This window comes from Mesorhizobium sp. SP-1A (genome assembly GCF_032460275.1).
Lineage (GTDB): Bacteria > Pseudomonadota > Alphaproteobacteria > Rhizobiales > Rhizobiaceae > Mesorhizobium.
In genome coordinates this window covers 115344-170995 of the sequence record NZ_JAVXZD010000001.1, presented here as the reverse complement: position 1 = coordinate 170995, position 55652 = coordinate 115344, and the positions used below count along the sequence as shown (strand labels likewise).

Below are 55652 nucleotides of genomic sequence, written 5' to 3'. Positions count from 1 at the left end.
GCGCCCGGCCTGCGGATCGTCGCCGCGCCGCCTGGCCAGGGCGGCAAGGCCACGATAGGCGGCGAAGACATAGCCCTGCACCTCGACCAGCGCGATCGGCCCCTTGGGGATGCGGCCGTTGGCATGGAAGACCGAATCGACGCTGTCCTTCCAGCCCTGGTTGGCCAGGCCCGAAGCGGCGGCGCGCTGGTAGGTGACGAAGCCGGTGTCGCGGCTGGCGTCCTCCATCCAGCCGGCTGCGGCCGTGAGCGAGTCCCACAGCCCGTCGATGAGGCCCATGTCGCCGGTGCGGTCGGCGTAGGCGGCCGCAAGGTGGATATAGAGCGGCGTGGTGTCGACGCCGCCATAATAGCGGCCGAAAGGCAGCTCCGAGAGCGCCGCCATCTCCCCCTTGCGGGTCTCGTGCATGATCTTGCCGGGCTGTGCGTCGCTGAAGGGCGAGGTTTCCGTCGCCTGATGCTGCGCAAGGAACGACAGCACCCCGCGCGCGAGTTCGGGATTGAGCCACAGCATCTGCAGGGCCGAGATCACGCCGTCGCGCCCGAAGGCCGTGGAGAACCACGGTATGCCGGCATAGGGATAGGGGCCGGTCGGCAGTTCCGTGGTCAGCAGCGCCACATCCGCGCGGGCGCGCTGTATCCAGTCGTTGAACACCCGGCCGGAGCTGTGCACGGTGGCGCCGTGACGCCGCTTCGCCCGCATGGCGAAGCGGGCGCGCGCCGTGGCGGCCCGAAAACGCTCGCGGCCAGGGGTTTCGTCGGCCTCCGCGCCGACCTCGACATAAAGCGTGCGGCGGCTGCGCTTGGTGACGGCGATGTAGAAGTCGGCGCGGTCGTCCAGAAGCTGGTCGGGCGGCTGGGAAAAGGACAACACCGAACTGCGGACCAGCTTGTCCAGCCCTTCATACCGCAACGCCACGGAGCTGGGACCCACCTCGGCGGCATGCACCATGCCCCGCTTCGCCCGCGTCGTGCCGCGCACCTCGAACATGTCGCGGAAATCCGCGGCGAACTGCAAGGACAGCTGCACCGTGGAGTGTTCCTGACTGTAGTTGGACAAGGTGATGCGCTCGAACAGCCGGTTCTCCCAGATCAGCCGCATACGCTCGATGTGGATGCCGCCTTGCGGGATGTCGCGGCCGCCGGCGCTCTTGATCGGCAGGTTGGTGAGATTGGTGGTGAAGAGCACATTGTCCTGGCTGAGCGAAGCGCCCAGCAGCGAAGTGAAGCGCCCCCCGAGCGACAGCCGGAACTCCGAAAGCACCCGCGTATCATCTCGGAAGAAGCCATCCCCGGCACCGCGGATGTCGCCATAGGCATCTGCCACGGCGAAGCAATCCCCGTGCTTCAACGCGAACAGCCGATGCGGTTCGCGCGGCGCAGTCTCGTCAAGCGCCGCGAGCGCCACGGCGGGATCGAGCCTGCGCTCGTCCAGCGGGGTTACGTGCATGGTCTCGTCCCTGCGATCTGCTTTTTCTGCCGAAGCCATCCGAACGCGCCTGCCGTCAGGATGCCTTCGACTCGGCGCTGCCGCCGAGCAGCCGGGCATAGGCCGCCACATAATCGCGCGCCATGCGCCGCGCCGAAAAGCGGGTCTCGAAGACCTGACGCACCTTGCGACGATCCAGCCGCAGCAGTTCGGGCACGGAGGCCACGGCGTCCTCGATCGATTCCACCAGGAACCCTGTGGTGCCATAGTCGATTATTTCCGGCATCGCACCGCAATTCCAGGCGATCACCGGCGTGCCGCAGGCCATCGCCTCTATGACCACGAGCCCGAACGGCTCCGGCCAGTCTATGGGAAACACCAGCCCGGCGGCGTTGCCGAGGAACTCGGCCTTTCCGGCCTCCTCGATTTCGCCGACATATTCGACGCGCTCGCCGTCGATCAACGGTTCTATCGTTTCGCGGAAATAGGCACGGTCGTCGTCGCCGATCTTGGCGGCAAGCTTCAGCTTCAGGCCGGCGCGGCGCGCGATCTCGATGGCACGGTCGGGCCGCTTGTCGCGCGAAAGCCGGCCGAGGAAGGCCAGATAGGTGCCTCCGGCCGCAGCCTCGTAATCAGGTTCATAGAGATCGAGCGGCAGTCCGTGCTCGATGGTCGCGATCCAGTTGGCCTGCGGCAGCCGCGCGCGCTGGCTGCGCGAGATCGAGATCATCGGGAAGCGCGGGAAGCGTGTGTAAGCGGAGGCGAGGTCGACATAGTCGAGCCGGCCGTGCGGCGTCGTCACCGTCCGCTCAGCTATATGTTCGAAGAAGGGAAAATGCTGGAAATGGCTGAGATGAAAATGAATGAGGTCGAACTCTGCGGCGCGCCGTCTCACTTCGTCCAGCATCGACAGATGGGCGGCGATCTCGGATTTCAGCGGGCGCGGATCGAGCCGCAACGCCTGTTCGCGGCACGCCACCAGCTTCGCGGAGGTGGCACTGTCGCCGCTCGCGAACAACGTCACCTCATGACCCAGATCGATCAGGGCCTCGGTGAGATAGGAGATGATCCTTTCCGTGCCGCCATAAAGACGCGGCGGTACGGATTCGTACAGCGGTGCGACATGCGCAATCTTCATGGAACAGATTCCTGCCGGTCTGCCTATATGCCCCCTTTCTGAAATGCATCTTACGGGCGATCGTTCCCGATCGCCAAATGCAATGGCCAATGTTTCGCGCCGCCTGCCCGCGCAGAAGACCCCGCCGGCCGAATGCGGCGCTCAAAAAGGGAACATTCCGCGTTCTTGTCCGTTCGGTTGCTTTCCATGAGGAGTCCGGCCATGAGGAGTCGGGGATGACGCCGCGCGCCATCTGGAGAGACCCGTTGCGGGAACGCAACGAACGTTACGCGCGTCTTTGCCGGCGGGCGCGTGAAATATGGGAACAGGAAGGCCAGCCCATCGGGCGGCATGAAATCCACTGGCTGATGGCCATCCAGCAGATCGACGCCGAGGACGAGACCGGCCCGCAAACCACGGAAGCGACGATACCGGAGGCCACCTTCACCCATGCCGTGCAGGTGCTGGAACATGTCGTCGCCGCCGATCTGGCACCCGCTGGCAAGCCCAAGCCCCGCCTGCGCAGCAGTCGCCGCTGAAGACGGTACACTCGTAGCCGGAGGCTTACGGATGTTCATCGGCTTGACGTCGGCTACGCCTTAAGCCACACTGACGTCAAATATTCGATATGAGCAAAGGCGCTCTGCAACGGTGGCCCGTGCGGAGCGTTTTGTTTATGGCTCCGGATGCAATTGGCGGAGTCAATGGTGGCAAGGAATCTAGCCCAAGCGCCGATCAAGGTCGGTGTCCTGTTTTCCCGGTCGGGACTGACGGCGATCACCGAGCAGAGCATGCTGAATGCCACCTTGTTCGCCATCGGCGAGGTCAACGAAGCAGGCGGGATCGACGGTCGGGAACTGGTGCCGATCCACTATGATCCCGCCGGCGATCCGGCTGCCTATTACGGCACCGCGAACCGGCTGCTGACCGAAGACCGCGTCAAGGTCATCTTCGGCTGCTACATGTCGAGCTCGCGCAAAGCCGTGCTGCGGGCGGTCGAGCGCCGCTTCGGCCTGCTTTGCTACGCCGCCCAATATGAGGGGTTCGAGTGCTCGCGCAACGCCGTCTATTTCGGCGCCGCGCCGAACCAGAACAGCGCCAAGCTGGGCGAATTCCTGCTGAACAACGTTGGCACGCAGTTCTACATGGTCGGCTCCGACTATATCTGGCCGCGCGAATCCGACCGGATCATGAGCGAGATGGTCGAATCGCATGGCGGGCGGGTCGTCGGCCGGCAATATCTGAAACTCGATGCCGGGCGGGACGCCTATGAGCCCCTGGTTGCCGAGATCAAGCGCCGAAAACCCCAGGTCGTCTTCTGCAACTTCGTCGGCGAGGCCATCACGCATTTCTACCAGGCGTATGCGGAGGCGGGGCTGGATGCCAGGACGATGCCCATAGCAAGCCTTACCACCAGCGAATCCGACGTGCAGGCCATGGGAACGGCAGCGGGCATCGGACACATCACCTGCGCAACCTATTTCCAATCCCAAAGCAGCCTGAAAAACCGGATATGCGTGGAGCGCTACAAGCGGATGTTCGGCGACGACGTGGTGACCAACATGTGCTGGGAGGCCGCCTACTTCCAGGTCCACATCGTGGCGGAAGCGATGCGCCGGTGCCGGACCGACGACCCTGACGTCCTGCGCGCCGCGGTTCTCGGGGCGGAATTCGATGCCCCCCAAGGGCCTGTCCGCGTCGATCCCACAAACGCGCATACCCATGTCTGGCCGAAAATCGGTCGCGTCGGCGACGACGGCCAGTTCCAGATCCTGTGGGCCGCAAAAAATGCGGTGGCTCCCGAGCCCTATCAGGTCGACTATCAGCCTGAGGCCGAGACGCGGGAACTCACGACGCAGTTCGACTGAAGCTTCGAAATACCAAGATGGCGCGGGGGAGAGCGTGATTTGGTGACCAGATGGCTTGTCGAAAACGGCGTACCGCCGCCACTATGCGGGTTTTCCCCAGGAACGGTTCCAGGTGGCCGTTGCCCATGCCTGCGGGCTGGAAACACATAAGCCGGGCCGCACCGAAAGCGATCCTGTTCCTTCAGCCCGGTTGCCTCCAAGAGGGACGATGGTAGTACGAAGCGCCAGTTTGCCCGCCGATCGGTCCGCGCCGATCCTCATCAAGGATCTGCGCAGTTTGCGGATTTTGCTGCTACAGCCCAGAAGCAGCGAGGGCGACGAGCTATGCCAGCACCTTGAACGCATCGGTTGCCAGGTCCAGGTGAACTGGCCGCCTCCCGTCGACTGGCCCAGTGACATCGATGTCGTCTTCGTCTTCCTCCGGCCCATCGTGGAAGACGACATCGTCCTGAACTGGAATGCCGACGATCCTCCCGCGGTCCTGATCGCGGTCGTCGACTACGAGAACCCGATCATCGTCGACAGGCTGCTTCGGCTGCAGGCGCAGGCGGTGATCGGACTGCCGCTGCGCACCTTCGGCATATTGGCCAACGTGCTGCTCAGCGTGAACAACCACAAGCGGGAAAAAAGACTGCGCACGCGCCTGGACCGGATGAACACCAAGCTGAAGGCGCATCGCGACATCGACAAGGCGAAATCCATCCTCATGGTCGCCAACAACATGTCCGAGCAGGCCGCCTATCAGACCCTGCGCGAGCAGGCGATGAACAAGCGCACCACGATCGAAGCGATTGCGATGGCCGTCATAAACGCCAGCGACCTGTTGCCCGGCCGCGGGGTCCTGATCGAGCAGGCGAGCGAGTGACGGCGGGGTTTGTCATGCCGGTGAGAAAAAACGATGCGGCGATAATTAAGCGGTTGACACAATGTCGCACATACGCAAAAGTGAATATGTCGCATCGATGCGACAAATAGGAGCAACGTAGCTCCCGTGGGAAGTTGACCTGCGGGAGCTTTTTGTCTTTTGCATGCGACTATTCAGCAGCCGACTTCGTCGGTTGCTTGAGCGTGAACTTTTGACGCTAGCAACGAAGCTATCAACATCATCGACACACTAAACGGCATTGGAAAATGCCGGAAGGAAGACTGCGCCTGAATACAGGTTTGCGGCTCTTCCGACCAGGAAGCTCGCTCCGTGCATGGGGCGGGTTCAGGGAAGGTTTGTCTGTTTTCGTTGGTCGAACGGAGGAGAGAGCACCAATGACTATCGAAGCGAGAGAAGCAGCCGCGGTACGCGTCGCCTGCGACGTGGGCGGCACGTTCACCGACGTGTGTATCCTGAACGAAGCGTCGGGAAACATACACGTCGCCAAGACCCCGACGACGCCCGATCCGATCGACGGCGTGCTCAGGGGCATCGACGCGGGCGGCGTCGCCCTCAAGGACATCATCCTGTTCTCGCACGGCACCACGCTGGCGACCAACGCCCTGATCACCCGCCGCTTTCCGGCGGCTCTCATGGTCACGACCAAGGGCTTTCGCGACGTCATCGAGATCAGGCGCGGCACCCGCGACGACCTGTGGGACACCTACAAGGAAATGGCGCCGCCTTATCTGGCCCGCCGCGACCGGCTGGTGGTGACGGAACGCGTCGACTATTCGGGCAAGATCATCGAGGAGGTCGATGAGGCCGAGGCCCGCGAACTCGCCCGCGTGATCAGGAAGCGCAAGGTCGACAACGTCGCCATCTGCTTCGTCAATTCCTTCATGAACTCGGCCAACGAGCAGCGGATGCGCGACATCCTGCTGGAGGAAATTCCGGATCTCACGATTTCGCTGTCGAGCGACATCATGCCGGAGATCTTCGAGCACGAGCGCTTCAACACCACTGTCGCGAACACGGTTCTGGGTCCGGTCGCAGGTCAATATGGCGCCGAGCTGGAAGGCCGCATGCAGAAGGGCGGCTATAACGGCGAGGTGCTGCTGCTGCATTCCGGCGGCGGCGTGATGACCGCCAAGGGCGCCACGAAATTCGCCGCGCGCCTGGCCGCTTCCGGCATCGCGGCGGGCGCCATCGCGAGCCGCTTCATCGCCGAACTGGCCGGCTACAAGAACTCCATCAGCCTCGACATGGGCGGCACCAGCACGGACATCAGCCTGTGCTCGGACGGCCACCTCCACGTCACCAACGACTGGCATGTGGAATATGGCTATCCGATCCGCTTCCCCAGCATCGAAGTCCTGACCATCGGCGCCGGCGGCGGTTCCCTGGCCTGGCGCGATGCCGCCGGCGCGCTGCGCAACGGTCCGCAGTCCGCGGGCTCGACGCCCGGTCCGGTCTGCTACAACCAGGGCGGCACCGAGCCGACCAACTGCGATGCCAACGTGTATCTGGGCCGCCTCGGGACGAAGCTTGCCGGCGGCAAGGTCGAGCTGGACGTAAAGCTCGCCGAAAAGGCCATCGACCGCGTCATCGCCGAACCCTTCGGCATGGAGACGGAGCAGGCGGCGCTGTCCATCCTGAAGGTGGCCAACGCCAATATGGCCGACGCGGTTCGCCTGGTGTCGCTGCGCAAGGGCTATGACCCCCGCGATTTCGCGCTGGTGGCGTTCGGCGGAGCCGGGGCGCTGCACGGCGTTCCCCTCGCCCGGGACCTGCACATCCCGGTGGTTCTCATTCCGCCGAATCCGGGCGTGACCTCGGCCCTGGGGTGCCTGCTGGTCGACATCACCCACGACATCACGCAGATGTACACCGCTACCGTCAGCGACATCGACATGGAAGACCTGAACGCGGCGTTCCGCGTGCTGGAGGAAGACGGCCGCGATCGTTTGCTGACCGAGGACATCACCCCCGACCGGATGCTGTTCCAGCGCTTCATCGACATGCGCTATCTCGGGCAATGGCGGTCGATGTCGATCCCGGTCAGCGCCGACATCAAGAACCTCGACGAGGCGGTCAAGCAGTTCCACGAGGAACACGGACGCGAGCACAACTACTCCCGCCCGGACGCCCCGGTCGAGGTGTGCCGCATCCAGGTCAAGGCGACCGGCCTCAACCGCAAGGCGGAACTCGCCAAGCATGAGGTGCGGAACGCCCCGCTTCCAGCCCCGGTGGCCGAGCGCATGGTTCGCTTCGACGAAGTGCCACAGCGCATCAAGACGCCGGTCTACGACCGTTCGACGCTGCACGCTGGTGCGGTGGTCGAGGGGCCGGCCATCATCGATCAGCTCGACTCCACCATCCTGGTTCCGCCCGGGATCAAGGCCGAGGTCGATCAGTACCTGATCATCAAGATGAATGTTCCGCCGCTTTCCTGAGCAAAGCGCCCGTCACGACAAATTCGAATTGGAGATTGAAAATGGCACCGAGAAAAGATCGCCGCACGCTCGATCCGGTCACGTTCGAGGTTCTGAAGAACGCCTACGTGAACATCGTCGACCAGATGGCCGAGCAAATCCTGCGGACCTGCTATTCGTTCGTCATCTATTCGCGGGACTTCTCGTCGGCACTCTGCGACCCGACGGGTGACACCATCATGCAGGGCAGCGGCGACATCGCCGCGCATGTCGGCACCCTGCACCTGACCGCCAAGGCGGTGATCAAGAAGTTCGGCAAGGACGTGCATCCGGGCGACGTCTTCGTCATCAACGACGTCTACCAGGGCGGCACCCACTTCAACGACACCCGCCTGTTCGCGCCGATGTTCTACAAGGGCGAACTGCTCGGCTTCGCCCAGGCCAACGGCCACTGGGCCGACGTCGGCGGCGCCGTGCCGGGCTCGTTCAACGTGAACGCGCTCGACCACATGGCCGAGGGACTGCGCATCACGCCGATCCGCGTCTACAGCAAGGGCGTCTACCTGTCCGACGTCGCCGAACTGATCGCCCACAACACCCGGGCGCCGAACGACATCATCGGCGACCTTCAGGCCCAGTCGGAGGCATGCCGGCTCGCCGAGCGCGAGATCCAGCGGCTGTGCGACAAGTACGGCGTCGAGACGATCAAGAAGTCGTTCAGCGAAGTCCAGGACTATGTCGAGGACATGACGCGCCAGCGCATCTCCGAGCTTCCGGACGGCGTGTGGGAGACGACGGACTATATCGACGTTGACCCCGACGAGGGCGAAGGCCTAGTCCCGATCAAGGTGAAGATGACCATCGACGGCGACCGCGTCCACTACGACCTGGCCGGATCGCATCCCAAGACCGTCGGCTCGTTCCTAAACTGCTGCTATGGCGGCGCCTTCGCAGCCGTGGTCGCCGGAACGAAGATGCAGTCTCCGGACATCCCGATGAATTCGGGCTTCTACCGCGTCGTCACGGTCGATCCCGGCCCGATCGGCTCGGTCGTCAATGCCGAATGGCCGACGCCGGTCGCCGGTTTCGCCTCCGGTCCGTTCGAGAAGATCATGAACGCGGTGTTCGAGCTGTGGGCGGAAGTGCTGCCCGAACGCGCCATGGCCTGCACCTTCAACCTCGACTATCTGCTGATCGGCGGTCGCGACACGCGCCACGAAGGCAAGCCGTACTTCATGTGGTACGACTGGATGGTCGGCGGCTGGGGCGCCCGCAACGGCCGCGACGGCTGGGCCGCGACAGGGCCGGTGTTCGGCGTGCAGCTCGGCACCCAACCCTTCGAAGGGCAGGAACGCCTTTCGCCGGTGCTGACCACCTGCCACGAACTGATGGTCGATTCCGGCGGGCCGGGCGAGTTCCGCGGCGGCCTCGGCGTCCAGAAGGGGGGCACGCTTTATGCGTGCGAACGCACCGTCGTCTCTTACTGCTGCGACCGTGAACGCTCGATCACCTGGGGGCTGTGGGGCGGGCTGCCCTCGATCCCGCACGGCGTCTGGGTCAACCAGGGCCAGGAGAACGAACGCTATCTCGGCTCGCTGTTCTCGGGCGTGCCGCTGCAGCAGGGCGACACGGTGCAGCGTCCTTCGGCCGGCGGCGGCGGCCTGGGCGATCCGCTCAAGCGCGATCCCGATGCGGTGCTCAACGACGTGATCGAAGGCTACGTCTCCGTCGGCCGCGCGAAGAAGGACTATGGCGTGGTCGTGGAGGAGATCGACGCCGACCTTTGCGAGTACAAGCTGGACGAACAGGCGACGCTGGCAGAGCGCGCGCGCATCGCCTCGCATCGCAAGGCCTGGCTCGACGAGGATGCCGAGCAGATCGCCGCGCGCTATCGGGCGAAAGAACTCGATATGTTCGATCTCATCCGCCAGTACGGCGTGATCGTGGACTGGGGCTCGGGAGAGCTACTGGCAAACACCACGGCAGCCTTCCGCGAGATGCTGAAGCGCCGCACCGTGCCCTATTGGACGGCCGAGCAGTCCAGCAACGCCACCCTGAAAGTGGCCTAGGCAGGCAGAATGACGGCAGGCTCCTTTGCGGGGCCTGCCGTTTCAACAGCCAATGGAGTCCGAAATCCAGAATTACTCGGGAGGAGAAAATGTCTGGAAGTCTCGATACGGCAGGAGAACTTGAATACTCGCAAATAACATCCTCATACAGCCCGATAACAAACAATACAAAACGTCCATCTCGGTGTTTTGCATCGCAACAGAAGACACAGGGAGGACATCATGGAAACGAATAGAAGCATTCCGAGCCCGGAGATCATCTATCAGGATGAACCCGGGGTCTTGCGCCAGGCTGCGGCCGAAGATTTTTCTCTGCATATCGTCCCGCCAACCTGGCGGAGTTCGCGATTTTCGCTCGCGATGGCCTGGTTCGGCCTCATGAGCGCAATGTTCTGGGTGGTGGTCGGCAGCACCGTCGCCCTATCCGTCGGCACCGTCAACACGCTGATCGGCATCGCGTTATCGGCGATCGTTTACGGCATTCTCTGCAACGTCGCCGCGCGCTTCGCGGCACGAAGCGGCACCAGCGTGGCGCTGTTTTCCAGAGCGGTTTTCGGACAGGTGGGCGCGACATTCGCCGCGCTCTTGTTTGGAGTGACGATCACCTATTACGCCATTGCCGAGGGAACGATCGTCGCAATCGCGCTGCAGGACTATTTCGGCGGGCCGATGAGCCTCTGGTATCTCATTGTCTGCCTGTACAGCGCGCCCCTGGTCATGCGCGGCGTACGCGCCTGGCTGGACCGGATCAACGGAGTTCTGCTTCCCCTGTATGTTCTGGGTCTCATTGCCTGCGTGATCTGGGCGATCGCCAAACACGGTTATTCGAGCAACTGGTTGACCCATCTTCCGGAAAAGGGCGGCGACATCGGCGTCCCCGGCTGGTGGTTCGCCTTCACCGTCTACATGGGCGTGTGGGTCGTCGTGATGATGACCTGGGACGTGGCCCGGTTCGGGCGCAAGGAAGATGCCATCGCCAACGGCAACACCAGCTTCGGCATCCCCTTCTACGTCATGACGCTGCTGATCAACGGCGCGGTCGGGATCTTCATCGCCCATACGATCCCGATACAGGGACAATTGTCGGAAACCTCGGCGATCATCGGCATCGTCGCGCTGATGGGGCCGTTCGGCGTGCTTCTGGTCTGGGTCAGCCAGACACGGATAAACACGATAAATTTCTATCTTTCATCCACAAACATGCAGAACTTCTTTGCCCGGGCATTCAAGATCTCGCTGCCCAGGACCGTGTGGGTGATCATCATGTCCGTGGTGATTTTCCTCGTGATGCTCACGAACGTTTTCGGCTATCTGCTGCAGACGCTCCAGTTCCAGGGCGTCATCATCGTCGCCTGGGTCGGTGTCGCCATGACCCATATCGGCTGGTGCTATATGCGCGGGGTCAAGGCAGACATGCTCGAGTTTCGCCCCGGCCGGGTTCCGCTGATCAATCCCGGCGGGCTCGGAGCCTGGGTCGTGGCGTCGGTGATCGGCTGCCTTCTACTGGTGTTCGGCGGCAGCTTCGGCGGCATCTGGGCGCCGCCGATCACGCTGGCCACCGCGGTCGCCATCTATGCGGCGTCTCTCGGCGTGGCGCGCGTGAGCTGGTACATCGTGGATCGCCCGCATGATCCCAGAAGCGAAGTCGACGATCCCTGGACGGCGAGAATCCGCTGCCATCATTGCAGCCAGGCCTATATCGCCCACGAGATGGATCGTGACCCCTCGTCTCGCCACGAACCGATCTGTCTTGCCTGTGCATCCGACCGGAGGGAGTTCCTGCGGGCGGCTCGCGCAGAGGCAAAAGCCTATGCCGGCCACTCCGAGCCGGCGGTGCTGGGCAAGCCCAGCCGCGCAACGACGTGAAACGTCAAAATGGGCTGCGCTTCCGGCGCAGCCCGTCCTGCCAGACTGCTGATGACCTCACGGGAGGCCGGCACGGCCGGTTTCGATCTGTGCCCGGCCATCCATGAAATCCGGACCCAGCCAATGCCCTGCGATGACCGACAGAGCTCGCTGCACAGCGCCATCGGCCAGAAAATCCGCCTCTACCGGACGATGCGCGGGACCACGGCCATGAATCTGGCGGCAGAGGCCGGCATTTCCTCGGGCATGTTGTCCAAGATCGAGCGCGGGTTCATTTCCCCGTCTCTCACCACACTGGAATCCCTGGCAGCGGCGCTCGGCCTGCCCATGTCAGTCCTGTTCCAAAGCTGCGAGGCTCGCCGGCACGCCACATTCGTGCCAGGGCGAAATAGAGCCGGCTCATCTTTACGGGAACTGAACCCTTTCCCGAATTTCAGGTCGCTAGCGAATGGCCCGAGCGTTTTCGGGATCAACCTGAAATCATATCATATAACGCTTGCCAGCCGGCTCGACAGAATTCCCGATATGTTTCGAAGCGGCATAGAATTTCTTCATATGCTGGAAGGTGAAATGGCCTACGGCCATGGCGACAAGCTTTATCATATGTCGGCCGGCGACAGCCTGTTCTTCGACGCCGGGATTCGCCATTCCCTGGTTGAACCGGTAAGCCTGCCGGTCCGCTTGCTGGCAGTGATCTCGCACGGCCAGAATGCGATGCGGGCTCTGCCGTAGTGGCATAAAGATCGGCAGGCCGGCTGCGCCCTGATCAACCCGATCTGGTCACGAAGAGAGACATGCCGTACGGCGTTATCTTCGCGGGCAAGTGATAGTGATACGCCGCATCCGTCAAAACGAAGTTGAATGGCGCGACCGTCACGAAACCTGCCGGGGAAAGCTCGCGATAGTAGCCGCCGAGATCGAGATTCAACGTCAATCGGCAAGGCAGGTGCCGGGCCGAAACGACATCCGCACCGAAGGTCGTCTTGCCATTGCAGTCTGCGATCCTGCTGGCCAGCAACTCCGGACCGGCTGGCGTGCGGCGCAAAAGCTCCATGCGCAAGCCCGCTGCCGGGGCACCCCGGGCGATGTCCACCGCATGAACGGACAGAAGCGGGCGTTCCATCACGGATCGCCCTTGAACAGGGAATAGCCGACAGGCGTCATCTTCAGCGGCAGGTGAATGTGCTGCGAGGGGTCCCCGATCTCGAACGCGAACACGATGATGTCCAGGAGCGGCGGCAGGTCGTCGGCGTGCCTGCGCTCGGCGAAATAATCGCCGGCATGGAAATGCACCTCGTAACCGCCCTTCTCCTGTTCAGCCTCGATTTGCGGGGCCCGCAGCAGCGCATCCTTGCCGATGCGTCCGGCCGCGACCTCGATCAACCCGCTTTCCAGCCTGCGGAAGACTTCCACGCGAAGGCCGGCCGCCGGCCGCCCGTCCCGCGCATCGACGGCGTGGATCGAGAGCCCGCCGCCCGGCATGTCAGGCGCTGACCTCGTCCAGAAGGCGCCAAAGGAAGCTTTCGCAGCGGGCGACCTGATCCAGTTTGATGAATTCATCCGCCTTGTGGGCCTGGTCGATGGAGCCGGGGCCGCAGATGATGGTCGGCATGCCGGCCTCCTGGAAATGCCCCGCCTCGGTGCCGAAGCCGACACAGGTCGAGCCGCTCGTGCCCGACAGTTTCTGCGCAAGCCGGGTGATCTCGGCGCCGGCGGCCGTGTTGAGCGCCGCCGCCCCCGGGACCTTTTCCCAGGCGAAGCCGGTTTCGGGCGAAACGGCCTGCATTTCCGGCTCGACGTGCCGGGCGGCGAACGCCTTGCATTCGTTCACATAATCCTCCGGATTCTCGCCCGGCAGGAAACGTATGTCGAAATCGAAGGTGCAGTGGCCCGCGACGATGTTGACCGCCGTGCCGCCATTGACCATGCAACACTGGATGGTGGTGTAGGAAGGCGCTTCGAAATCGGCATTGTGAGGCCCTTCGTCACGCAGGCGCCGCTGGAGGCGCTTGAAGAAGGCAATGGCCTCGCCGGCCGCCTCGACCGCGTTGACGCCCTGGTGCGCGACACCCGAGTGAGCGGGCAGGCCGGTGACCGTGACATGGCCGCCGATCTTGCCCTTGTGGGCGCGGATGACCTTCATCTCGGAAGGTTCCCCCACGATACAGGCGGCCGGCATGGGAAGACGACGCACAAGGTCCTCGATCAGGAGCGGCACGCCGAGGCAGCCGACTTCCTCGTCAAAGGACATTGCGAGATGGATCGGCGCCTTCAGATCCCGTTTGAGGAACTCGGGCGCGAATGCGGTGGCAACAGCAAGAAAACCCTTCATGTCGCATACGCCACGCCCGAAAACCTTGCCGTCGCGACGCGCCAGCCTGAACGGATCGGACGTCCACGTCTGGTCGTCCACGGGCACGATGTCGGTATGGCCGGACAGAACCACGCCCGGCCTGTCCTTCGGGCCGATGGTCGCCAGCAGATTGGCCTTTTGGCGCTCACCGTCATAGGTCAGCACCGAGTCCACGCCAAGGCCGGCGAGATAGTCGCGCACGAAGTGGATCAACGGCAGGTTGCTGCTCCTGCTGGTCGTGTCGAAGCCGATGAACTTCTCGATCATGTCCAGGCTGAACAATTCGCCTGGACGGGCGCGATCCTGCATCAAACTCTCCTAGCTTCCGCGGTAGCAACTGTATCCCCACGGGGACAAAAGCAGCGGTATGTGATGGTGGGCGCCGGGATCGTCTACCCTGACGCGGACGCGTATCCGGTCGAAGAACGGCGCGGGGCCCACGCCGAAGCCCGCGCGCGCATAATATGTGCCGGCCCCGAACCTGATCTCATACTCTCCCGGAACCAGTTCCCCGGCGTCCACCAGCCAGCGGTCGGTGCGTCCCTCGTCGTTGACGGCAAAGCTGCCGAGCGCCGACCAGGCATCCGCGCCCGCACGCCGATAGACCTCGCCCTCCAGTGCTGCGGCGCCGATGCCCCGCGCCACATCGATGGCATGGATGGTCAGTCCCGGCCCGCCGGCACCCGGCACGGGGCATGTCCGAGCGACAGGAAGAGCCACGCGTGGAGCGACGGGCTCCCATCTGCCGCCGTCGTCGGGCACCCTGGACGGGGGCGCGCCGCGATAGGTCGAATAGCCCCCCGGCGCCAGCACCAGCGGCACATGATAGTGTCCCTCGGGATCGGCTATGTTGAATTCGACCGGCACCACCCCGAACGGCGAGCCCGAACCGTGATAGGACGCAGCGTCGAACTCGAGGACATATGCGCCACGCTCGACATTGGCGCGCGTCAGCAGCGGCGCGTCGCAGCGGCCCTGTGCGTTGGTGCGCGCGCGCGCGAGGAATATCCTGCGATCATCCTCCAGCCGATAGAGAACCATGTCGAGACCCGAAGCGGGAACGCCCCTGGCCATGTCCAGCGCGTGGGTGGTCAGCGTGGCTGCTTCCGAATGCAGGTCCGACAACGCCATGATTCATCTCGATAAATGGCCGCTACAAGGCGACCGGGACGATTTCTATTTTACAATGTGACCGCATTTTGTCTACAATTATGTAGACGATTTTTGGCAAGAGGCGCCCGATGAGAATCCTGCTGATCAACCCGAACACCAGCACCTTCGTCACCGAGAAGGTGGCAGCCGAAGCCCGCAGGATCGCCGCGCCGGGAACGGAAATCGTTGCCGTCACCGGCCGTTGCGGCCCCGCGATCGTCAGCGGGCGCGCCGAGGACGCGCTGGCGGCTGCAGAGGCCATGAGCCTCGCGGCCGAATATGGCGGCGACTGCGATGCGGTGGTGCTCGCCATTTCCTTCGACAGCGGCCTGCGCGCGCTGCGCGAGATGCTGACCATCCCCGTGGTCGGCATGAGCGAGGCGGCGATGCTGGCAGCCTGCACGCTCGGCAGCCGCTTCGCGATGGTGACGTTCGGCAACCGCGCGGTGCCGATCTACGCCGAGATTTGCCAGAGCTATGGGCTCGGAGGCCGGCTTTCCAACGTGGTGTCGCTGGCGCCGTTGTCTGACGCCGAGATGCGCGACCCGCTGCTGATCCTGCCCCGGCTCGCCGAGGCCATCGACGAGACGGTTTCGCGCGACGGAACGGAAGCTGCCATCCTTGCGGGCGCGATCTTCGCCGGCATCACGCATGCCGTGGCCGAAAAGGTAAGTATCCCGGTGCTGAACGGCGTCGCCGAGGCGGTCGGCATCGCCGAAATGCTGGTCCGGACCGCTCCGCGCAAGGCCGGGAGCGGCAGCTACCAGTTGCCGGCCGCCAAGAAGATCGAATGGCCGAATCCCGCGCTTGTCTCCCATTTCGCCAGGTTCTGAGGATTAAAAGAAGCGCTCGTTACCGGAATGGCGAGGAGCGTGCATCCCGCTGCACCCAAAATTGCTTGCCGGCTACGAGACGTGCGGGTCGCGATTCCAGTTCTTGTAGATCAGGTAACGGGCGTTGGTGCGGCCGATGGCGCCGAACCATTGCGCCGCGAACGGGCCCATCCAGATCACGTCGCCGCCTTCCACGGAATACCAGGAATTGTCGAGCCGGTAGATGCCGCCGCCGTTCAGCAGGAGCAAGCCGTGCTCCATGAAATGCGTCTCGACATAAGGCAGCGATCCGCCCGGCGCGAAATCCATGATGTTGACTTCGCAATCGAAAGCGTTCCCGGCCGGCAGGAGTTTCTGGAGCATCAGCATGTCGTCGCCCTTCATGGGCGTCCGCGGCACGTCGGCGACGCGGCCCACGACCGTCTCGGGGTCCTTTTCGCCGGCAAGCGGGATATAGCGCTTCTCGAGGACGACGATGCGCGATGCCTCGATCGCCCTGATCTGGTGCGGACGGTCAGCGGGCAGGAAAGCGTAGCTCTCAACGCCAAGCTCATGGCTCTTGCCGTCGACTGACAATGCGACCTTGCCGGACAGGACGAAGAAGAAGCGCTGGACGCCGGCGAGCGGCTCGTATCCGACGGCACCCGCCGGCAGGTCGGCGAAGAACTCGGTGAAGCGGGCGCCGGTCTGTGGGGTGATGACGAATATCACCTCGCTTCCCGGCCAGTTCGGCAAGGTCGTCCTTTCGTGGCTGTCCGGGCAGATCAGCGCATGCCGCTGCTGTATGGACGTTCTCGTCTCGCCAAGCTTCTGTCTCATGAAGGCTCCAATTGCATGAAATAAGGTGGATGGAGCACGCTCAGCGCTCGCCACGGAAATAGGGGATGCCGAGCCTGCTCGGCTCCTCCGATTGCTGGCGCTTGACGATCATCAGCACGATCGCCGCGACATAGGGCAGCGCCAGGAAGATCTGATAGGGCAGCGCCACGCCCACGCCCTGGATCTGCAATTGCAAGGCGTCCAGGAAGGCGAAGACCAGGGCAGCCAGGAGTATGCCGGTCGGCCGCCAGTTGCCGGCGATCACGATGACGAGGGCGAGCCAGCCGCGACCGGCGGTGATGTCGGGCACGAAGCGGACGGTGGAAGCGATGGTGACGAAGCTGCCGCCGACGCCGATCATCATGCCGCCGATGACGACCGCCGCATACTGCCGAAGGGTTACGTTGAGGCCGCGCGTGTCGATCACCTTCGGGTTCTCGCCCAGGCAGCGGATCTCCAGACCGTATTTGGTGCGGTAGAGGAAGAACCACACCACGGGCACCATGAGGAAAGCCACATAGGTCAGGAGTTTCTGCTGGAAGAAGATCGGCCCGAGATAGGGGATATCGGACAACAGCGGCACCGCGACATTGTCGAAGATCTGGATGGTGGGCATCGACTGCCCCTCGAAATAGAGCTTGTAGAGCAGGATCGACAGGCCGGAGCCGAACATGTTGAGGGCGAGGCCCGTCACCACCTGCTCGACCTTCAGCGTGGCCGCCATGAACACCATGAGGACGGCCATCAACCCGCCGGTGACAATCCCCACGAGCAGCCCCAGCCAGAGAGAGCCGGACGCGAAGGTGGCGAAGAAGGAAGCGAACGCCGCCATCAGCATCGTGCCTTCGACGCCAAGGTTCAGGATGCCCGCCTTTTCCGTGATGAGTTCGCCCAGCGCGGCGAATATCAGCGGCGTCGCGATCCGCACCGTTGCCGCCAGGATGCTGATGATGATGGTCTGGGTGAAGAGTTCGCTCATGTCAGCCGCCTATCTTGATCCGGTAGCGCGCCAGCGCCGTCGTGATCAGGAAGAAGATGAGGACGATCGCCTGTACCACGAGCGTGAGCGCCGAAGGGACGCCCGTCTCGATCTGCATGTTGGCGCCGCCGGTGGACAGGCCGGCGAACAGGATCGCCACCGGCACCACCACCATCGGCCGGAGCCCCGCGAGCATGGCGACGACGATGCCGGCAAAGCCGTAACCCACCGAAATGTCCGGCCTGAGCCGCAGATGGGTTCCGAACACTTCGGCGACGCCGGCCAGGCCTGCCAGCCCGCCGCTGATAAGCATGACGATGATGGCGGTGCGGCCGACGTCGATGCCCTTGAACCGGGAGGCGACGGGGTTCTGCCCCACCGCCTTGATCTCGTAGCCGAAAGCTGTGCGGCTCAGGAGCACGTGGATCGCAACGGCCGCGACAAGGGCGATCAGGAAGCCCAGATGCAGCTTGGTGCCCGGAACGAGCGACGGCAGAACGGCCGGCGGCGCGATCCTGGCGGATTGCTGGTAGAAGGAGGTCGCGTCACGCCAATTGTTCACCAGCAGGTAGGACAGGACGAAGCGGACGACGTAGTTGAGCATCACCGTCGACAGAACCTCGTTCACGGCGAAACGCGCCCTGAGATAGCCCGCCAGCGCGCCGAGGCCCGCGCCACCGGCAAATCCGGCCAGCAGCACGAGCGGCAGGAGAAGGAATGTCGGCAGGCCGGAGGCGGCCAGATAGGCTCCGTAACCGACCATGGCGCCGGCATAGAGCTGGCCTTCGGCGCCGATGTTCCAGATCTTCGCGCGGAAGGCGACCGTGACCGCGACGCCGGTGAGGATCAAAGGGCTGGCGCGCAGCAGCGTGGTGACGATCGCCGCCCGGTTGCCGAAGGCGCCCTCGTAGATCGCCGCCAGCGCGCTGACCGGCGAAGCGCCGGCGAACCTGAGCATGACCGCGGAGGCCGCGAGCGACAGCACTATCGCCGCCAGCACTGCTGTCATGCCGCCCGCCAATGTCGGCTCGAGTCTCTTTTCGAAGGTGACCGTAGACATGTGCCGCCCGTTTCCGTTTACGCGTTCTGGTCGGCGCCATGTCCGGCCATCAGCAGGCCGATGCGCTCCAGATCGATCTCGCCGGAGCGGAAACTTCCGACGATCTTCCCCTTGAACATCACCACGATGCGATCGGCGATGCTGGCCAGTTCGTTGAGTTCCTCGGACGCCACCAGGATGCCGAAGCCGGCTTTCCGCTTGGCGAGCAATTGCTCCATCATGTATTCGATCACCCCGACATCGAGGCCGCGCGACGGCTGGTTCGCCAGGATGACCTTGGTGGCCTGCGAGAATTCGCGCGCGACGATGACCTTCTGCGCGTTGCCGCCCGACAAGGTGCCGGCGCGGGTGTTCTCGGAAGGCGCGACGATGTGGAACTGCTCGATCGCCTGACGCGCGAACTGCCGGGCTTTTGCCAGCCGCAGGAAGCCCTTGTTCATGAAGCGAGCCGTACGCTGGGCGCCGAGGATAAGGTTGTCGGTAATGTTGAAGGAAGGCACCAGTCCCTCCTTGAACCGGTCATCCGGAATATAGCCGACGCCGCCGGCAGCGATCTGCGCCGGCGAGCGGTTGGTGACCTCGCGACCGTCGAGCGTCACCGCGCCGGCGAATGCCTTGCGCGCGCCGACGAGGACCTCGAAGAGTTCCTTCTGCCCGTTGCCGGCGACGCCCGCTATGCCGACGATCTCGCCCCGGCGCAATTCGAAGCCGAGGCCATCGAGCGCGTTCTGGCCGCGCTCGCCCTTGGCTGAGAGATTTTCGGCGCTGAGCACGACCGGACCCGGCTGCTGATCGTCGCGCCGCGCCACCGCCTTCAACTCGCGCCCCACCATCATGTTGGTGAGTTCCGCCTTCGTAGACCTTGCCGTGACGGCGGTCGCGACCTTGCGTCCCTTGCGCAGGACCGTGACCCGGTCGGACTGCATCACCTCGTTGAGCTTGTGACTGATCAGCACGACCGACATTCCGTTCGCGGTCATGGAACGGAAGATGGCGAACAACCGCTGGGATTCCTGAGGCGTGAGTACGGCGGTGGGCTCGTCCATGATCAGGAGCCGGGCACCGAGATAGAGGGCCTTGACGATCTCCACCCATTGCTGCTCGCCAACGGACAATTGCCAGACCTTGGCGTCGAGATCGATGGAGACGCCATAGCGTTCGGAAATGCCGCGCAGCGAATCGCGCGCCTTGCGCAGATCCAGCACCAGGCCGGCCCCGTCGGTGCCGATCACGATGTTTTCCAGCACGGTCAAGGTCGGCACCAGCACGAAATGCTGGTGCACCATTCCTATGCCGTGCCGGATCGCATCGGCGGGAGACCTTATCTCGACGGGACGGCCGTCGAGAATGAACTCTCCCGCGTCCGGCTGGTAATAGCCGTAGATGCATTCCGCGAGGGTCGACTTCCCGGCGCCGTTCTCACCCAGGAGACAATGGATCTCGCCGGGCATGATGTCGAAGCTGATGTCGTCGTTCGCCACGACCTGATGAAACCGTTTCGTCAGGTTCCTGGCTTCAAGCAAAGGCTGCATGCGGATCCGCTCCGACACTGATGGGGCTCCCGAGCCCTTGCGCAGGGCCGGGAACCGGCTCGGCGAGAACCGTCAATCGGAGACGGGAAGATCGGTCTTCAGCTCGACCTTGGTGGCGCCCGAAAGAATGTCGTCCTGCGCCTTCTTGACGGCCTGCTTGACGTCGTCGGGAATCTTGTCGGCGAATTCGCCGTAGCCGCTCAGACCCGAGCCTCCTTGCGCCATGGTGAACCACACCGGCTCCATGGGCGCGTTGTAGGGCTCGCCCGTCTCCTTGTGCTTCTTCCACTGGTCGATGATGTAGTTGATCTGCGGCTCCCAGTTCACCAGCACGCTGAGCGGCACGGCCGACGGCGCGATCTTGGCGCTGTCGATATACTGCCCGATGCACATGATCTTGCGCTCCTGGCAGACTTGGAACGATTCCCCGAGCTGGAAGATGATGTCGGCGCCCGCCGAGATCTGGGCATTCGCCGCTTCCGAAGCCTTGGCCGGATCGTACCAGCTTTCGATGAAAGTGACCTTGACCTTGCTGTCGGGGGCGACGGAACGCGCGCCCGCCCGGAACGCGTTGACGACGTCGTTCACGTCGTCCGCCGGGAAAAGCCCCACCGCGCCGAGCACCTTCGATTTGCTTGTGAGGCCCGCGAAGACGCCCGCCACATAGGCCGGCTCGTGGATATGCATGTAGATGAGGTAGGAATTTCCGCCCAGTGGCCTGTTGCCGCCGCCGACGGTCACGAAAAGGATGTTCGGGAACTCGTCCTTGAGTGCCTCGACTTCGTCGGAATAGGAGCTATGGGCCCATATCACATCGTATTTGCCGGTCTCGGCGTAGCCGCGGATCACGCTCGCCGCCGTGTCGGCATAGACGTTCTCGGTATATTTGAGCGTGATCTTCAGGCCGTCCGGCGCGGCCTTCTGGATTTTCTCGAACGAATCCAGCCAGGCCCTCGTCCAGGCGTTTTCGACGCCTGAAGGCAGCACGGCAGCTATGTTCAGGGTTTTCGGTTCCTCCGCCCTTGCCGCGGCGAATGCCGGCAACGAGAGCCCTACGATCAAAAGCACCCTGGCAAACCAGGTCCAAAAGTTCCGCATGTTCTCCTCCACTGCGGTCGTTGAGACCATTTTTCAGCAGCGTAGCAGCCACACCGATTGTAGACAATAGGAATTTTTTTTGTATACTAAAAGGCAATTGCGGGAGGGTGTCTTGCGGCGTTTGTTTGTCAACAATCATATCGCCGGCGAGAGCCGCTCCCTGCCCGCCCAAGTGGACAAAAACCGCCCCCGCAACTATCTTGTGAGTTCAGCTTCACTTGCCCCATAGGAAAGCAGAAACCTTGAGCCGACCGCCCAAAATCCGCGGCACCCGCTCCCGCGAGCAAGTGATCTACGAAGAGATCCATCGGGCGATTGCGGAGCGACGCCTGCTGCCCGGAGCGAAGCTGACGGAAGAGGCGCTGTGCGAGGTTTTCGACGTCAGCCGCGCCCGCATAAGGAAGGTGCTTCTTCTGCTGGCCAAGGAAAACGTCGTCCAGCTCGAGCCCAACCGCGGCGCCTTCGTGTGGCGTCCCAGTGTTCGGGATGCCAGGAATGTGCTGGACGCCCGTCGCGTGATCGAGCTGGAGATCATCAACGGCGCCGTCGCCCACGCCACCGCAAAGGATTTCGCGCATATGCGCAGCATCATCGCGGAGGAAAAGAAGGCTCTCGCCGCCACCGACTACTCGCGCTCCATGCGGCTTTCGGGCGAGTTCCACATGGCGCTCGCTGCCAGCGCCCAGAACCCGATCCTGAGCGAGTTCCTGGCCGGGCTGATCTCCCGCTGCTACCTGATCCTGGCCACCTATCAGAAGCGGGATGCCCAGACCTGCCCGCAGACGGACCATGAGAACCTGGTGACGCTGCTCGAGAAGCGCGACCTGGCCGGCGCGCTGGCGGCCCAGCGGCATCATTTCGACCATATCGAAAACGAACTCGACCTTTCCGACAAGCAATCCGCCAGCCTGACGCTCAAGCAGATATTCACGAGCGGCCAAGGCTGACGCCTTTCTGTTGACAATCCTTCACCACATTGTACACAATAATGGCTGAATTGGTTCAACGGCTGCGCGGCTGCGCGTGAAGAGACGTCATGCCAGAACTCATGGATTGGGCCGCCATCCTGCTGCGGTGGGGACATGTGATGGCGGGGATCGCCTGGATCGGCACCTCGTTTTATTTCAACTGGTTCGACCTGTCGGTCCGCCAGCCCGCCGCTCCCGTGCTGAACGGAAACGTTCGCGGCACGCTTCACGAAGTGCATGGCGGCAGCTTCTACTATCATGAGCAATATTGGCCGGAGCAGGCGCCCGCGAGAATGCTGGCCCATGGCGGGCCGGCGCAGCTTACGCTACTGACCGGGCTCGGGCTGATGGCGCTGTTCTACTGGTACGGCGCGGACGTCTACCTCGTCGATCCCCAGGTCGCGCATATGTCGAAGGGCCATGCCATCGCGCTCAGCGTGGGCGGGCTGCTGCTGGCCTGGCCGCTCTACTACAAGCTGTGCAGAAGCGTTCGCGACGATCGCCTGATCTTCTTCTGGATGGCTGTCGCGATCGCAGTCGCTGCATGTCTGTACAGCCATCTGTTCGGCGGCCGCGCCGCCTTCATCCAGATCGGCGCCATGCTCGGCTCGATCATGGTGCTCAGCGTGCATTTCGTGATCATCCCCAACCATATCGCCATGCTGCGCCAGATCCGGGCGGGAGAGGCGCTGGACATCGCGCATGGCGAGCGGGCCAAGCGGGTCTCGCAGCACAACAACTACTTCACCCTTCCGGTGATCTTCACCATGCTGTCGATCCATTTCCCGTTGGCGACCGGGCATCCGCTGAACTGGGTGATCCTGCTCCTGGTGATGGGATTCGGCGTGACGCTGCGCCACTGGCGCAACCTGACCTTCAAGAAGGGCCGCTCGGACCGCAGGCTGCTGCTTTGCGCCCTTGCCCTGCTGGCCGCGGCCGTCGGCATATCGAAAACGGATCTGTCGGCCCCGACGGAGACGCCAAAGGCCGCCGCGCTGCCGTCTGACGCGCAAATCCGGACCATCGTGCATGCGCGCTGCGCCGCCTGCCACTCCGACCATCCGACCAATCCCACCTTCACGACCGCGCCGCTCGGCTTCCGCCTGGACACGCTCGAGCAGGTGAAGGCGGGCGCGGACAAGATCGTCCAGCGCGCCGTGCGCGGGCGGGACATGCCGCTCAACAACACCACCGGGATGACCGACGCGGAGAGGGCCGAACTCGGCGCGTGGCTCGCCTCCGCGCAGGACGGTTCCAAATGACAATGGCACACACGGCTTCAAATCCCGGATCGACAGGCATGAGCGACAAGACTTCCCTCGCCGACGAACAGCCTTATCCCAGGGACCTTGTCGGCTATGCCGACAAGCCGCCGGCGCAATGCTGGCCGAACGGAGCGCGCCTGGCGGTCCAGTTCGTGGTCAACTACGAGGAAGGCGGCGAAAACAGCGTCCTGCACGGCGACGCCAAGTCGGAATCCTACCTGACCGAGATCGTCGGGACACAGCCCCTGCATCAGGCGCGGAGCCTGACCATCGAGTCGCTCTATGAATATGGCAGCCGGGTCGGGTTCTGGCGGCTGCTCAGGCTGTTCAACGACCGCGGGCTGAAATTCACGGCCTTCACCGTCGCCATGGCGTTGAAACGCAACCCAAGGGTCGCGCAGGCGCTCGCGGAAAGCGGGCATGAGATCGCCAGCCATGGCTGGCGCTGGATCGACTATCACGACGTGGACGAGGCGACGGAGCGTCAGCATCTCCGGCTCGCGATCGACACGATCACCGAGCTTACCGGTTCGCGTCCCCTGGGCTGGTATACCGGACGCGTGAGCCCCAACACCCGCCGGCTCGTGGCCGAGGAAGGCGGCTTCCTCTACGATGCGGATTCCTATTCGGACGATCTCCCCTATTGGGAGATGGTGAACGGCAAGCCGCAACTCATCGTGCCCTATACGCTCGACGTCAACGACATGAAGTTCGGCGGACCGCAGGGCTTCAACAGCGGCGACCAGTTCTTCGCCTACCTCAAGGACAGTTTCGACTGCCTCTATGCCGAAGGCGAGACGCAGGGGCGCATGATGTCGGTGGGCCTGCATTGCCGCATCGCCGGCAAGCCCGGTCGCATCCAGGCGCTGACGCGCTTCCTCGACTATATCGAAGGCTTCGAGGACGTCTGGATATGCCGGCGCATCGATATAGCCCGCCACTGGCGCGAACGCTATCCGTTCGATGCCGAAGCCCGGCTTTCCGCGGCATAGGATCGGCCGATCAAAGAACCGCAAGATGAAATGGGAGTGACCAGGATGACGTTCAGCAAGGAGCAGGACCTTTCGTTCCTGAAGGCCGCGATCGAGGTTTCGCGCAAGTCGCGCCAGCACGGCAACCATCCCTTCGGCTGCGTGCTGGTGGACGGCTCCGGCAAGATCGTGCTGGAATCGGAAAACAGCTTCACCACCGACAAGGGGCCCGGCCACGCCGAAACCAATCTGGCGCGCAGGGCCGCGGTCCTGTTCGACGAGAACTATCTGCGCGGCTGCACGCTCTACACCTCGGTGGAACCGTGCTGCATGTGCGCCGGCACGGCCTATTGGGCGGGGCTCGGCGCGGTCGTTTTCGGCATGACCGAAGCGCGCCTGGGCGAACTGACCGGCGACCACCCCGAGAACCTCACGATGGACCTGCCGTCCCGGACCGTGTTCGCCGCCGGGCGCCGGCCGGTCGAGGTCCGCGGGCCTTTCCCCGAACTGGAGGCCGATATCCTGAAGGTCCACGACGGCTTCTGGAACTGAGGCGTCGCGCGGCGGCCGATGGAGGCGGCCGCCGCGCGTCAGCCCGGTTATTGGTGACCGAGCGGTTTCACAGGGAGGATATGGTGAGCACCGATATTGCGGGCAGCAGGTCCCGGATACGCTTTCTGTTGGGGGGCGAGATCCGCGAGCACGACGCGGATGATCCGATCATGACCGTGCTCGAATATCTGCGCACCGTGGCCGGGAAAAAGGCCGCCAAGGAAGGTTGCGCCGAAGGCGACTGCGGCGCCTGCACGGTGGCGGTGGGCGAAATGGTCGACGGCCAACTCCGCTACCGCGCGGTCAACAGTTGCATACAGTTCCTGCCCATGCTCGACGGCAAGCACCTGGTGACGCTGGAGGACGTCGGCCGCGACGGCAGGCTGCACCCGGCCCAGGAAGCCATGGTCGCGCGCGACGGATCGCAATGCGGCTTCTGCACGCCCGGCTTCGTCATGTCCATGTTCGTGTTTTCGCAGGAAAAGCCGGATCCGTCGCTCGACGAAATCGAGGACGCGCTGGCAGGCAATCTCTGCCGCTGCACGGGATACGGGCCGATCGTGGCGGCGACGGCGGAGGGCTGCCGGGCTGCGCATGAAGGCAGGCTCGAAGCCGTGCGCCCGCCAGACCGGGAAAAGCTGCTGGAGATGGCCGCGGACCCACGCCCCCTCGCCCTGGAAGGCGACGGACGCAGCTTCCATGCGCCGCGTTCGCTTGAGCAGCTCGTCGAATGTCTTGAGCGGCATCCGGACGCGACCATCGTGGCCGGCGCGACCGATGTCGGCCTCTGGGTCACGAAGCGTCATATGCGGCTCGCGCACATCGTCTCGGTCGGCGAAGTACGGGAACTGAAGCGGATCGAGGAGCAAGCGGACCGTCTCGTCATCGGCGCCGCCGTCACCTATGACGAACTGCATGCCCGCCTCGGGCGATATCATCCGGATTTCGGTGAACTGGTCCGGCGCATCGGCTCGCAGCAGGTGCGCAACCAGGCCACGCTCGGCGGCAACATCGCCAACGGCTCGCCCATCGGCGACGGCCCCCCTGCCCTCATCGCACTCGGGGCACGGCTCGTGCTCAATGGCGCGGCGGGGCGCCGCGAACTTCCGCTCGAGGACTTCTTCATCGCCTACGGCAAGCAGGACCGCAAACCCGGCGAGTTCGTCGAGGCGATCGTGCTGCCCAAAATGCAGCCGGACCAGACGTTCGCCGCGTACAAGATCTCCAAGCGCTTCGACCAGGACATCTCGGCCGTATGCGGCGCCTTCAGCCTGCGCATCGCCGACGGAAAGGTGGCGGATATCCGCATCTGCTTCGGCGGCATGGCGGCCACGCCGAAACGGGCGCTGGCCTGCGAGGCCGCCATCATCGGACAGAAGTGGTCGCGCGAGACGGTGGAGCGCGCCGCTGCCGAAATGGCCAAGGACTACACGCCTCTCACCGACATGCGCGCCAGCGCCTCCTATCGCGGCCGCGTGGCCGCGAACCTCTTGCGCAAATTCCATATCGAAACGACGACGCCCGACGCGGCCACGCGGGTGATCGACAGGGCGAGGTGCGGCGCACATGGCTGATTCCCGTCGAACCGCCCCGTCGCTCGACCGCATCAGGGGCGCGGTGCACGACCGGCTCCAGCACGACAGCGCGCTGAAGCATGTTACCGGCACGGCCGAATATATAGACGACATGCGCGAACCTGCCGGCACCGTGCAGGTCCTGCTCGCGCGCAGTCCCGTGGCGCACGGGCGCGTGACCAGTTGCGATCTTTCGGCTGTCGAAACGGCGCCGGGCGTCGTGTGCGTGCTCAGGGCGGCCGACATACCCGGCACCAACGATTTCAGCCACGGCGGCACCGCCGACGACCGCATCCTCTCGGACCAGCTCATCGAATATGCCGGCCAGGTGATGTACGCGATCGTGGCCGAGACGGTGCATGCCGCGCGCCAGGCGCTGAAGCTGGCCAAGGTCGAGATCGAGGAACTGCCTCCGGTGCTGGACATCGACGAGGCGGCGCGGCGCGAATTCTATCTCGCCCCGCCGCGCACGTTGGCACGCGGCGACAGCGCCGGCGCGCTGGCAAGAGCCCCCCATCGGCTCAAGGGCCGCGTCTCCAACGGCGGCCAGGAGCATTTCTACCTGGAAGGCCAGATCTCCCTGGCGATCCCCGCCGAGGATGGCGCCGTGACCATCCTTTGTTCGACGCAGGACCCCACCGCCGTGCAGCAGATCGTGGCGCGCGTGCTGGCGGTGCCCTCCAACCACGTCACGGTCGAGACGCGCCGCCTGGGCGGAGGCTTCGGCGGCAAGGAGACGATGGCGACGCATTTCGCGGCCGTCGCCGCACTGGTGGCGCGCAAGACCGGCAGGCCGGCGAAGTGCCGCCTCGACCGCGACGACGACATGCTCATTACAGGCAAGCGCCACGAATTCTTCGTCGACTACGATGTCGGCTTTGACGACGTGGGCATGCTGCTCGGCGTTGAGATGGATTTCTACGCGCGCTGCGGCAATTCGCTGGACCAGTCCATACCCGTGCTGAACCGGGCGCTCTTCCATGCCGACAATTGCTACTACCTGCCCAATGTCCGTTTCACCGGCTATGCCTGCAAGACACATACGGTGACGGCGGTCGCGTTTCGCGGCTTCGGCAGCCCGCAGGGCATGTTCGCGATAGAGCGCGTGGTGGACGCGGTCGCCTACCATCTCGGCCTCGACCCGCTGGAAGTGCGCAGGCGCAATTTCTACCGCGACGGCTCCGACACCACGCCGTTCAACGCGGTGGTGAAGGACAACATCCTGCACCGCCTCGTGCCGGAACTGGAGGCCTCCTCGGACTACCACCGACGCCGCGCTGAAATCGCCGCGTTCAACGCCGCCTCGCCCTATCTCAAAAAGGGCATCGCGCTGACGCCGATCAAATACGGCGTCGGTTTCGGCCTGAACTTCCTCAACCAGGCCGGCGCGCTCCTGCACGTCTATGAGGACGGCTCCGTGACGCTCAACCACGGCGGCATCGAGATGGGCCAGGGCCTGTTCCTGAAGGTGGCGCAGGTGGTGGCGCAGGAATTGCAGATCGACGTCGAGAACATCCGCCTGACCGCGACCTCGACAGACAAGGTGCCCAACACGGTGGCGACGGCCGCATCGTCCGGGACCGATCTGAACGCTGCCGCAGCGCAAATCGCAGCGGGCAAGATCAGGAGGCGGATCACCGCCTTCGCCGCCGACCACTTCAAGGTTCCGGAAGACCAGATCACCTTCCTGCCGAACCGCATCCGCGTCGGCAATCAGGACGTACCTTTCAGGGAGATGATCCACCTTGCCTACATGAACCGGGTCGCGCTTTCGGCGTCCGGCCACTACAGGTCGCCGGTCAACGACTACGATCCGGTGGCGCTGACCGGGCAGCCGCATCGCTACTACGCCTATGGCGCGGCCGTAACCGAGGTGATCATCGACACGCTGACCGGCGAGAACAAGGTGACGCGCGTGGACATCCTTCACGACGTCGGCAAGTCGCTCAACCCGGCAATCGACTACGGCCAGCTCGAGGGCGGCTTCATCCAGGGCATGGGCTGGATGACCACCGAGGAGATCGTCTGGGATTCCAAGGGCCGGCTGACGACGCACGCGCCGTCCACTTACAAGATTCCGGCCTGCAGCGACCGGCCGCGCGACATGCGCATGGCCTTTGCCGCGTGGAGCGAGAACGCCGCCGAATCGGTCCATGGCTCGAAAGCCATCGGCGAACCTCCGCTATGCCTCGGCATCTCGGTGTTCTCCGCACTCTGCGATGCGGTGCGGCAGGCCAACCCGGACAAGCCGTGGCCGGGCATGAACGCGCCAGCCACGGCGGAGGCGATCCTCAACGCAATTGAGCTGCCGTAAGGCGTTTCCATGCGCAACAAGGCTGGTCCGGCACTCGGTCCGGTGCCGCCGGCTTTGAACCACCGGTCATAGGCGGTAGGTGACTCCATGTATTTCGAGTGAGGTGACGAGCCATCGGGCCGGCCGATCGTCCGGAAACGTTTCCGAAAATTTCCTGAATTGTCGCTGAATTCGCCGAGCGCATAAGTCCGGATTTGCCGCCATGACCGGGTTCGTTCCAATTTATTCGGAACATGCCGCGTCCGGGCGGGTTATGGCTGCACGACATGAAAGGCGAAACCATGCGTATCGCGACGCTCGTTGCCGCCCTTTCTGTTATCGCCAGCACACCGACGATGGCACAGGCGCCAACGGATAAACTTCCCGCCCCGCCGCCCACGCAACAGGGGCAGGAGCCTGCGCCGGACCAGAGCGTAACCGCCATCAACATCGTGCGGTTCGAGGATTTGCCTCCCCGGTTGAAGACCGTCGTCGAAACGAAGCTGCAAGACACCAGCGCGGATGACCTGCGTGAATTGCAGAAATCGGTTCAGGAGTTGCCCGTAGCGATGACGATGCTTGCCCAGAACGGGCTCAACGTTACCCAGGTGGTGGCGGCTGCCGTCGATCCGACCGGCGCACTGACCCTGGTCATCCAGGACACCGCCTGACGCAGGAGGTCCCGTTGCCTGAAGCACGGGTGCGCAACTTCACGATCAACTTCGGCCCGCAGCACCCAGCCGCCCATGGCGTGTTGCGCCTCGTCCTGGAGTTGGACGGCGAAGTGGTGGAGCGCGTCGACCCGCATATCGGCCTGCTGCATCGCGGCACGGAAAAGCTCATCGAGAAGAAGACCTACCTGCAAGCCCTGCCCTACTTCGACCGGCTGGACTACGTCGCGCCGATGAACCAGGAGCATGCGTTCTGCCTGGCGGCGGAAAAGCTACTGGAACTGCCGGTGCCGAGACGCGGACAGCTGATCAGGGTCCTGTATTGCGAGATCGGGAGGCTGCTCTCCCATCTCCTCAACGTCACCACGCAGGCCATGGACGTGGGGGCGTTGACGCCGCCGCTGTGGGGCTTCGCCGAGCGCGAAAAGCTGATGGTTTTCTACGAGCGGGCTTCCGGCGCGCGCATGCACGCCAACTATTTCCGCGTCGGCGGTGTCCATCAGGACCTTCCGCAAAAGCTCATCGATGATATCGGCAAATGGACCACCCCCTTCCTGAAGGCGCTGGACGATCTGGACGAACTGCTGACGCCCAACCGCATTTTCAAGCAGCGCAATGTCGGCATCGGCGTCATCTCCGAAGCCGACGCCTGGGCATGGGGCTTTTCCGGCGTGATGGTGCGAGGCTCGGGCGCGGCGTGGGACCTGCGCAAGAGCCAGCCCTACGAATGCTATGCCGAGATGGATTTCGACATTCCCGTCGGCAAGCATGGCGACTGCTACGACCGCTATCTCGTCCGCATGGAGGAAATGCGCCAGTCGGTGCGCATCATGCGCCAATGTATCGACAAGCTGGCTGCCGCGGACGCAAGCGGGCCGGTCGCGGCACCCGACAACAAAGTCACGCCCCCGCGGCGTGCGGCGATGAAGCGGTCGATGGAAGCGCTGATCCATCATTTCAAGCTCTATACGGAAGGCCACCGCGTCCCGGCCGGCGAGGTCTATGCGGCGGTCGAGGCGCCCAAGGGCGAATTCGGCGTCTATCTGGTTTCCGACGGAACCAACATCCCCTACAGGTGCAAGATACGCGCTCCCTCCTTCGCCCATCTGCAGGCGATGGACCATTTGTGCCGCGGGCACTTGCTCGCCGATGTCGCGGCAGTCATCGGCACGCTCGACATCGTCTTCGGCGAGATCGACCGATAGCGTCTAGCCGTGGCGCATTCGAATTTTTGAGGGCGACCCTCTCATAGCTGCTGCGCGAGTTCCCGTGCCAGCTTTCGCCGTTCACGGGCGGACGTTATCTGGTGCGTCTCCACGGTCTCCGACCGCAGACATGCCCTGCCCTCGCGATGGTCGATCCCGAACCGGCGGGTGGCGCCGATCAGCATGTCTTCCGAACCGTACATTCCGACGATGGTGATCTCGAACTGATGGACCTCGCTTCCCACAGTCGAACCGGCGAAGGTCCTTTCTCCGGTCGCCTTGCGGACCGCGTAGTCGAGAATGCTTTCGAAGCTGCCCATGTCGACAAGCTTTCCGGGGCCGAGCGGCCCCTGGCGCGTCATGTGCTTCCAATCGGAAGGCCGCGCCGAATTCCTGAGATCCTCCGCATCGGAAATGAATGTACGATGATGGCCGGACGCCGTTCCCATGTCCACCACGACGCTTTGAATGAAAACCGCGCCTTCGCTCATATTGGTGACGAAGCAGCGCGCAGACAGGGCTCGCCCCTCACCCCAGTTGATGATGAGCTTCGGTCGCCGCCGTCGCTGATGGCTGCGCCAGAAGATGTGCAGATACATGGACCAGATCACCAGCATGCCGAGGCTGGCGAAAGTCGAGATCAAGGTTGCGTTGCTCGCCAGCCAGTCATGCATGGCACTTGGCACCGAACCGCACGTTCGGATTGTCGTCGCCCAACCGTAACTGATGGTTTTCCACACGGAGATCGACCGACGAGGAACGGCGGGCCAGATGGTTGGTTCCGGCGCCAGGATGAACGGCGAAGCATTCATAGCCGGGTGCGGCACGTGGAACCTCCTACGACAACCGAAATAAAACGGAACCATGCCCGGTCGCGGCGATTACCTTGGCATCACCCTTCGAGAGGAGAGCAAAAATGCCTACAGCAACGGGCCATACCGACGCTATCCGCGCCAGCCGCGTGATCGGCACGGATGTCTACAACACCGCCGGCGAGCACATTGGCGAAATCCAGGATGTCATGCTGGAGAAGACTTCGAACGGCATCATGTTTGCAGTGGTCGGCTTCGGAGGCTTTCTTGGAATCGGGGAGAAATACCACGCGATTCCGTGGGCTTCGCTGGATTATGACATGCAAAAGGGCGGCTATGTCGTGCCGTACAGCAAGGAGGAATTGAGGGCGGCACCGTTCTATTCGATCAACGAACTGACGGAGGACGACGGCATGAAGGCGCGCAATGCTTCGTATGAGTACTACAAGGCCGATCCGTATTGGCAGTAGCCAGTTCCGGCGTGAATGCCGCTGACAGTTCCTGCGGGTGCGCAGGTCGCCACGCCACCGCGAAATGGCTGGCGAACAGAGCGGCACGGCCATTCGTCGAGACGACGCTCAGCAGGGTTGATCGAGTTGAAGGTTACGGTTTCGCGCCAATCAGCGGGTCGTTTTTCGACACGGCCCGCTGGTGAACCCTGCCGATGCCGGCCAGATTACGGACCAGGCGATCTCCACGAGAGGGCGGACATGGCCGTGAGACAAAGCGCGGCGAAAACAAGCGCGGTGTTGACCGCATGGGAATATTCCCATTGCAGCCTGAGGGCTTCCCAGTTTGCAGGAACGGTTGTCCAGTTGTGCGTCGCCTGGTTGGCGGGAAGTGTCCAGACAGTAAAGATTGCAAGCATCAGGACGAAGCAGAGCGCCGCAAGGATGGCCAGCCAGAACGGCCAGAATTGGGGGCGGGCAAGCAACGCCAGGACAGAATCGGCGACGAGCGCCGCCAACCACAGCCACCCGAGGACTGCCCATCCCCTGTAAATGCCCTGAACGGTGAAATAGTCGGCAGGCGGCATCGATATCTTGTTGGGCAAAGCAGCCAGATGTGCCCCTGCCGGGGCGAGAGCAAGGGCGGAAATGATAATGGCGAGAAACTGAATGATCTTGATGGTCATGGTCTGGCCTCCCGGATCGCCCTTGCCTGACGCATCATCCGTCGAATCCCGCCGGTTCCAGAGGCTTGCGGGCCGGCCCGTGAATGACAGAGCCGTCGGCGGCGAAAATCGATCCGTGGCAGGGGCAGTCCCAGGTGCGCTCCGCATTGTTCCAGGTCACGATGCAGCCCTTGTGGGTGCAGCGGGCGGACAGCGCGTGAAGCGTACCATCGTCGTCGCGGCGAAGCGCGATCTTGTCGTCGCCGTGGACAATGACGCCCCCTACGCCAGGTGCGATCGCTTCAGGACTGTCGACAAGGGATTGGCTCTCGCCATCGCGATGGAAATCTTTCGGCAGAGGACGGGCCGGATCGTAAAGCTCGCGCCAGGGACTGGACCGACCGCAGATACTGTCCGCGATCATCAGGCCGGCCGCCGTGCCGTTGCTGATGCCCCATGCGTTGAAGCCGGTGGCGATGTGAAAACCCGGCGCCTTGCCGGGGTCTGGTTCGCCAACAAGAGGGATGCGATCGGCGGTGTCGTAGTCCTCGTTGCACCAGCGCCAGAGCGCCTCCCCTACGGGAAGATGCGTCCGGACCCATTTTTCCAGCGCAATAAACCGCGCCGCAACGTCCCCGTCATGGCCGGTGCCGAAATGCGGGCCAAGCGCCAGAAGGATCGGGCCCGATTGGTCGTGACCGGTGCGAAACGAATATGTGGGCTCCTCGGCAGTGATGAACATGCCGTCCATCGCAGAGGCATCGGCGATACGAAACGCCATGACCCCATGGCAGCGCGGCTGCGTGCGTTTGGCCATTCCGACCGGCGTCTTGATGGTCATGTTGGTGGCGATGACGATGTTGTCCGCCTCCACCGCTCCCCCTGCCGTCGTGGCGCGCCACCGCGCCGCCTCATCCACGCCAAGAACACGGCTGTTCTCACAAATGCGCCCGCCCCGCGCGGTGACGGCCTGGGCCAGACCGTCGAGGTAGGCGACCGGGTTGAACTGCGCCTGACCGGGAAAGCGCAGAGCGCCGGCTGTGGCGAAAGGCAAGGGCACGCTCCGCGTGACCTCGGCGGCCAAGCCGAGCATCCCTGCCGCCGTCACCTCCGCTTCTAGGTCGACCAGGCGTTCCGGGTCCTGTGTATAGGTGTAAGCCGACCTGTCCTCCAAGTCGCAGCCGATGCCGAGTTCGACGATCCAGCGGCGAATGTGCGCCGCGCCGCACGAATTCGCCTCGGCATAGGCGGCGGCGCGCTCGGTGCCGACAGTATCGATCAGATGACGATAAATGAGGCGGTGCTGTGTGGTGATCTTGGCAGAGGAACGACCGCTGACCTGACGGCCGGCGCGCAAGCCTTCCAGCACTATTACCGGGCGGCCGAGTTCCAGAAGCCGCAAGGCGGCGGTCAGTCCGACGATGCCCGCACCGACGACGACGGATTCGGTCCGATGACTGCCCGCCAACGGCGGATGGATTTCAGGCGCGGCGACGCCTTGCTCCCACACGCTGCCTGTCTGGCCGGACGGCCCGTGCATCAGTGAGCCTCGTAGGTGCCGACGAGATCGGCCGTCCCGATCATGTGCGGACGGGCGTGATCGAGAAGCTCGGCGATGCCCGTCTCTTCGCCGGCTTCCAGCGCCTCGACATCGAGTGCCGAGAGGCGGAAGTGATAGTGATGGACACCGTGCCCCTTCGGAGGCTGGGGACCGTCGTAGCCGGCATTACCGAAATCGTTCACGCCCTGCCGGAAACGTTCCGGCCCTGTGGTCCCCTCGGGCAGGCCGGCACGTTCGGCGGCAATGTCATAGACCGCCCAATGGCGAAAAACGCCGCGCGGTGCGTCGGGATCTTCCACAACGAGAAGAAAACTTCTCGTCCCTGCCGGCGCGTCCCTCCACCGCAGCGGAGGAGACAGGTTGCGGCCTTCACGCACATAGGTGTCCGGGATCGTCTTTCCGTTTTCGAAGGCTGGGCTTTCGAGGGTGAACGCCATGTCGGGACTCCTGCTTTCGTCCCCTCACGATCGGGAACGCGGGGCGCCGATGAGAGTTCCGGCAGCAAGGAAAACCAGCGAAGGCGTGATCGCAACGGTCTGTACCGGCTGACATCATCCTGCGGTGACGCCAACGTCGATCCACGCCTGAACCGATTTTCGAACCGCACATTCCTGTCGCACGGTTCTTCAATCGGGCCGTGCCGTTGGGAGGCTGGAGGAAACATGTATTTCATGGCGCTGGCGACGGACTATGACGGGACCGTCGCGCATGACGGATCGGTCTCCAAAAAGACGATTGCGGCCCTCGACCGTCTCAAGAGAAGCGGCCGCAAGCTCGTCCTCGTGACGGGGCGCGAGCTCGACGATCTCAAGCGCGCTTTTCCCGAGCACCGGATGTTCGACCGCGTCGTCGCGGAAAACGGAGCGTTGGTCTATTCGCCTGCCAGCGAAGACGAGGCACTCCTCGCTCCGCCGCCTCCGGCCAAATTCGTTCGTGAGCTGGAAAAGCGCGCCGTCAAGCCGCTGTCGGTCGGCCGCTCCATCGTGGCCACCTGGGAGCCGCATCAGGCAACGGTGCTGGACGTCATCAAAAAACTCAATCTCGAGCTCGAGATCATTTTCAACAAGGGCGCCGTGATGGTCCTGCCCAGCGGCATCAACAAAGCCACCGGGCTCGGGGCCGCGCTCGCTGACCTCAGCCTGTCGCCGCACAATGTCGTCGGCATCGGAGACGCGGAAAACGATCACGCCTTCATGCGCGCCTGCGGCTGCTCGGTCGCCGTCGATAACGCTCTCAAAGCCGTCAAGGACACGGCCGACATCGTGACCAAGGGCAAGCGGGGCGCCGGCGTCGAGGAACTGGTCCGAAAACTCCTGAAGCATGACCACGACCTCGGCATCAAGCGACGCGACGGCGTGGCGATCGGCAAGGACGGTGAAAAAGACATCGTCATCTGGCCGACCGACACCGTGCTCGTCGCCGGCAGTTCGGGCATCGGCAAATCGACGCTTGCCACCGCTCTTGCCGAGCGCTTCACCGAACGCAAATACCAGTTCTGCATCATCGATCCCGAAGGGGACTATGACGGCCTACAGGACGCTATCGGCATAGGCGACGGCAAATCTTCGCCGACGAAGGAACAGGTGCTGGCCCTGCTCGATCAGATCGGGACCAACGTCGTCGTGAATCTGCTGGCCCTGAAGGTCGAGGACCGGCCGGAATTCGCCGTCGAACTCATGCCGGAGATCACTCGCCTGCGCTCGAAAACCGCGCGACCCCATTGGCTGATCGTCGACGAGGCGCATCATCTGCTGCCGAAGAAGCGTGCCGACATGAAGGTCCTGATTTCAGCGGAGATGCCGGGCACCGTGCTGATCACCGTCGATCCGGGCGCGCTTGCCGCCGAAGCGCTGAAGCTGGTGACCGTCGTCATCGGCATCGGACCGCATGCAAACGACATCGTGGCTGCGGTGGCCAAGGCTGCCGGCATCGCGGTTCCGAAGCCGGCAAAGCCATTGAAAGACGAGCAGGTCCTGTTCTGGAGGCGGGGCGAGGACCCGCATGCCGTCACCGCAGTGGAGCCGCAGCAATCGCTCAAGCGTCACAGCCGCAAATACGCCGAAGGCACGCTCGACGAGAGGGGCAGCTTCTATTTCACGGGACCTGAAGACACCATGAAGCTGCGGGCCCAGAACCTGGAGATATTCGTCCAGATCGCCGAAGGCATCGATGACGCGACGTGGCAACACCATCTGCGCGCCGGCGACTATTCGCGGTGGTTCCGAACCCAGATACGCGACAAGAAGCTCGCGAAAGAAGCCGCCAAGGCTGAGGAGGACAAGACCCTGTCGGCAAAGGAGAGCCGGGAGATCATTCTGGCGGCGGTGCGCCGCCGCTACACGGCGCCGGCGTCCGGAGACTGAATCGCCGCCGCGTGGCGGTGCGGCAACCAACGAGCGTCCTTCCAGACCGCGGCCACGCACTCGTTCCGGAACATCCGGCAATGCCACGAGTTCGGATCTCGAGCACCAGGTCCACCGTAGCCATTCCGACAGGAGAACTCCGGACATGAGTCCCGCCGTCGTGAACGAGCAGCCGCTTGAAGCCAAGGCGATCACGGGCGTGATCGAAGAACTCGAAAGGCAGGCGGCCGAAAACCCGTCGAAGCTCAAGGTTCGGCGGGAGGGCGGCAAGACGATCGTCAACGGCGAAGTCGACGTGGATGCGCTCGTGATGGTGGTTGTCGGAGCGATGGCAGGCGGCCCTTAGAACCGGCTGGCTCCTGCGGAATTGTGCTGGGGGCCTGGGCACCCTGAGCGGGCCGCCACCTGCCAGCCATGGAACCCGATCAACGGGAGTGACCGAGATGAGACAGGATATCGTGACGGGCGCGAAGTTCCCCGACTATGTTCTTCCCGACCGAAGGACCGCCAGCAAATGCTGGAACTGGTGCGTTTCCACCCGCAACTCGTCGTCGGCTACACCCAGGTTGTCACGATCACCACGGACGATTGGCACACGACCAACAATTACCGCCAGCAGACCTCGGCGCCTTGGCCGTTCCTGTACGACGAAGAGCGGGTGGTGCAGAAGGATCTGGACATCAAGGAATACACCGACACCTCGCATGACGTGATGATCCCGCACACGATCGTGCTCGGGCGGGGCCTGGAAATCTTCAAGGTCTATAACGGCTATTATTATTGGGGCCGCCCCTCCACCGCGGAGTTGCACGCCGAATTGCGCGAGCTGGCGCGACGAACCTATCGCGACTGGGACATCACAGAGCCCGAGTTGCGGCAGAAATGGAACACGGGCGACAAGTCCGACTTCTATCCCTATGGCGGGAATTCCATCTCCATGGAAACGCTCATGCTCCAGATGGCAGGGGCGGTGGATCAGTATGCCGGTCGGGCAAAGGGGCACTGACCGGTCAAAAGTCGTCGAGATGGACCAACGACCTGCGCGCATCGCATCGATGATCCGAGTCGTTGCAGCCTAGCGCTTCAGATTGGGTCTGATCGCCTCGACCTCTTTTCTCGTGTTCGTATCCGGTAGTACGCCCGATCCCTCGGGATTCGGCGCCGGGTCCTCACGCGTGTCTCTTGTCGGCTTTTTCTCTGGCCTGGCGCCGGGTGGTTTGGGTTTTTCCGCTTTTTTCTGCTTCAGGATTTTCGGCATCGTAAAAGCTCCTTGCGTGGCGCATCCTTGGAGCGGCTCTCCATTCAGCGTTACGCATCCGCGTAAGGCGGATGACCGATAGAGGTTGTGATGGAACGTTAGGGCGGCCGGTCGGTTCCTGCCAAGAACGATCCGGCGGCGGGGCGCTGGAAGCGACGGGAGAGTGAGATGAAGATCAGCGGGTGCATGACAAGGGATGTCAAGGTGGCCAGCCCCGAACAATCGGTTCGCGACGCCGCCAAGATGATGGATCAGCTCGATGCCGGTATTATTCCGGTGGGTGAGAGCGACCGCTTGGTCGGCATGATAACCGACCGTGACATCGTCATCCGTGGAGTGGCACAGGGCAAAGGGCCCGACACCAGCGTGCGCGACGTAATGAGCCGGGAAGTGATGTATTGCTACGATGACGAAGAGGTCGAGGACGTTCTTGCAAACATGGGAGACCTGCAGGTGCGGCGCCTCCCTGTTCTCAATCGAGACAAAAGGCTCGTCGGCATCGTGTCTATCGGCGACCTTGCGAGAAACGGGGAGACGATGGAAGCCGGGCAAGCCTTGAGCGGCATCTCGCAGCCGGGCGGCGAGCATTCGCAAACCGCGCACTGAGGTCGATCGAGCGTCGAGCCGGCGGAACCGCCGTACGGCTCTACCGGCGTCGTTCTTCAGCTTCGGATGAGCCCAGGCGTTCGGCTTCCCGGAGCAATTGGATCACTTCGCCGTCGCTCGTCTGGTCGAATGTTTCGTAGTGGTTGCCGACGGCAACGAAAAGATCGGGCGTGGACAGGCAGATCGTCTCGTCCGCGTCCTTTCCGACCAGAGCCAGGCTTTCAGGAGGCGCTACCGGGACGGCAAGGACGATGTGGGCTGCCCCGTCCTTGCGGAGGGCCTTGAGCGCGGCCCGCACCGTCCCGCCTGTGGCGATGCCGTCATCGATCACGATGACGGTCCGGCCGCTGACGGAAACCGCCGGCCTGTCGCCGAAGTAGAGCTTTCGGCGGCGCTCGATCACCTCGAGTTGCCGCTTCGTCTCCGCCTCAACATACTGTGGGGAAGGACGAACGACGGCGAAGGCTTCGTCGTTGAGGACGAGTTGCGGGTTCGCTCCGTCGACGACCGCACCAATTCCGTATTCGGCATGGCCCGGCGCGCCGATCTTGCGCACGAGCAGCAGATCGAGTGGCGCATGGAGGACCTTCGCCACCTCGAAGGCAACGGGAACGCCACCGCGCGGCAGGGCAAGCACGAGCGGTTTGGCTCCGGCAAATCGCGTCAATGCTTGCGCCAACCTGCACCCCGCATCCGTACGATCCTTGAATTTTGTTCCACCGCTCAGCATCGCAGCTATCCCCGCAGGTGCGCCAGGAACCAGCCCGTGGCGTAACGCACCACCTGGTCGAGCGTGCCCGGCTCCTCAAAAAGATGGCTGGCTCCCGGAATGATAACCAGTCGCTTTTCCGTGCGTAGCGCCGCCAGGGCCCGCTCGTTCATTTCGATGACAGGACCGTCCAGGCTGCCGACCAGAAGCAGGGTCGGCGCCTGCACCGAGGCGAGTGCGCCGATTGCCAGATCCGGCCTCCCGCCACGCGAGACGACGGCCGCGACCCGTGCGTCGGGATGCGAAGCCGCCAGAAGCGCGGCGGCGGCGCCTGTGCTCGCGCCGAAATAGAACGGGACAAGATGGCCTGTACGCTCGTCCTTCGCCGCCCAATCGGTTGCCAGCGCCAGCCGCGACGCCAGCAGGGCGATATCGAAGACATTGCGCCTGTCTTGTTCTTCGTCGGCAGTCAGGAGATCGAGAAGCAGCGTTGCCAACCCGGCCCGGCGAAGAGCGGCCGCCACATGATTGTTGCGCGAACTCAGCCGGCCGCTGCCGCTGCCATGGGCGAAGATGACGATGCCCCGCGCTCCTTCAGGCACACCGAGCAGCCCGGCCAGTCGGCTCGGTCCGATCCGCACCTCCTCGACATCGCGGGGGACAGTTGAAACCATCGCTACACCCCGAACGGATAGGTTTCCGGCACGCCATGCGGGCGCTCCGCAGGGAGGGGCGTCACGGCGCCGGTTTCCTCGAACCAGACATAGGCGTCGAACTGCTCGGGGAGCACCGCCTCGAAGTAATGGCTGTAGAGCTCAGTTTCGGGCCGGTAGATGACCCCGATGGCGCGTTCGAGCCGCGGTCGTGAGAGTGCCTCGCGAAGCTCGCCTTGCCGTGGGCCGTCGAGATGCGTCAGCGAGCGCGCGACGCCCGATTGCCGGAAGACCCGCTCGTAGGAATCGCTGCGCGCCGGGACCACCTTCTTGACCCACATCGGGCCGTCCCAGTCATCTGCCGCCGCCACGGTGCCGCGATCCGTTCCGAAGCCGATCGAAGCCGCTTCCTCGCCATAGGCCGTCTTGCAGAGTTCGCCGATGTTGAACTCGCCCTGCCAGCCCATTGCGGTCGCGGCGGCGTTGCCGACATGGGAGTTGTGCGCCCACACCACCGCCTTGGCGCCGGGGCCGCGCGCTTCCAGCAAATGCTGGAGCGTATCGAACATATGCCGGTCACGCAGGTTCCAGGATTCGGTCGAGCCGCGATACATGATGCGATAATAATGTTCGGCCGCCCGCACGATGCGCGCGTTCTGGGCCGCGTCGAAGAAGGCTTCGCCGTCCTGGCCCGCATAGTGCAGCCGCCGGTCGAGCATCTCGCGCAGTTGCGCGACGACCTCGTCCTCGCAACTGTCGCGCTCGTTCATCGCGACAGCGCGACCGTACCAGCTCGGCTCTGTCTGCCAGGGCGTCAGGCAGCCATACCTCTCCCGCGCACGCCTGGCGGCCGGCGGATCGACTTTTTCGAGATAATCGAGCACCGCCGCGATCGAACCGCGCAGGGAATAGACGTCGAGACCGCGAAACTCGACCCGATCAGCCACAGGAAGTCTCTCGTTATGGCCGTGGAGCCAGTCGACGAAAGCCGCCACCTCCTCGTTCCGCCACATCCAGGTGGGGAAACGGGCAAAGGCCTGCTCGTCATGGGCGCCCGCCCCCATGTGCCGCACATGGCGGTCGATGCGCCCCGCATCCGGCCAGTCGGCCTCGACTGCCACGATGTTGAAGCCATGCCGTTCGATCAGGCGCCGCGTGATCGCCGCCCTCGCGCGGTAGAATTCGGCGGTGCCGTGCGTGGCTTCGCCCAGAAGCACCACGCGCGCGCCGGCGAAGCGGTCGAAAGGTTCCGCGAACGCACCGGCTTTCTCAGGTGCTGGAAGATGCAGGCAGAAGCTCCGTATCAGGCCGGCAAGCTCTGCGGCACCTTCGGCGCGAATGAGTTCGGAATCCGGGAGCACGGCCATGGCACGTTCACCGTCTACGCGCCGACACTGTCCGGCCAAAGCGTCTGGATGTCCTTCGGCAAGGCGTCGCGCACCTTTGCCGACTGGCCGAGGTCGACATGATGAACAAGCGTCTTGAACACCGCGCGCGCCGCATCGCCGGCGTCGACCGGCCGGGTGGCCGCCAGTCCGTCCGCGACCGGATCCAGGAACTTTTCGACGGATCGATCCCGGTTCGGACCGTCCGATGGCTTGTACTGGTCGTAATAGGCGCCGCGGACGAGGAGCGGCAGTTCGGCGGCAAGATTGGCTCCCAGTTCCGGCGGCAGCCTGTCGCGCAAGGTCCGCAGGACGACACCGAGGGCATGCCACGCCATCTGCCGATCGGACCCGAGATCGTCCATGATCTCCTTCAGCCAGATATTGGTGGTCTGTACGATCTTGTCGAAAACCTCGAGGCCGGTAGCGCTCATCATCGCCTCCCGATGAGAAGGTGCCCGCGCGCCCATTGATGACACAACACGCCACCGAAGTTATTGTTTCGTCCGTTCGGCGATTGTTTTGACGGCTTGTCCGCAAATTCTGGCCGCGCCGCCCTCGCCGTCTCCGAAGCGGATGCTTTGCGACGAGCCGGGCATCGTTCCGATCCGCAACGCCGGAACTCTTGCCGACGCCCTGCGTTCCAGACAGACCGGTGTCGAGCACGCCCAACAGCGAGCACGATCATTGATCTGAGGAAGGGCGACGTCCGGAACGGACGCTACGACCGCCGCCACAGCCGATCATGCCTCGTTCCAACGAGGAGAAGACAATGCCGGACAAGAAAACCATCGAGAAGGCGCGAGAAGACAAACGCGAAGGTAAGTCGGCGAGTACGCAGGCCGGCGAGTTCGTCCACGAGGAAATAAAAAAGGTCCGCAAAGGCGAACACGGTGCGCGTTCCACCAAACAGGCGATCGCCATCGGTCTTTCGGAAGCGCGGCGCGCCGGCGTCGACCTGCCGCCGCCGAAGAAGGGCGACGTGAAGGAGAGCACGCGCGAGAGCGCCGAATATGCCTATGAAGTGGGTCAGGGCGAACGAAAACCGAAGCGCCGGCCCAAGGTCTCGAAAGCGGTGTCGGAAGTCCTCAAGCACGAACCGAAAAGCAGCGCCTCCCACAAAGCCCTTTCGCGGCAGGCCAAAAGCGCAGCGTCCCATCGCACCGCCCAAGAACGGTCCGCCGCCGCCAAGAAGGCCGCCGAAACCAAAGGTCCGGCGGGCCGCTCCGCAGCGGCGCGAAAGGCAGCCAGGACGCGCGCACACCGCGATTAGCTGCAATCACAGGAAAGGAGCGGACCTATGGACCCGTCCGCTGGAATCTCCAGCGAGGTACGGTTCCGCCGCCCAAGGCAAACCGGAGCCGGCATATGCAGGAGAACATCGAGGTGTTCGATTTCGAGATCGGGTTCGATGACATGGCGCTCCGACAGGCCTGTACGAGCATTATGCCGCGCTCGGGACGTTGCCGTATGAACCAGAATGGAGATCAAGCGATGCCTGATCCGAAGAAGCCCCCTGACGAGGATTTTCCGTGGCCGCTGCCAGACGGCCCGCGACCGATCGATGAACCCGAACCGGACCGTCTTCCGGACGAAGCCCCGAATCCCAACCCGGATGAAACGCGGGAACCTCCGTTACAGACCGCGGCAACGCCGCCACGACCGTACCGCCCGGGCCCGCAGCCATCAATGTCGCCTGGACCGAGGCCCGACCCCGATCCATCGCCTGTGCCAGCGCGTCGATAAATCGCTGAGATTTACCGGATCGGCTCAGCTCTTTTCTTCTGCCGTGGTGAATCCATGGCCTTTGCGAGCGGCCGGCCTGCCGCGTGCGTCGATCTCGACCAGTTCCTCGCCTTCATGCCGCAGGCTCATGAAGATGACGATCAGAACGATCGCGGCAAGGAAGATGGCGCTGGTGACGACCGTGCCGAGGCCAAAGCCGCCATATTGCGCCGGCTGGGACATCAAGTCGCCGAACGAGGCCCCCAGGGGCCTGGTCAGGATATAGACCAGCCAGAAGCCGAGGATCGCGTCGAGGCCGAGAAAGAAGTAGCCGATGGCGAGCGAGGCGATGATCATGCCGAAGAGGATGCCGGTCGCCAGATAGCCCAGCGCGAACTTCTCGGCCACAAGGTCGCCCGCCGCCGTGCCGAGCGCGAAGGTGAACAGGATGGCCAGCCAATAGAAGGCTTCGCGCCGGCCGGTGAAGATGGAGTGGATGGAAAGCGTCCGCTCCGCCTGGAACCACAGCATGAATGTCAACGCCAGGGCGATGGAGAACGCGATGGTCGTGTCCAGCAGCTGCACATGGAAATTGTCGACCAGGTTGTCGGTGATCAAGGTGCCGACGATGCTGATCAGCACCACGGAAAGCCAATAGGCGGCGGGAACATAACGCTTCTGCGCGAACTGCCAGGCCAGCGCCACCGCCAGGATTGCGGACATGATCAGCGACGTCGCCGTCAGGCCCAGGCCCATCTGTACATTCAGATAGTCGGCCGCCGTTTCCCCCATGGTGACGGCCATCAGCTTGATGAGCCAGAAGTCGGCGGTGACGCGTGGAACGCGATTGTAGACGACTGCTTTGGTGGCAGCATTCGGTGCGGACATGACGGCTCTCCTTGGATGAGGGAGGGAATATCGGCGGCGCGGTGCGGCGAGTGCTTAGGAGGCGGGCTGGGCCGGATTGTCGAGAACCGCCATCAGGGCAGCGAGCGTCTTGTTGACCTTGTCGGCCGAGGGAGGGGATTGACGCAGAGCCTTCAGCGCAGCGTCCGAGGCGGCATCGATATTGTTCCAGTCGGTCTGGTTCAGCGGGCGGATCGCCGTCTCGGCCTGGTCCCACGCTGTTTCATAATCGGTGATGCGTTTGGCGGCGCCAGGAAGATCGCCCTTGGAAGCGAGGATCTGGACGTCAGAGATGATGCTCTTGAAGGATGAAAGGTCGCCGAGGGTCGCCGTCTTGGCGGGCGCATTGCCAGCGTAGAGTTCGACCCCCGTGAAGGCGGCCACCGGCGCGACGATCAGGGCAATCGCGAGAAGGATTTGTCTCATCAGCGGATCTCTTGGTTCTGGCAAGGCAAGACGGCATGGTTCGCGCCGCCCCGCTGGTTGAATGCGTTCGATTGGCCAATCGTGACTACGCGGGTTCAATTAGCTGAGAATTAGAACCGGCGTCGGCGTGGCGCCGGAGCACAGCCGGCTTCGCGCGGCTGGCCCGCACCGAAACCTGTGCAGGCCGGCATGTTCCGTCTATCTTTAAAGCATGCGTGTTCTGGTGATCGAAGACGACATGATGCTCGGCGGGGCCTTGGTGCAGGCCCTCGACGACGCCGGCATGTCGGCGGATTGGGTGCGCGACGGACATCTCGGCGAAGAAGCCGCCTCCGTCGGCGGGCATGCGCTCGTCTTGCTGGATATCGGCCTGCCCGGCCGTTCGGGCCTGGAAATCCTGCGCTCGCTGCGCGCCGCCGGCGACCGGAGGCCGATCCTGTTGATCACGGCGCGTGACGAACTCGACGATCGCGTCGCGGGGCTGGACCTCGGGGCCGACGACTATCTGGTCAAGCCGTTCGAAGTGAAGGAACTGCTTGCTCGCATGCGTGCCGTCCTGCGCCGTCATGGCGGCCAGGCGGTTTCGACCCTCAACACGAGCGAGGTCGAACTGGATCTGTCGAGCCACGAGGTAAAATATCGTGGCAAAGGCGAGGTGTTGCCGGCGCGTGAGTTCGCCCTGATTCAGGCGCTGCTGGAGCGTCCCGGAGGGATCCTTTCCCGCGCCCAGCTTGAAGAAAGGCTCTATGGCTGGGGCGAGGAAGTGGAAAGCAACGCCGTCGACGTGCTCATCCACTATGTGCGCCGCAAGTTCGACAAGGACATCATACGCAATGTCCGTGGCGCCGGCTGGATGATCCCCAAGTGACGAGCGCGCTTTCGATCCGCCGCACCGCATTCCTTTGGCTCGCCGGATTGATGACGGCCATCGGCATTTGCGCGGCTGTAACCTCCTACGTCCTCGTCCGCAGCGAGGCATCCACCTTCCTCGACAACCAGCTTCGGCAGATCGCGCTCTATGTCGGGGACGCGCCGTCACCGCCGGCATCCGGTCCGGATAGCGGCGTGCCGCACGATCCCGAGGACGACTTCGTCATCCAGGTCTGGGATGCGGCCGGCCGGCCGCTGCGTCAGTCGCATCCTGCCGTCGGTCTCCCGCGGCAATCGGCGACCGGATTTGCCGACATTTCAACCGATGACAGCGACTGGCGCGTCTACACTCTGGCCGCGCCGGACCGGACCGTTCAGGTTTCCCAGGACACGAGGGTCCGGCAGGAACTGGCGGCCAATGCGGCGCTTCAGGCGGCGCTTCCGATCATGATCCTGATCCCGTTGTCATTGCTGACGCTGGGCTGGATCATCGACCGGATAATGGCCCGGCTCAACCGTCTCGCCGCCGCGGTCGCCTCGCGGGACGTTGCGGCGGACGATCCTGTTCCGACTGACGACGTGCCCGCCGAAATCATTCCCTTCGTCAGTTCGATCAATCTTTTGCTCACCCGGCTCCGCGCCTTGCTGGAGCGGCAGCGGCGGTTCGTCTCGGACGCGGCCCATGAATTGCGCACGCCGCTCTCGGCGCTGCAAATCCAAATCGACAACCTCCGGCATGACGACCGGGACGGCCGGTTTTCCGGGCGTCTGGCCGAGCTCGAGGCCGGGATCGACAGGGCCGGCAGCCTCGTCGGCAAGCTCCTGCGCCTCGCACGCTACGATGCCCACGAGCCTGCGCCGACCCCGCAGCCGATCGATCTTGTCCAGCTCGCGATCGATACGATCGCCCGTCTAACACCGCTTGCGGAGAGCCGTGGGATCGACCTTGGCATCACGCGCCAGGACACCGCCGTGGTGATCGGCTCGCTGGCCGATTTTGAAATTATGCTCGGCAATCTGGTGGAGAATGCCGTGCGCTACACGCCATCGGGCGGGACCATCGACGTTGCCGTCACCGCGTCCGGGCAGGAAGCCCGGATCGAGATTCGCGACACCGGCCCCGGCATCGCGCAGGAAGACATGCCATACGTCTTCGAGCGCTTCTTCCGGGCAAGGCCTCAGGACAGCGAAGGCAGCGGCCTGGGTCTGGCGATCGCGCAAGCCGCGGCCGAAAGTCAGGGCGCGCAACTCACGCTCGCCATGCGCGAGGATGGGCCGGGCCTTCTCGCGGCCCTCATTGTGCAAGCAGTTTCGACGAACGCGGAGCAGTAGTCGGCCGGAATGCACGGCGCGGCCGTCCAATCCGAACTAGGCGGCGAGAAGAGCGCTCACCATCTGGGCGGTGCGCGGTGCGAGGGTCAGTCCTATGTGTCCGTGGCCGAAGGCGAGGATGACGTCCCGTCCTCCCCTCGATGGGCGGATGACGGGGACGGAATCGGGCATCGACGGGCGAAAGCCGAGCCAGGTGCGGCTCGGCTCGCCGAGATCCGGGAAAATCCGGCGGGCATTGGCCGCAAGGTTTTCGATGCGCCGCGGGTTGGCGCGAGCGGTCAGCCCACCGAGTTCCACGAGGCCCGCGACGCGCAGCCGGCCGCGCATCGGGCAAAGATAGAAGCCGTGCGCCGTCGGACAGACCGGCCGTTCGATGGGCAACTCGGCCATGTCGAACTCCACATGGTAGCCGCGTTCCGTGTCGAGCCGGACCGGATCGCCGATCTGCGCGGCCAGCCGTCGCGACTGGGCCCCGGCGGCGATGATTGCGGTGCGCGCGCCAATCTCGAACGGTGCTGCGGCGATCCGGATTCCTTTCGACTGGCGTGCGATTCCCTGCGCGAAGGCCCGGATGAATTCAACGCCCGCCCGGCGAACCGCCGTGGACAGTCGATGCATCACCTCGCCCGGATCGCTCAGATTGATCGCGCCCGGAAAAAACAGGCCGCCTCCCTCGAAAGGCGGCAGCCGGGGTTCGAGCCGCAGCACCTCACCTGCCGAAAGCAGGTCCTGGGCAACGCCGAAGCTGCGGCGCAGCGCGATGTCTGCCCCGGCAGCCTTGAAGGCCTTTTGCGTCTCATAGAGGTAGAGACAGCCTTTCGCCGAGAGCAGGTCCGACGCCCCGATTTCCGCCGCGAATTCCGTCCACGCGCCGGAAGCACCGGAAACGAGCTCAGCGATCCGGCAGGCGTTCTGCCGGTATCGGCGCGGCAGCGATTCGCGGGCGAACCGCGCCAGCCAGGGAAACAAGGTCGGCAGCGCCGACGCCCTGATCGACAGGGGACTATTCGCGTCGAAGAGCAGGGATACGGCGTTGCGGAGAACGGACGGCGTCCCCACCGGTATAACCGCGTAGTCCGCGATGGTGCCGGCATTGCCATAGGAGGCGCCGCTGCCGGGCTCGTTCGGCTCGATCACGACGACCTCGCGCCCGTCAGCACGCAGCCGAAGCGCGATCGCGAGGCCGATAACCCCGCCGCCGATCACGGCGACGTCGGTGGTGATCCTGCTCATCTCATCAACAACGGGTCAGAAAAACAAACGAGAAGACACCCAAAGCGCTCGCGACGCGGCATGGCAGCCATGCTGCCATGCGCCGATCCCGCATGCCGGTTTGGGCAGCGGCGAGGAGCCCGGTTCAACCGGGCGCCGCGTAACGGGCGACATAGGCGATCGTGCGCGCCTCGCGCGGCCGGTCCAGCACGTCCGCCGCCGTGCCCTGTTCGATGATCCGGCCGCCGTCGATGAAGACGACCCAGTCCGACACCTCGCGCGCGAAAGGCAATTCATGGGTGACGAGGATCATGGTCATGCCGTCCTTCGCCAGTTCGCGCATCACGCGCAGCACCTCGCCCGTCGATTCGGGATCGAGCGCGGAAGTCGGCTCGTCGAACAGAAGCACGGTCGGCCCAAGCGCCAGAGCCCGCGCGATCGCCACACGCTGCTGCTCGCCGCCCGACATGCGCTCCGGATAGGCCGTCGCCCGGTGCCCCAGGCCGACGCGCTTGAGCAGGCGCACGGCCCGCTCGACCGCTTCCCGCTCGCCAATCCCCGCGGCATGCATCTGAGCGAGAACGACATTCTCCACCGCCGTCAGATGCGGAAAGAGGTTGAAGCGCTGGAACACCATGCCGACGCGCTGGCGCAGTCTGGCGAGGTCCTTGCAGGTCACGACGCCCTTGGCGCAGATCGCCTCGCCATTGACCTCGATGACGCCGTCATCGGGCTGCTCGAGCAGGTTGACGCAGCGCATCAGCGTCGTCTTGCCGCCGCCGCTCTGGCCTATGATGCTGACGATCCGGCCGGCCGGCACATCGAGATCGATGCCGCCGAGCACCTGCCGTCCGTCGTAGGATTTCTTGAGGCCGCGGATGGTGACGGCCGGCTTGCCGGCCGGTGCCGCCGCATCCGGCTCTACGTTGACTACATGCCGTGTCATGGCTCTAGCCTCCACCTGCCAGCAACGTCTTCGCCAGTTTCAGCCGCCGCCTGCGCCCGCGCGAAAGCGGCACGCCCGCCTGGATCGTCCGCTCCAGCCAGAGCAGGCATTGGGAAACCGGGTAGCAGACCGCGAAATAGACGGCCGCGATGACGAGATAGACTTCCAGCGCCCGGAACGTCTCGGACGCGATCAACTGCGCCTGGGTCATCAACTCGGCGGCCGAGATCGTCACCAGGAGCGAGGTCGACTTGAGAAGGTCGACGAACATGGTGTTGGTGCCCGGCAAGGCCAGCCGTAGCGCCTGCGGCAGGATGACCTGGCCGAAGGTGGTTCCGCGGCCAAGACCCAGCGCCTGTGCTGCCTCGTTCTGGCCAGAATGGATGCCGGCAATGGCCGCGCGGAAGATTTCCGACAGATAGGCAGCGTAGAAGAGGACGAGGCTGAGCACGCCGGCGGCGAAGACGCTGAGCTTGATCCCCACCGACGGCAGGCCGAAATAGGTCACGAAGATGATCGCGAGCAGCGGAACGTTCTTGAAGATCTCCGTGTAGACGGCGGCCGGCAACCGCACCAGCCGCAGGCGGTTGAGGCGCATCAGCGCCAGCGCGAGGCCAAGGGCGGCCGCCCCGACGAAGCTGGCCACGGTATAGGCAAGGGTCCGGAGCAGGCCCACGCCGAGATTGCCCATGTAATCGCCCCAGGGAACCTGGAGGAACCCGGTGAACGTATCGAAGGAAGACATGGTCTTGCCCTCCGTGCTCACGGCGCGATCGAGGGCGGCGCCCAGTCCGCGGGACGGTCAACGCCACGGCGTTGCGCGGCCATCTCCGGCGAGGGAACCAGGAACTGTTTCGGATCGCCGCCCCATTTGGTCACCAGCGCCGAGAGCGACCCGTCCTTGTACATGGCATCGATCTCGTCCGACACCGCCTTGGCGAGTTTGGGGGCCTCTTTCGGCAGGTAGAAACCGGTCATGTAAGGCTGGAAGTACTGATAATCGGGATGGGCCTTGACCTCATCGGCCGCCGGCGGCGTCAGGTATTCGACCCGGAACTTCATGTCCGGCCGTTCCTTCTGCTGGTAGATGATGAGCAGCGGATCGAGGAAGCCGACATCCAGCCGCCCCGACGCGAGATCCTGGAAGACGCTGTCGGCCGACGGATAGGTGTGCGGGGTAGCGTTCGGCACCTGGGCAATCGATTTCGCCCAGACATAGCCGGTGACGGTCCCGAGATTCTTGCCTTCCAGGCTCTTGACGTCCGGATAGTCACCGGTGCCGGCAACGGCCATTGCCGGCGGCGAATAGTAAGGCGGATCGGTGAAGAGACCGACCTTCCGACGGGCATCGGACCAGGCGATGCCGCCGATGGTGATGTCCGCACGCCGCGACTGCACCGAAGCCAGCATGCCGGGGAAATCGGTGACGTTGACTTCCATCTTGAGGCCCAGCTTGTCGGCGACCGCGGTGAGAATATCGCTGTCCAGTCCGACGAGCTTGCCGTCCTTCATCGCCGTGTAGGGCATGTAGGGCTCGATCGTGACCTGAAGGACGCCGGGCTTCAGCGTCTCGAGGTCCTCCGCCTCGGCCGCCTGTGCAGCGGCCAGCAATCCAATCCCGACACCGAGCAAAGCGGTCACGCCTGCCTTGAGCGGCGAAAGCGACATTACGCCCTTTTTCATCACCGATACCTCCCTGTCATCGGATCAATATATGTGTAATATATTGAACAGTATATTATAGAGGTGCGTTGTCAAGCGATTCCTGGGGCGGAGCGGGTCGCACGGAACGATGGAGACAGGTGGATGGACGCGTGGACACCCGAAGACGCGGCAGGCAAGGCCGAGGCCGGCTCGACGCTGGCGGAACGCACCTACCTGCAACTGCGGGAGGACATCATCACGGCAAAGCTGGTTCCGGGCACGCCTCTGCGCGAGAGCGAATTGATGCGGCGGCTCGATGTCGGCCGCACGCCGGTGCGCGAAGCGCTGCTAAGGTTGCAACGCGACGGCTTCGTGGACGTCAACGGCCGCCGGGGCACGTTCGTCACCAACATCGACATCAGCGACCTGTCGGCGATCTACGAGGCGCGGGCGAGGATCGAGTCCTGGGCAACCCGGCTGGCCGCCGAGCGCCTGCGCGAGCCGGAGCGGCGCGAGGCACAAGGCCTGCTCGCGGAACTCGCGGCCTTTTCCAGCCCCCCGGAGCGGGAACCCCTGCTCGCGCTCGACCGGCGCATCCACCGCTTCATCTATCGCGCCGCCAAGAATTCCTACCTGTACGATACGCTCGATCACTACCACAACCTGTCGCTGCGGATTCTCCATGTGGCGACACGGCGGTTTCCCGAATTGATGCTGGGTCTCGACGCGGTCTTGCACGAGCAGACCCAGATGCTCGAGGCAGTCTGCCGCGGAGACGGCGAAACGGCCGAGCGCATCGCACTGCATCACGTGCTCAGCTTCGAGCAGGATGTTCGCAAGATCATCTGAGCGCCTGACAAGAAGCGCCCTGCGAGCTGCTGTCCATTGTTACCGGAGCGCCCCTGACGCGCCCGAATGTGAGAAACGCCATGTCATATTGGCACCACGGGCTGAACGGATTTAGGAGCACATGGCGCACCCGACAGGATTCGAACCTGTGACCTCTGCCTTCGGAGGGCAGCACTCTATCCAGCTGAGCTACGGGTGCCAGGATCGGCGCGCGATCCGGTAAGCCGCCAACCGGCGAACCGGTCGGCCACGGCTTCTTAGCGGAAGTAGGCGGCTGCTTCAACGCGGAAATCGCGCAGCATTGCGCGATTGCGGACGAGCGGCACCTTGCAACCGCCGTGCGGCAAAAAAATTCTTTCCGCGGCCGTCCATCGCGACAGCGGCGGAGGCCAAAAAGCAACGTTCGGCATCCGGCAGCCGGTCAGGCCGGCGCCGAAAAGAAATTGTCGTTTATCCGGCGCGCCGTATTCCGGAATTCCGCAAGATTCGGGGCAACGGCGGCTGCCAGTTTTTCGGCCTCCTCGCTGCCCATGGCGCGCTCCAGGCTCGCCTTGTATTCTGGGATCCTGGCCCAGTCGTCGACGGTGCGTTCGGTGATCTCCATATGGTACTGAAAGCCATAGGCATTCGGGCCCACGCGCATTGCCTGCACTGCGCAGGCCTGGTTGGAAGCCAGTATTTCGGCGCCCTCGGGCAATGATTGCACCTCCGCCCCGTGCCACTGGAGCGTCCGAATCTTCGGCTCCACCCCGGCGAACAGGCGATCGTTCCTTCCTTCCATCGTCAATTCGACGTCGGCCAGGCCGACTTCGGATTGTCGCATCAATCCGACTTTGCCGCCAAGGGCATCCGCAAGCAATTGGTGGCCAAGGCAGATGCCCAGATAGGGACGCCCCAGTTCCCTAACCCAGCGCCGGATCGCTGCCTTTTCGGGCGCCAGCCATGAATGAATTTCTTCCTGCCAGACATCCATGGGGCCGCCCATCACAGCCAGCATGTCGAACCCGTCGAGCGGCGGGACGGCGTCGCCTTCGTCCAGCTCGACGATGTGTTCGCGATGGCCGGCCTCGCGCCAGAATTCCCCGAATATGCCGCTGTGCTCGACCCTCAGGTGCTGGAATACGAGGATATTCATGCGCCGATGCCCCATCTTTGTCCGCCGTTGCCGCGACCATCTGCGACAATAACCAACCGCACCGATGTTTGAAGGAATTTTCGGGCACCCCGCACCGCTCCGGCGCCAAATGTGCTACGGCGCAGCTATGCATGCGCCATTCACCCTTCAAGAGGTCGAGAGCTTTCGCCAGGAGATCAAGCGCAGCCGCTTCCTCGCCATCGCCGGTCCGGTTGTCAGCGAGGACGACGCGAAGGCGTTCATTGCGGAACATGCCGATGCCAGCGCCAGCCACAATTGCTGGGCTTGGCGGATCGGACAGCAATATCGCTTCAGCGACGACGGCGAGCCGGGCGGCACGGCCGGCAAGCCGATCTTGCAGGCCATGGACGGCCAGTCGCTGGACAAAATCGCCGTTGTCGTCATCCGCTGGTTCGGCGGCGTGCTTCTCGGCAGCGGCGGACTGATGCGCGCCTATGGCGGAACCGCGGCCGCCTGTTTGCGCGCGGCGGACAAGATCCCGATCGTCGAAACCGTCGAGGCGATGATCGCGTGCAACTTCGCCGACCTGGCGCTCGTCCAGTCGAGGCTGTCGGGCCTGCCCGCCGTGCAGGTGCTCGGCCAGCGCTATGACGCGACCGGCGGAGAGCTGGCCGTCAGGATTCACGCGTCGGAGCTAGACCTTGTCCGGCGGATGATCGCCGATCTCACCAGCGGCCGCGCCACGATTTCCCACTAGGATCGACGGAGCGACGCCTGGCGTTCGCTGGCGGCGCACTTGACAGCAACAATGTTCTATGCGGAAATTGGTCAGACCATTGAACCAATTGGCTGACCGTGACCGAATTCGACCTGCCGCCAATACATACAACCCAGCGCGACGACGCCGTGCTGAAGGCTTTGGCGGGCTTCGTGGCGCAGGAGGGAATGGGGCCGGGAGAAAAACTGCCCACGGAGCGCATCCTGGCCGAACGGCTGAGGGTCAGCCGCAGTACGGTTCGGGAGGCGCTGACGCGCTGGGAGGGGCTGGGCCTGGTGGAGCGGCGGCAGGGCAGCGGCACCTATCTCAGGGCGGCCGTTTCCACCGACATGCTGCACATGCCGCTGACGCTTGCCGGCGGCAACGATTTCGTCGGCCTGATGCGCACGCTGGAGGTGCGCCGGGCGCTGGAGGCGGAAGCCGCCGCGCTTTGCGCGGAGCGCGCCGACGAGGGCGACGTCGCGGCGATCCGCGAAAAGCTCGACATCATGGAAGCGGTCTTCCACGCCCGTGACGGCATGTCCTCCGAAGAGGATTGGGAATTTCATCAGGCGGTCTACCGCGCCGCCGGCAACCCGCTGTTCGAGCAGATCATCTCGGCCATGCACGAGATGTTCCACCGCTTCTGGGAACATCCGCTCGGCGTGCGCGATTTCGGGCATGCCTCCTTCCCTTACCATCGCACGCTCTACGAACGCATCGTCGCTCGCGACCCCGAAGGCGCGCGCGTCGAGGCGCTGAAACTGATCGCCACCGTCGAAGCCGACCTGCGGCGCGGCGCGGCCAAACTCGCGGACCGGAAATGAACGACATGCCAACCGATTTCGACATGCACGGCTTCGACGACAGCGCGCTCGCCGAGGCGGCGAGCCTGCTGGCCCATGACGAGCCCTTCCCCGGCGGCGCGGTGGTTCCGCCCATCTACCAGACCTCGCTGTTCACCTTCGCCAACTATGCCGAAATGGCCGACACCTTCGCCGGCCGGCGGCGCCAGCCGATCTATTCCCGCGGCGACAACCCGACGGTGATGGAGTTCGAAGCCCGCATGGCGGCGCTGGAAGGGGCGGAGGCCGCGCGTGGTTTTTCCAGCGGCATGGCCGCGATCAGCGCCACGGTGCTGGCCTTCGTCGGCGCTGGCGAGCGCATCCTGGCCGTTCGCAATTGCTATGGGGACGCTTACCGTCTGTTCGAGCGCCTGCTGCCCCGTCTCGACATCAAGGTGGACTATGTCGACGGCTCCGACGCCGAGGCGGTCGCCGCCGCGCTGCCGGGCGCCAGGATGCTCTATCTCGAAAGCCCGACCTCGATGATGTTCGAACTGCAGGACCTCGGAGCCCTGACCCGGCTGGCGCGGGAGCACGGCATCGTCACGGTCATCGACAATTCATGGGCGACGCCGCTGTTCCAGAAGCCGATCGCGCACGGCGTCGATCTGGTGATCCATTCGGCGTCCAAATATCTTTCCGGCCACAGCGACACGGTGGCGGGCGTGGTGGTCGGCTCCGCCGCCCATGTCAGGCAGATCAACGAGCAGACCTATTCCTATCTCGGCGGCAAGCTTTCGCCGTTCGAGGCATGGCTGCTCTTGCGCGGCCTGCGCACGCTGCCGCTGCGCCTGCCGCATCACATGAAGAGCGGCCTCGCCATCGCCGCGCGGCTGAAGGCGCACGAGAAGGTCGAGCGCGTCCATCATCCGGCCTATTCGAACCATCCGGGCAAGGCCACGCTTACGGGCTATTCCGGGCTGTTCTCGTTCGAAGTCACCGAGGACGTGGACATCCCGGCCTTTGTCGATGCGCTCAAATATTTCCACATCGGCGTGAGCTGGGGCGGGCATGAGAGCCTGATCGTGCCAGCCAAGGCATCGCTGGAGCAGACGCCCGGCCTGAACTCGATGGCCCGTTTCGGCGTCGGGCCGCGCACCATCCGCCTGCATATCGGACTTGAAAGCGTGGAAGACCTTTGGGCGGACATCGTCCAGGCATTCGCAAAGGCCGCAAGATAAGACAGCAAACGCGACAAGAACTGGTTCTAAAAATGGGAGTGAACAGAAATGAGGAAACTGAACATCCTGCTCGCCGCCGTGGCGGGGCTCGCCATATCTGCGGGAAGCGCGCTGGCTGACACCACCGTCAAGATGGTCGAGGTGATCACCAGCCCGCCGCGAACGGAATTCCTGAAGAAGCAGATCGCCGAATTCGAGCAGGCCAATCCCGGCGTCAAGGTCGAGCTGGTCTCGCTGCCCTGGGGCCAGGCCTTCGAGAAATTCCTGACCATGGTGCAGGCCGGCGACACGCCCGACGTGGTCGAGATGCCGGAACGCTGGATGGGCCTCTACGCCAACAACGGCCAGCTCGAGGACCTCGGGCCCTACATGGAGAAGTGGCCGGACAACGCCACGCTCGGCGACCGCGCCAGACAGTTCGGCTCGACC

57 protein-coding genes and 1 tRNA gene (2 of these 58 cut by a window edge) are annotated in these 55652 nt (G+C 63.9%); 30 read left to right on the top strand and 28 right to left on the bottom strand.

What is annotated here, in order from left to right; all coding sequences use genetic code 11:
• A protein-coding gene (locus tag QU595_RS00790; protein ID WP_315920628.1) for an amylo-alpha-1,6-glucosidase crosses the window boundary here: on the bottom strand, nucleotides 1-1449 show its 5' portion. It extends 720 nt beyond the left edge of the window; only the first 1449 of its 2169 coding nucleotides appear in the window; the start codon lies at nucleotides 1447-1449; the stop codon falls past the left edge of the window.
• Nucleotides 1450-1504: 55 nt separating this feature from the next.
• Nucleotides 1505-2566, bottom strand: coding sequence for a glycosyltransferase family 4 protein (locus tag QU595_RS00785; protein WP_315918294.1), 1062 nt, complete (start codon nucleotides 2564-2566; stop codon nucleotides 1505-1507).
• Nucleotides 2567-2781: 215 nt separating this feature from the next.
• On the opposite strand from QU595_RS00785, the gene QU595_RS00780 reads away from it, so the two are divergent.
• The 7 genes from QU595_RS00780 (at nucleotide 2782) to QU595_RS00750 (ending at nucleotide 12380) form a co-directional block, all read left to right on the top strand.
• Nucleotides 2782-3084, top strand: coding sequence for a DUF2934 domain-containing protein (locus QU595_RS00780; RefSeq protein ID WP_315918293.1), 303 nt, complete (start codon nucleotides 2782-2784; stop codon nucleotides 3082-3084).
• A 168-nt stretch (nucleotides 3085-3252) separates the two neighbouring features.
• A complete protein-coding gene (locus tag QU595_RS00775; protein ID WP_315918291.1) occupies nucleotides 3253-4413 on the top strand; it encodes a transporter substrate-binding domain-containing protein in 1161 nt (386 codons plus the stop codon).
• A gap of 112 nt (nucleotides 4414-4525) precedes the next feature.
• Nucleotides 4526-5278 carry an ANTAR domain-containing response regulator gene (locus QU595_RS00770; RefSeq protein WP_315918290.1) on the top strand — a complete coding sequence of 251 codons (753 nt, stop codon included), beginning with the start codon at nucleotides 4526-4528 and terminating at the stop codon, nucleotides 5276-5278.
• Between the two features lie 395 nt (nucleotides 5279-5673).
• The gene (locus tag QU595_RS00765) at nucleotides 5674-7734 is read left to right on the top strand and encodes a hydantoinase/oxoprolinase family protein (RefSeq protein WP_315918289.1); all 2061 of its coding nucleotides are present in this window, start codon (nucleotides 5674-5676) and stop codon (nucleotides 7732-7734) included.
• Between the two features lie 41 nt (nucleotides 7735-7775).
• Complete coding sequence (locus QU595_RS00760; RefSeq protein WP_315918288.1) at nucleotides 7776-9782, top strand: hydantoinase B/oxoprolinase family protein; 2007 nt, start codon at nucleotides 7776-7778, stop codon at nucleotides 9780-9782.
• A 222-nt stretch (nucleotides 9783-10004) separates the two neighbouring features.
• Entirely contained in the window at nucleotides 10005-11648 is a 1644-nt protein-coding gene (locus tag QU595_RS00755) for a purine-cytosine permease family protein (protein WP_315918287.1), read from the top strand.
• Nucleotides 11649-11657: 9 nt separating this feature from the next.
• A complete protein-coding gene (locus QU595_RS00750; protein ID WP_315918285.1) occupies nucleotides 11658-12380 on the top strand; it encodes an XRE family transcriptional regulator in 723 nt (240 codons plus the stop codon).
• 34 nt (nucleotides 12381-12414) lie between these two features.
• On the opposite strand, the gene QU595_RS00745 is transcribed toward QU595_RS00750, so the two are convergent.
• From QU595_RS00745 to uraH, 4 genes are read right to left on the bottom strand one after another with little or no spacing between them, the layout of a single operon-like run.
• Nucleotides 12415-12771: a hydroxyisourate hydrolase gene (locus QU595_RS00745; protein WP_315918284.1), complete on the bottom strand. Its 357-nt coding sequence runs from the start codon at nucleotides 12769-12771 to the stop codon at nucleotides 12415-12417.
• Entirely contained in the window at nucleotides 12771-13130 is a 360-nt protein-coding gene (locus tag QU595_RS00740; RefSeq protein WP_315918282.1) for a hydroxyisourate hydrolase, read from the bottom strand. Before QU595_RS00740 ends, QU595_RS00745 begins: the two co-directional genes overlap by 1 nt.
• 1 nt (nucleotide 13131) lies before the next feature.
• Nucleotides 13132-14310: an acetylornithine deacetylase gene (argE, locus tag QU595_RS00735; protein ID WP_315918281.1), complete on the bottom strand. Its 1179-nt coding sequence runs from the start codon at nucleotides 14308-14310 to the stop codon at nucleotides 13132-13134.
• 9 nt (nucleotides 14311-14319) lie between these two features.
• Nucleotides 14320-15132, bottom strand: a complete 813-nt coding sequence (gene uraH / locus QU595_RS30155) for a hydroxyisourate hydrolase (RefSeq protein WP_410000459.1) — start codon at nucleotides 15130-15132, stop codon at nucleotides 14320-14322.
• A 110-nt stretch (nucleotides 15133-15242) separates the two neighbouring features.
• Between uraH and QU595_RS00720 the strand changes: the two genes are divergently transcribed.
• Complete coding sequence (locus QU595_RS00720) at nucleotides 15243-15986, top strand: aspartate/glutamate racemase family protein (protein WP_315918280.1); 744 nt, start codon at nucleotides 15243-15245, stop codon at nucleotides 15984-15986.
• A 72-nt stretch (nucleotides 15987-16058) separates the two neighbouring features.
• Here the strand turns inward: QU595_RS00720 and allE are convergent, their stop codons facing one another.
• From allE to QU595_RS00695, 5 genes are all read right to left on the bottom strand, one after another.
• The gene (gene allE / locus QU595_RS00715; protein WP_315918279.1) at nucleotides 16059-16805 is read right to left on the bottom strand and encodes a (S)-ureidoglycine aminohydrolase; all 747 of its coding nucleotides are present in this window, start codon (nucleotides 16803-16805) and stop codon (nucleotides 16059-16061) included.
• Nucleotides 16806-16845: 40 nt separating this feature from the next.
• The gene (locus QU595_RS00710) at nucleotides 16846-17784 is read right to left on the bottom strand and encodes an ABC transporter permease (RefSeq protein WP_315918278.1); all 939 of its coding nucleotides are present in this window, start codon (nucleotides 17782-17784) and stop codon (nucleotides 16846-16848) included.
• A 1-nt stretch (nucleotide 17785) separates the two neighbouring features.
• Entirely contained in the window at nucleotides 17786-18844 is a 1059-nt protein-coding gene (locus tag QU595_RS00705) for an ABC transporter permease (RefSeq protein ID WP_315918277.1), read from the bottom strand.
• A gap of 17 nt (nucleotides 18845-18861) precedes the next feature.
• Entirely contained in the window at nucleotides 18862-20376 is a 1515-nt protein-coding gene (locus QU595_RS00700) for an ABC transporter ATP-binding protein (protein ID WP_315918275.1), read from the bottom strand.
• A gap of 72 nt (nucleotides 20377-20448) precedes the next feature.
• A complete protein-coding gene (locus tag QU595_RS00695; protein ID WP_315918274.1) occupies nucleotides 20449-21474 on the bottom strand; it encodes a BMP family protein in 1026 nt (341 codons plus the stop codon).
• Between the two features lie 242 nt (nucleotides 21475-21716).
• Here QU595_RS00695 and QU595_RS00690 point away from each other — a divergent pair, with 242 nt between their 5' ends.
• From QU595_RS00690 to QU595_RS00655, 8 genes are all read left to right on the top strand, one after another.
• Nucleotides 21717-22421, top strand: a complete 705-nt coding sequence (locus QU595_RS00690; RefSeq protein ID WP_315918273.1) for a GntR family transcriptional regulator — start codon at nucleotides 21717-21719, stop codon at nucleotides 22419-22421.
• An 89-nt stretch (nucleotides 22422-22510) separates the two neighbouring features.
• A complete protein-coding gene (locus QU595_RS00685) occupies nucleotides 22511-23704 on the top strand; it encodes a urate hydroxylase PuuD (protein WP_315918272.1) in 1194 nt (397 codons plus the stop codon).
• 38 nt (nucleotides 23705-23742) lie between these two features.
• Entirely contained in the window at nucleotides 23743-24699 is a 957-nt protein-coding gene (gene puuE, locus QU595_RS00680) for an allantoinase PuuE (protein ID WP_315918270.1), read from the top strand.
• Nucleotides 24700-24744: 45 nt separating this feature from the next.
• A complete protein-coding gene (locus QU595_RS00675) occupies nucleotides 24745-25230 on the top strand; it encodes a nucleoside deaminase (protein ID WP_315918269.1) in 486 nt (161 codons plus the stop codon).
• Between the two features lie 83 nt (nucleotides 25231-25313).
• Nucleotides 25314-26804, top strand: a complete 1491-nt coding sequence (xdhA, locus tag QU595_RS00670) for a xanthine dehydrogenase small subunit (RefSeq protein WP_315918268.1) — start codon at nucleotides 25314-25316, stop codon at nucleotides 26802-26804.
• A complete protein-coding gene (gene xdhB / locus QU595_RS00665) occupies nucleotides 26797-29118 on the top strand; it encodes a xanthine dehydrogenase molybdopterin binding subunit (protein WP_315918267.1) in 2322 nt (773 codons plus the stop codon). The genes xdhA and xdhB overlap by 8 nt, the downstream gene beginning before the upstream one ends.
• A gap of 266 nt (nucleotides 29119-29384) precedes the next feature.
• The gene (locus QU595_RS00660; RefSeq protein ID WP_315918266.1) at nucleotides 29385-29768 is read left to right on the top strand and encodes a hypothetical protein; all 384 of its coding nucleotides are present in this window, start codon (nucleotides 29385-29387) and stop codon (nucleotides 29766-29768) included.
• A 14-nt stretch (nucleotides 29769-29782) separates the two neighbouring features.
• Entirely contained in the window at nucleotides 29783-30973 is a 1191-nt protein-coding gene (locus QU595_RS00655) for an NADH-quinone oxidoreductase subunit D (RefSeq protein ID WP_315918265.1), read from the top strand.
• Between the two features lie 41 nt (nucleotides 30974-31014).
• On the opposite strand, the gene QU595_RS00650 is transcribed toward QU595_RS00655, so the two are convergent.
• Nucleotides 31015-31647, bottom strand: a complete 633-nt coding sequence (locus QU595_RS00650; RefSeq protein ID WP_315918264.1) for a hypothetical protein — start codon at nucleotides 31645-31647, stop codon at nucleotides 31015-31017.
• 242 nt (nucleotides 31648-31889) lie between these two features.
• On the opposite strand from QU595_RS00650, the gene QU595_RS00645 reads away from it, so the two are divergent.
• Complete coding sequence (locus tag QU595_RS00645; RefSeq protein WP_315918263.1) at nucleotides 31890-32255, top strand: PRC-barrel domain-containing protein; 366 nt, start codon at nucleotides 31890-31892, stop codon at nucleotides 32253-32255.
• Nucleotides 32256-32461: 206 nt separating this feature from the next.
• On the opposite strand, the gene QU595_RS00640 is transcribed toward QU595_RS00645, so the two are convergent.
• The 3 genes from QU595_RS00640 to QU595_RS00630 are packed head-to-tail and all read right to left on the bottom strand — an operon-like array spanning nucleotide 32462 to nucleotide 34897.
• On the bottom strand, nucleotides 32462-32920 hold the full coding sequence (locus QU595_RS00640) for a DUF1772 domain-containing protein (protein ID WP_315918261.1): 459 nt from the start codon (nucleotides 32918-32920) through the stop codon (nucleotides 32462-32464).
• 34 nt (nucleotides 32921-32954) lie between these two features.
• A complete protein-coding gene (locus tag QU595_RS00635; protein WP_315918259.1) occupies nucleotides 32955-34439 on the bottom strand; it encodes an FAD-dependent oxidoreductase in 1485 nt (494 codons plus the stop codon).
• A complete protein-coding gene (locus QU595_RS00630) occupies nucleotides 34439-34897 on the bottom strand; it encodes a YbhB/YbcL family Raf kinase inhibitor-like protein (RefSeq protein ID WP_315918258.1) in 459 nt (152 codons plus the stop codon). The genes QU595_RS00635 and QU595_RS00630 overlap by 1 nt, the downstream gene beginning before the upstream one ends.
• 225 nt (nucleotides 34898-35122) lie before the next feature.
• Between QU595_RS00630 and QU595_RS00625 the strand changes: the two genes are divergently transcribed.
• The 3 genes from QU595_RS00625 to QU595_RS00615 all read left to right on the top strand — a co-directional run bounded on the left by QU595_RS00625 (nucleotide 35123) and on the right by QU595_RS00615 (nucleotide 37829).
• Complete coding sequence (locus QU595_RS00625) at nucleotides 35123-36823, top strand: HAD family hydrolase (RefSeq protein ID WP_315918257.1); 1701 nt, start codon at nucleotides 35123-35125, stop codon at nucleotides 36821-36823.
• A 145-nt stretch (nucleotides 36824-36968) separates the two neighbouring features.
• Entirely contained in the window at nucleotides 36969-37169 is a 201-nt protein-coding gene (locus tag QU595_RS00620) for a hypothetical protein (RefSeq protein WP_315918256.1), read from the top strand.
• A 168-nt stretch (nucleotides 37170-37337) separates the two neighbouring features.
• A complete protein-coding gene (locus QU595_RS00615; RefSeq protein ID WP_315918255.1) occupies nucleotides 37338-37829 on the top strand; it encodes an AhpC/TSA family protein in 492 nt (163 codons plus the stop codon).
• Nucleotides 37830-37898: 69 nt separating this feature from the next.
• Here QU595_RS00615 and QU595_RS00610 read toward each other — a convergent pair whose 3' ends face one another.
• Nucleotides 37899-38081 carry a hypothetical protein gene (locus tag QU595_RS00610; RefSeq protein WP_315918253.1) on the bottom strand — a complete coding sequence of 61 codons (183 nt, stop codon included), beginning with the start codon at nucleotides 38079-38081 and terminating at the stop codon, nucleotides 37899-37901.
• Nucleotides 38082-38249: 168 nt separating this feature from the next.
• On the opposite strand from QU595_RS00610, the gene QU595_RS00605 reads away from it, so the two are divergent.
• Nucleotides 38250-38687 carry a CBS domain-containing protein gene (locus tag QU595_RS00605; protein WP_315918251.1) on the top strand — a complete coding sequence of 146 codons (438 nt, stop codon included), beginning with the start codon at nucleotides 38250-38252 and terminating at the stop codon, nucleotides 38685-38687.
• A 40-nt stretch (nucleotides 38688-38727) separates the two neighbouring features.
• Here QU595_RS00605 and QU595_RS00600 read toward each other — a convergent pair whose 3' ends face one another.
• From QU595_RS00600 to QU595_RS00585, 4 genes are read right to left on the bottom strand one after another with little or no spacing between them, the layout of a single operon-like run.
• A complete protein-coding gene (locus QU595_RS00600; RefSeq protein ID WP_315918249.1) occupies nucleotides 38728-39417 on the bottom strand; it encodes a phosphoribosyltransferase in 690 nt (229 codons plus the stop codon).
• A 5-nt stretch (nucleotides 39418-39422) separates the two neighbouring features.
• Nucleotides 39423-40070, bottom strand: a complete 648-nt coding sequence (locus tag QU595_RS00595; protein WP_315918247.1) for a dienelactone hydrolase family protein — start codon at nucleotides 40068-40070, stop codon at nucleotides 39423-39425.
• 2 nt (nucleotides 40071-40072) lie between these two features.
• A complete protein-coding gene (locus tag QU595_RS00590; protein ID WP_315918246.1) occupies nucleotides 40073-41416 on the bottom strand; it encodes an erythromycin esterase family protein in 1344 nt (447 codons plus the stop codon).
• A gap of 14 nt (nucleotides 41417-41430) precedes the next feature.
• Nucleotides 41431-41868, bottom strand: a complete 438-nt coding sequence (locus QU595_RS00585; RefSeq protein ID WP_315918245.1) for a DUF2267 domain-containing protein — start codon at nucleotides 41866-41868, stop codon at nucleotides 41431-41433.
• Nucleotides 41869-42206: 338 nt separating this feature from the next.
• Between QU595_RS00585 and QU595_RS00580 the strand changes: the two genes are divergently transcribed.
• Nucleotides 42207-42707, top strand: a complete 501-nt coding sequence (locus QU595_RS00580) for a DUF6496 domain-containing protein (RefSeq protein WP_315918243.1) — start codon at nucleotides 42207-42209, stop codon at nucleotides 42705-42707.
• 497 nt (nucleotides 42708-43204) lie between these two features.
• Here the strand turns inward: QU595_RS00580 and QU595_RS00575 are convergent, their stop codons facing one another.
• Together QU595_RS00575 and QU595_RS00570 are read right to left on the bottom strand one after the other, a co-directional pair.
• Nucleotides 43205-44047, bottom strand: coding sequence for a hypothetical protein (locus QU595_RS00575; RefSeq protein WP_315918242.1), 843 nt, complete (start codon nucleotides 44045-44047; stop codon nucleotides 43205-43207).
• Between the two features lie 54 nt (nucleotides 44048-44101).
• Nucleotides 44102-44491, bottom strand: coding sequence for a hypothetical protein (locus QU595_RS00570; protein WP_315918240.1), 390 nt, complete (start codon nucleotides 44489-44491; stop codon nucleotides 44102-44104).
• 211 nt (nucleotides 44492-44702) lie between these two features.
• Between QU595_RS00570 and QU595_RS00565 the strand changes: the two genes are divergently transcribed.
• Nucleotides 44703-45359, top strand: a complete 657-nt coding sequence (locus QU595_RS00565) for a response regulator transcription factor (protein WP_315918239.1) — start codon at nucleotides 44703-44705, stop codon at nucleotides 45357-45359.
• A 50-nt stretch (nucleotides 45360-45409) separates the two neighbouring features.
• Nucleotides 45410-46693: an ATP-binding protein gene (locus QU595_RS00560; protein WP_315918237.1), complete on the top strand. Its 1284-nt coding sequence runs from the start codon at nucleotides 45410-45412 to the stop codon at nucleotides 46691-46693.
• Between the two features lie 36 nt (nucleotides 46694-46729).
• Here QU595_RS00560 and QU595_RS00555 read toward each other — a convergent pair whose 3' ends face one another.
• The 4 genes from QU595_RS00555 to QU595_RS00540 all read right to left on the bottom strand — a co-directional run bounded on the left by QU595_RS00555 (nucleotide 46730) and on the right by QU595_RS00540 (nucleotide 50534).
• Nucleotides 46730-47926 (bottom strand): FAD-dependent oxidoreductase, encoded by a 1197-nt coding sequence (locus QU595_RS00555; RefSeq protein WP_315918236.1) that lies wholly within the window; start codon nucleotides 47924-47926, stop codon nucleotides 46730-46732.
• A gap of 124 nt (nucleotides 47927-48050) precedes the next feature.
• Complete coding sequence (locus tag QU595_RS00550) at nucleotides 48051-48851, bottom strand: amino acid ABC transporter ATP-binding protein (protein WP_315918235.1); 801 nt, start codon at nucleotides 48849-48851, stop codon at nucleotides 48051-48053.
• A gap of 4 nt (nucleotides 48852-48855) precedes the next feature.
• On the bottom strand, nucleotides 48856-49596 hold the full coding sequence (locus QU595_RS00545) for an amino acid ABC transporter permease (protein WP_315918234.1): 741 nt from the start codon (nucleotides 49594-49596) through the stop codon (nucleotides 48856-48858).
• Nucleotides 49597-49613: 17 nt separating this feature from the next.
• Nucleotides 49614-50534, bottom strand: coding sequence for a transporter substrate-binding domain-containing protein (locus QU595_RS00540; RefSeq protein ID WP_315918233.1), 921 nt, complete (start codon nucleotides 50532-50534; stop codon nucleotides 49614-49616).
• Nucleotides 50535-50657: 123 nt separating this feature from the next.
• On the opposite strand from QU595_RS00540, the gene QU595_RS00535 reads away from it, so the two are divergent.
• The gene (locus tag QU595_RS00535) at nucleotides 50658-51344 is read left to right on the top strand and encodes a GntR family transcriptional regulator (RefSeq protein WP_315918232.1); all 687 of its coding nucleotides are present in this window, start codon (nucleotides 50658-50660) and stop codon (nucleotides 51342-51344) included.
• Nucleotides 51345-51466: 122 nt separating this feature from the next.
• On the opposite strand, the gene QU595_RS00530 is transcribed toward QU595_RS00535, so the two are convergent.
• Both QU595_RS00530 and QU595_RS00525 read right to left on the bottom strand, forming a co-directional pair.
• Nucleotides 51467-51543, bottom strand: a tRNA-Arg gene (locus QU595_RS00530).
• Between the two features lie 222 nt (nucleotides 51544-51765).
• Nucleotides 51766-52383, bottom strand: a complete 618-nt coding sequence (locus QU595_RS00525) for a type 1 glutamine amidotransferase (protein ID WP_410000484.1) — start codon at nucleotides 52381-52383, stop codon at nucleotides 51766-51768.
• On the opposite strand from QU595_RS00525, the gene QU595_RS30150 reads away from it, so the two are divergent.
• From QU595_RS30150 to QU595_RS00505, 5 genes are all read left to right on the top strand, one after another.
• Nucleotides 52291-52551: a hypothetical protein gene (locus tag QU595_RS30150; protein ID WP_410000499.1), complete on the top strand. Its 261-nt coding sequence runs from the start codon at nucleotides 52291-52293 to the stop codon at nucleotides 52549-52551. The two genes, QU595_RS00525 and QU595_RS30150, sit on opposite strands and share 93 nt — an antisense overlap.
• A 55-nt stretch (nucleotides 52552-52606) precedes the next feature.
• Nucleotides 52607-53197, top strand: a complete 591-nt coding sequence (locus tag QU595_RS00520; protein WP_315918229.1) for a YigZ family protein — start codon at nucleotides 52607-52609, stop codon at nucleotides 53195-53197.
• A gap of 98 nt (nucleotides 53198-53295) precedes the next feature.
• A complete protein-coding gene (locus tag QU595_RS00515; protein WP_315918227.1) occupies nucleotides 53296-54024 on the top strand; it encodes a FadR/GntR family transcriptional regulator in 729 nt (242 codons plus the stop codon).
• Entirely contained in the window at nucleotides 54021-55223 is a 1203-nt protein-coding gene (locus tag QU595_RS00510) for a PLP-dependent transferase (RefSeq protein WP_315918225.1), read from the top strand. Before QU595_RS00515 ends, QU595_RS00510 begins: the two co-directional genes overlap by 4 nt.
• Before the next feature lie 48 nt (nucleotides 55224-55271).
• Nucleotides 55272-55652, top strand: the beginning of a protein-coding gene (locus tag QU595_RS00505) for a sugar ABC transporter substrate-binding protein (protein ID WP_315918224.1). Its footprint extends 897 nt past the window's final position; 381 of the gene's 1278 nt are visible here — the first part of the coding sequence; its start codon is at nucleotides 55272-55274; its stop codon lies off the right edge, out of view.

Excerpts from the sequence above, each read along its gene's own strand:
- QU595_RS00620 (WP_315918256.1), top strand. The coding sequence starts at position 36,969 with ATGAGTCCCGCCGTCGTGAACGAGCAGCCGCTTGAAGCCAAGGCGATC.
- QU595_RS00695 (WP_315918274.1), bottom strand. The coding sequence starts at position 21,474 with ATGCGGAACTTTTGGACCTGGTTTGCCAGGGTGCTTTTGATCGTAGGG.
- QU595_RS00595 (WP_315918247.1), bottom strand. The coding sequence starts at position 40,070 with ATGGTTTCAACTGTCCCCCGCGATGTCGAGGAGGTGCGGATCGGACCG.
- QU595_RS00580 (WP_315918243.1), top strand. The coding sequence starts at position 42,207 with ATGCCGGACAAGAAAACCATCGAGAAGGCGCGAGAAGACAAACGCGAA.
- QU595_RS00510 (WP_315918225.1), top strand. The coding sequence starts at position 54,021 with ATGAACGACATGCCAACCGATTTCGACATGCACGGCTTCGACGACAGC.
- QU595_RS00745 (WP_315918284.1), bottom strand. The coding sequence starts at position 12,771 with ATGGAACGCCCGCTTCTGTCCGTTCATGCGGTGGACATCGCCCGGGGT.
- QU595_RS30150 (WP_410000499.1), top strand. The coding sequence starts at position 52,291 with ATGAATTTCTTCCTGCCAGACATCCATGGGGCCGCCCATCACAGCCAG.
- QU595_RS00610 (WP_315918253.1), bottom strand. The coding sequence starts at position 38,081 with ATGCCGAAAATCCTGAAGCAGAAAAAAGCGGAAAAACCCAAACCACCC.
- QU595_RS00575 (WP_315918242.1), bottom strand. The coding sequence starts at position 44,047 with ATGTCCGCACCGAATGCTGCCACCAAAGCAGTCGTCTACAATCGCGTT.
- QU595_RS00550 (WP_315918235.1), bottom strand. The coding sequence starts at position 48,851 with ATGACACGGCATGTAGTCAACGTAGAGCCGGATGCGGCGGCACCGGCC.
- QU595_RS00640 (WP_315918261.1), bottom strand. The coding sequence starts at position 32,920 with ATGACCATCAAGATCATTCAGTTTCTCGCCATTATCATTTCCGCCCTT.
- QU595_RS00710 (WP_315918278.1), bottom strand. The coding sequence starts at position 17,784 with ATGAGCGAACTCTTCACCCAGACCATCATCATCAGCATCCTGGCGGCA.
- QU595_RS00645 (WP_315918263.1), top strand. The coding sequence starts at position 31,890 with ATGCCTACAGCAACGGGCCATACCGACGCTATCCGCGCCAGCCGCGTG.
- QU595_RS00560 (WP_315918237.1), top strand. The coding sequence starts at position 45,410 with ATGACGGCCATCGGCATTTGCGCGGCTGTAACCTCCTACGTCCTCGTC.
- QU595_RS00600 (WP_315918249.1), bottom strand. The coding sequence starts at position 39,417 with ATGCTGAGCGGTGGAACAAAATTCAAGGATCGTACGGATGCGGGGTGC.
- QU595_RS00590 (WP_315918246.1), bottom strand. The coding sequence starts at position 41,416 with ATGGCCGTGCTCCCGGATTCCGAACTCATTCGCGCCGAAGGTGCCGCA.
- QU595_RS00545 (WP_315918234.1), bottom strand. The coding sequence starts at position 49,596 with ATGTCTTCCTTCGATACGTTCACCGGGTTCCTCCAGGTTCCCTGGGGC.
- QU595_RS00540 (WP_315918233.1), bottom strand. The coding sequence starts at position 50,534 with ATGAAAAAGGGCGTAATGTCGCTTTCGCCGCTCAAGGCAGGCGTGACC.
- QU595_RS00615 (WP_315918255.1), top strand. The coding sequence starts at position 37,338 with ATGCTGGAACTGGTGCGTTTCCACCCGCAACTCGTCGTCGGCTACACC.
- QU595_RS00660 (WP_315918266.1), top strand. The coding sequence starts at position 29,385 with ATGAAAGGCGAAACCATGCGTATCGCGACGCTCGTTGCCGCCCTTTCT.
- QU595_RS00675 (WP_315918269.1), top strand. The coding sequence starts at position 24,745 with ATGACGTTCAGCAAGGAGCAGGACCTTTCGTTCCTGAAGGCCGCGATC.
- QU595_RS00565 (WP_315918239.1), top strand. The coding sequence starts at position 44,703 with ATGCGTGTTCTGGTGATCGAAGACGACATGATGCTCGGCGGGGCCTTG.
- QU595_RS00785 (WP_315918294.1), bottom strand. The coding sequence starts at position 2,566 with ATGAAGATTGCGCATGTCGCACCGCTGTACGAATCCGTACCGCCGCGT.
- QU595_RS00585 (WP_315918245.1), bottom strand. The coding sequence starts at position 41,868 with ATGAGCGCTACCGGCCTCGAGGTTTTCGACAAGATCGTACAGACCACC.
- QU595_RS00755 (WP_315918287.1), top strand. The coding sequence starts at position 10,005 with ATGGAAACGAATAGAAGCATTCCGAGCCCGGAGATCATCTATCAGGAT.
- QU595_RS00765 (WP_315918289.1), top strand. The coding sequence starts at position 5,674 with ATGACTATCGAAGCGAGAGAAGCAGCCGCGGTACGCGTCGCCTGCGAC.
- QU595_RS00780 (WP_315918293.1), top strand. The coding sequence starts at position 2,782 with ATGACGCCGCGCGCCATCTGGAGAGACCCGTTGCGGGAACGCAACGAA.
- QU595_RS00630 (WP_315918258.1), bottom strand. The coding sequence starts at position 34,897 with ATGGCGTTCACCCTCGAAAGCCCAGCCTTCGAAAACGGAAAGACGATC.
- QU595_RS00625 (WP_315918257.1), top strand. The coding sequence starts at position 35,123 with ATGTATTTCATGGCGCTGGCGACGGACTATGACGGGACCGTCGCGCAT.
- QU595_RS00760 (WP_315918288.1), top strand. The coding sequence starts at position 7,776 with ATGGCACCGAGAAAAGATCGCCGCACGCTCGATCCGGTCACGTTCGAG.
- puuE (WP_315918270.1), top strand. The coding sequence starts at position 23,743 with ATGAGCGACAAGACTTCCCTCGCCGACGAACAGCCTTATCCCAGGGAC.
- QU595_RS00720 (WP_315918280.1), top strand. The coding sequence starts at position 15,243 with ATGAGAATCCTGCTGATCAACCCGAACACCAGCACCTTCGTCACCGAG.
- QU595_RS00650 (WP_315918264.1), bottom strand. The coding sequence starts at position 31,647 with ATGCATGACTGGCTGGCGAGCAACGCAACCTTGATCTCGACTTTCGCC.
- argE (WP_315918281.1), bottom strand. The coding sequence starts at position 14,310 with ATGCAGGATCGCGCCCGTCCAGGCGAATTGTTCAGCCTGGACATGATC.
- QU595_RS00555 (WP_315918236.1), bottom strand. The coding sequence starts at position 47,926 with ATGAGCAGGATCACCACCGACGTCGCCGTGATCGGCGGCGGGGTTATC.
- QU595_RS00570 (WP_315918240.1), bottom strand. The coding sequence starts at position 44,491 with ATGAGACAAATCCTTCTCGCGATTGCCCTGATCGTCGCGCCGGTGGCC.
- QU595_RS00750 (WP_315918285.1), top strand. The coding sequence starts at position 11,658 with ATGGGCTGCGCTTCCGGCGCAGCCCGTCCTGCCAGACTGCTGATGACC.
- allE (WP_315918279.1), bottom strand. The coding sequence starts at position 16,805 with ATGAGACAGAAGCTTGGCGAGACGAGAACGTCCATACAGCAGCGGCAT.
- xdhB (WP_315918267.1), top strand. The coding sequence starts at position 26,797 with ATGGCTGATTCCCGTCGAACCGCCCCGTCGCTCGACCGCATCAGGGGC.
- QU595_RS00605 (WP_315918251.1), top strand. The coding sequence starts at position 38,250 with ATGAAGATCAGCGGGTGCATGACAAGGGATGTCAAGGTGGCCAGCCCC.
- QU595_RS00705 (WP_315918277.1), bottom strand. The coding sequence starts at position 18,844 with ATGTCTACGGTCACCTTCGAAAAGAGACTCGAGCCGACATTGGCGGGC.
- QU595_RS00700 (WP_315918275.1), bottom strand. The coding sequence starts at position 20,376 with ATGCAGCCTTTGCTTGAAGCCAGGAACCTGACGAAACGGTTTCATCAG.
- QU595_RS00520 (WP_315918229.1), top strand. The coding sequence starts at position 52,607 with ATGCATGCGCCATTCACCCTTCAAGAGGTCGAGAGCTTTCGCCAGGAG.
- uraH (WP_410000459.1), bottom strand. The coding sequence starts at position 15,132 with ATGGCGTTGTCGGACCTGCATTCGGAAGCAGCCACGCTGACCACCCAC.
- QU595_RS00740 (WP_315918282.1), bottom strand. The coding sequence starts at position 13,130 with ATGCCGGGCGGCGGGCTCTCGATCCACGCCGTCGATGCGCGGGACGGG.
- QU595_RS00535 (WP_315918232.1), top strand. The coding sequence starts at position 50,658 with ATGGACGCGTGGACACCCGAAGACGCGGCAGGCAAGGCCGAGGCCGGC.
- QU595_RS00635 (WP_315918259.1), bottom strand. The coding sequence starts at position 34,439 with ATGCACGGGCCGTCCGGCCAGACAGGCAGCGTGTGGGAGCAAGGCGTC.
- QU595_RS00685 (WP_315918272.1), top strand. The coding sequence starts at position 22,511 with ATGCCAGAACTCATGGATTGGGCCGCCATCCTGCTGCGGTGGGGACAT.